At 60.1% G+C, this 55819-nt stretch carries 53 protein-coding genes; 28 read left to right on the forward strand and 25 right to left on the reverse strand.

The window, feature by feature from the left end:
- Positions 1 to 94 precede the first annotated feature (94 nt).
- Complete coding sequence (locus AC3WMT_RS03065) at positions 95 to 727, reverse strand: hypothetical protein (protein ID WP_103302944.1); 633 nt, start codon at positions 725 to 727, stop codon at positions 95 to 97.
- A gap of 369 nt (positions 728 to 1096) precedes the next feature.
- Between AC3WMT_RS03065 and coxB the strand changes: the two genes are divergently transcribed.
- The 4 genes from coxB to AC3WMT_RS03085 all read left to right on the forward strand — a co-directional run bounded on the left by coxB (position 1097) and on the right by AC3WMT_RS03085 (position 5487).
- Entirely contained in the window at positions 1097 to 2224 is a 1128-nt protein-coding gene (gene coxB / locus AC3WMT_RS03070) for a cytochrome c oxidase subunit II (RefSeq protein WP_103302943.1), read from the forward strand.
- A gap of 82 nt (positions 2225 to 2306) precedes the next feature.
- Positions 2307 to 3893, forward strand: a complete 1587-nt coding sequence (gene ctaD, locus AC3WMT_RS03075) for a cytochrome c oxidase subunit I (protein WP_103302942.1) — start codon at positions 2307 to 2309, stop codon at positions 3891 to 3893.
- Between the two features lie 129 nt (positions 3894 to 4022).
- Complete coding sequence (locus tag AC3WMT_RS03080; protein ID WP_103302941.1) at positions 4023 to 4574, forward strand: cytochrome c oxidase assembly protein; 552 nt, start codon at positions 4023 to 4025, stop codon at positions 4572 to 4574.
- 25 nt (positions 4575 to 4599) lie between these two features.
- Positions 4600 to 5487: a cytochrome c oxidase subunit 3 gene (locus AC3WMT_RS03085; protein WP_103302940.1), complete on the forward strand. Its 888-nt coding sequence runs from the start codon at positions 4600 to 4602 to the stop codon at positions 5485 to 5487.
- A 9-nt stretch (positions 5488 to 5496) separates the two neighbouring features.
- Here AC3WMT_RS03085 and AC3WMT_RS03090 read toward each other — a convergent pair whose 3' ends face one another.
- A complete protein-coding gene (locus tag AC3WMT_RS03090; protein WP_041073718.1) occupies positions 5497 to 5700 on the reverse strand; it encodes a twin transmembrane helix small protein in 204 nt (67 codons plus the stop codon).
- 70 nt (positions 5701 to 5770) lie between these two features.
- Here AC3WMT_RS03090 and AC3WMT_RS03095 point away from each other — a divergent pair, with 70 nt between their 5' ends.
- Genes AC3WMT_RS03095 through AC3WMT_RS03115 form a run of 5 tightly spaced genes read left to right on the forward strand, consistent with a single transcriptional unit; the run spans position 5771 to position 9679 of the window.
- The gene (locus tag AC3WMT_RS03095) at positions 5771 to 6511 is read left to right on the forward strand and encodes an SURF1 family protein (protein ID WP_103302939.1); all 741 of its coding nucleotides are present in this window, start codon (positions 5771 to 5773) and stop codon (positions 6509 to 6511) included.
- Entirely contained in the window at positions 6477 to 7070 is a 594-nt protein-coding gene (locus AC3WMT_RS03100; protein WP_103302938.1) for a PA_0111/PP_0108 family redox-active disulfide protein, read from the forward strand. Before AC3WMT_RS03095 ends, AC3WMT_RS03100 begins: the two co-directional genes overlap by 35 nt.
- A 10-nt stretch (positions 7071 to 7080) precedes the next feature.
- Positions 7081 to 8160 (forward strand): COX15/CtaA family protein, encoded by a 1080-nt coding sequence (locus tag AC3WMT_RS03105; RefSeq protein ID WP_103302937.1) that lies wholly within the window; start codon positions 7081 to 7083, stop codon positions 8158 to 8160.
- A complete protein-coding gene (cyoE, locus tag AC3WMT_RS03110) occupies positions 8148 to 9047 on the forward strand; it encodes a heme o synthase (protein ID WP_103302936.1) in 900 nt (299 codons plus the stop codon). The genes AC3WMT_RS03105 and cyoE overlap by 13 nt, the downstream gene beginning before the upstream one ends.
- The gene (locus AC3WMT_RS03115) at positions 9044 to 9679 is read left to right on the forward strand and encodes an SCO family protein (protein WP_103302935.1); all 636 of its coding nucleotides are present in this window, start codon (positions 9044 to 9046) and stop codon (positions 9677 to 9679) included. The genes cyoE and AC3WMT_RS03115 overlap by 4 nt, the downstream gene beginning before the upstream one ends.
- A gap of 179 nt (positions 9680 to 9858) precedes the next feature.
- Here AC3WMT_RS03115 and AC3WMT_RS03120 read toward each other — a convergent pair whose 3' ends face one another.
- The 3 genes from AC3WMT_RS03120 to AC3WMT_RS03130 all read right to left on the reverse strand — a co-directional run bounded on the left by AC3WMT_RS03120 (position 9859) and on the right by AC3WMT_RS03130 (position 12388).
- Positions 9859 to 10629 carry a MetQ/NlpA family ABC transporter substrate-binding protein gene (locus AC3WMT_RS03120; RefSeq protein ID WP_103302933.1) on the reverse strand — a complete coding sequence of 257 codons (771 nt, stop codon included), beginning with the start codon at positions 10627 to 10629 and terminating at the stop codon, positions 9859 to 9861.
- 77 nt (positions 10630 to 10706) lie between these two features.
- A complete protein-coding gene (locus tag AC3WMT_RS03125; protein ID WP_103302932.1) occupies positions 10707 to 11381 on the reverse strand; it encodes a methionine ABC transporter permease in 675 nt (224 codons plus the stop codon).
- Positions 11381 to 12388 (reverse strand): methionine ABC transporter ATP-binding protein, encoded by a 1008-nt coding sequence (locus tag AC3WMT_RS03130; RefSeq protein WP_103302931.1) that lies wholly within the window; start codon positions 12386 to 12388, stop codon positions 11381 to 11383. The genes AC3WMT_RS03125 and AC3WMT_RS03130 overlap by 1 nt, the downstream gene beginning before the upstream one ends.
- A gap of 260 nt (positions 12389 to 12648) precedes the next feature.
- Between AC3WMT_RS03130 and katE the strand changes: the two genes are divergently transcribed.
- Positions 12649 to 14790 carry a catalase HPII gene (katE, locus tag AC3WMT_RS03135; RefSeq protein WP_103302930.1) on the forward strand — a complete coding sequence of 714 codons (2142 nt, stop codon included), beginning with the start codon at positions 12649 to 12651 and terminating at the stop codon, positions 14788 to 14790.
- Positions 14791 to 14882: 92 nt separating this feature from the next.
- Here the strand turns inward: katE and AC3WMT_RS03140 are convergent, their stop codons facing one another.
- The 4 genes from AC3WMT_RS03140 to AC3WMT_RS03155 are packed head-to-tail and all read right to left on the reverse strand — an operon-like array spanning position 14883 to position 17682.
- Positions 14883 to 15596: a PA5502 family lipoprotein gene (locus AC3WMT_RS03140; protein ID WP_103302929.1), complete on the reverse strand. Its 714-nt coding sequence runs from the start codon at positions 15594 to 15596 to the stop codon at positions 14883 to 14885.
- A 37-nt stretch (positions 15597 to 15633) separates the two neighbouring features.
- Positions 15634 to 16422 (reverse strand): zinc ABC transporter permease subunit ZnuB, encoded by a 789-nt coding sequence (znuB, locus tag AC3WMT_RS03145; protein ID WP_103302928.1) that lies wholly within the window; start codon positions 16420 to 16422, stop codon positions 15634 to 15636.
- Positions 16415 to 17200 (reverse strand): zinc ABC transporter ATP-binding protein ZnuC, encoded by a 786-nt coding sequence (gene znuC / locus AC3WMT_RS03150; protein ID WP_103302927.1) that lies wholly within the window; start codon positions 17198 to 17200, stop codon positions 16415 to 16417. The genes znuB and znuC overlap by 8 nt, the downstream gene beginning before the upstream one ends.
- On the reverse strand, positions 17200 to 17682 hold the full coding sequence (locus AC3WMT_RS03155; RefSeq protein ID WP_007911760.1) for a Fur family transcriptional regulator: 483 nt from the start codon (positions 17680 to 17682) through the stop codon (positions 17200 to 17202). The genes znuC and AC3WMT_RS03155 overlap by 1 nt, the downstream gene beginning before the upstream one ends.
- Before the next feature lie 66 nt (positions 17683 to 17748).
- Between AC3WMT_RS03155 and AC3WMT_RS03160 the strand changes: the two genes are divergently transcribed.
- Entirely contained in the window at positions 17749 to 18669 is a 921-nt protein-coding gene (locus tag AC3WMT_RS03160) for a zinc ABC transporter substrate-binding protein ZnuA (RefSeq protein WP_103302959.1), read from the forward strand.
- Between the two features lie 127 nt (positions 18670 to 18796).
- Here the strand turns inward: AC3WMT_RS03160 and AC3WMT_RS03165 are convergent, their stop codons facing one another.
- Together AC3WMT_RS03165 and AC3WMT_RS03170 are read right to left on the reverse strand one after the other, a co-directional pair.
- The gene (locus AC3WMT_RS03165; RefSeq protein ID WP_103302926.1) at positions 18797 to 19750 is read right to left on the reverse strand and encodes a homoserine kinase; all 954 of its coding nucleotides are present in this window, start codon (positions 19748 to 19750) and stop codon (positions 18797 to 18799) included.
- Between the two features lie 61 nt (positions 19751 to 19811).
- Positions 19812 to 20108, reverse strand: a complete 297-nt coding sequence (locus tag AC3WMT_RS03170) for a DUF2782 domain-containing protein (protein WP_103302925.1) — start codon at positions 20106 to 20108, stop codon at positions 19812 to 19814.
- A 74-nt stretch (positions 20109 to 20182) separates the two neighbouring features.
- On the opposite strand from AC3WMT_RS03170, the gene polA reads away from it, so the two are divergent.
- The gene (gene polA, locus AC3WMT_RS03175) at positions 20183 to 22987 is read left to right on the forward strand and encodes a DNA polymerase I (protein ID WP_103302924.1); all 2805 of its coding nucleotides are present in this window, start codon (positions 20183 to 20185) and stop codon (positions 22985 to 22987) included.
- Positions 22988 to 23394: 407 nt separating this feature from the next.
- Here polA and yihA read toward each other — a convergent pair whose 3' ends face one another.
- Entirely contained in the window at positions 23395 to 24039 is a 645-nt protein-coding gene (gene yihA, locus AC3WMT_RS03180) for a ribosome biogenesis GTP-binding protein YihA/YsxC (protein WP_103302923.1), read from the reverse strand.
- Between the two features lie 191 nt (positions 24040 to 24230).
- Here yihA and AC3WMT_RS03185 point away from each other — a divergent pair, with 191 nt between their 5' ends.
- From AC3WMT_RS03185 to AC3WMT_RS03215, 7 genes are all read left to right on the forward strand, one after another.
- Positions 24231 to 24536, forward strand: a complete 306-nt coding sequence (locus AC3WMT_RS03185; RefSeq protein ID WP_103302922.1) for a c-type cytochrome — start codon at positions 24231 to 24233, stop codon at positions 24534 to 24536.
- A 32-nt stretch (positions 24537 to 24568) separates the two neighbouring features.
- Positions 24569 to 25180: a c-type cytochrome gene (locus AC3WMT_RS03190; RefSeq protein ID WP_103302921.1), complete on the forward strand. Its 612-nt coding sequence runs from the start codon at positions 24569 to 24571 to the stop codon at positions 25178 to 25180.
- 200 nt (positions 25181 to 25380) lie between these two features.
- Complete coding sequence (locus tag AC3WMT_RS03195; RefSeq protein ID WP_103302919.1) at positions 25381 to 26022, forward strand: thiol:disulfide interchange protein DsbA/DsbL; 642 nt, start codon at positions 25381 to 25383, stop codon at positions 26020 to 26022.
- Between the two features lie 14 nt (positions 26023 to 26036).
- Positions 26037 to 26915, forward strand: a complete 879-nt coding sequence (locus AC3WMT_RS03200) for an endonuclease/exonuclease/phosphatase family protein (protein WP_103302918.1) — start codon at positions 26037 to 26039, stop codon at positions 26913 to 26915.
- Positions 26912 to 28969, forward strand: a complete 2058-nt coding sequence (locus tag AC3WMT_RS03205) for a diguanylate cyclase (RefSeq protein ID WP_103302917.1) — start codon at positions 26912 to 26914, stop codon at positions 28967 to 28969. Before AC3WMT_RS03200 ends, AC3WMT_RS03205 begins: the two co-directional genes overlap by 4 nt.
- Positions 28970 to 29070: 101 nt before the next feature.
- Entirely contained in the window at positions 29071 to 29853 is a 783-nt protein-coding gene (locus tag AC3WMT_RS03210; RefSeq protein WP_103302916.1) for an N-acetylmuramoyl-L-alanine amidase, read from the forward strand.
- A gap of 73 nt (positions 29854 to 29926) precedes the next feature.
- Positions 29927 to 31543, forward strand: a complete 1617-nt coding sequence (locus tag AC3WMT_RS03215; protein WP_103302915.1) for an EAL domain-containing protein — start codon at positions 29927 to 29929, stop codon at positions 31541 to 31543.
- Here AC3WMT_RS03215 and AC3WMT_RS03220 read toward each other — a convergent pair.
- Together AC3WMT_RS03220 and algB are read right to left on the reverse strand one after the other, a co-directional pair.
- On the reverse strand, positions 31540 to 33330 hold the full coding sequence (locus AC3WMT_RS03220) for a KinB sensor domain-containing domain (RefSeq protein ID WP_103302914.1): 1791 nt from the start codon (positions 33328 to 33330) through the stop codon (positions 31540 to 31542). The two genes, AC3WMT_RS03215 and AC3WMT_RS03220, sit on opposite strands and share 4 nt — an antisense overlap.
- A 10-nt stretch (positions 33331 to 33340) precedes the next feature.
- Positions 33341 to 34687, reverse strand: a complete 1347-nt coding sequence (gene algB, locus AC3WMT_RS03225) for a sigma-54-dependent response regulator transcription factor AlgB (RefSeq protein ID WP_025112294.1) — start codon at positions 34685 to 34687, stop codon at positions 33341 to 33343.
- Between the two features lie 427 nt (positions 34688 to 35114).
- Between algB and AC3WMT_RS03230 the strand changes: the two genes are divergently transcribed.
- The 5 genes from AC3WMT_RS03230 to AC3WMT_RS03250 all read left to right on the forward strand — a co-directional run bounded on the left by AC3WMT_RS03230 (position 35115) and on the right by AC3WMT_RS03250 (position 39572).
- Positions 35115 to 35399 carry a hypothetical protein gene (locus tag AC3WMT_RS03230; RefSeq protein ID WP_103302913.1) on the forward strand — a complete coding sequence of 95 codons (285 nt, stop codon included), beginning with the start codon at positions 35115 to 35117 and terminating at the stop codon, positions 35397 to 35399.
- A 73-nt stretch (positions 35400 to 35472) separates the two neighbouring features.
- Entirely contained in the window at positions 35473 to 35637 is a 165-nt protein-coding gene (locus tag AC3WMT_RS03235) for a DUF1328 domain-containing protein (protein WP_003177151.1), read from the forward strand.
- A gap of 2 nt (positions 35638 to 35639) precedes the next feature.
- A complete protein-coding gene (locus tag AC3WMT_RS03240; protein ID WP_103302912.1) occupies positions 35640 to 36104 on the forward strand; it encodes an inhibitor of vertebrate lysozyme family protein in 465 nt (154 codons plus the stop codon).
- A gap of 703 nt (positions 36105 to 36807) precedes the next feature.
- A complete protein-coding gene (gene gltP / locus AC3WMT_RS03245; RefSeq protein WP_103302911.1) occupies positions 36808 to 38139 on the forward strand; it encodes a glutamate/aspartate:proton symporter GltP in 1332 nt (443 codons plus the stop codon).
- A gap of 203 nt (positions 38140 to 38342) precedes the next feature.
- The gene (locus tag AC3WMT_RS03250; RefSeq protein ID WP_103302910.1) at positions 38343 to 39572 is read left to right on the forward strand and encodes a nucleoside recognition domain-containing protein; all 1230 of its coding nucleotides are present in this window, start codon (positions 38343 to 38345) and stop codon (positions 39570 to 39572) included.
- Between the two features lie 115 nt (positions 39573 to 39687).
- Here the strand turns inward: AC3WMT_RS03250 and AC3WMT_RS03255 are convergent, their stop codons facing one another.
- The 9 genes from AC3WMT_RS03255 to AC3WMT_RS03295 all read right to left on the reverse strand — a co-directional run bounded on the left by AC3WMT_RS03255 (position 39688) and on the right by AC3WMT_RS03295 (position 50415).
- Positions 39688 to 40311 (reverse strand): ABC-type transport auxiliary lipoprotein family protein, encoded by a 624-nt coding sequence (locus AC3WMT_RS03255; RefSeq protein ID WP_103302909.1) that lies wholly within the window; start codon positions 40309 to 40311, stop codon positions 39688 to 39690.
- Positions 40308 to 41246, reverse strand: coding sequence for an MlaD family protein (locus tag AC3WMT_RS03260; protein WP_103302908.1), 939 nt, complete (start codon positions 41244 to 41246; stop codon positions 40308 to 40310). The genes AC3WMT_RS03255 and AC3WMT_RS03260 overlap by 4 nt, the downstream gene beginning before the upstream one ends.
- Before the next feature lies 1 nt (position 41247).
- Positions 41248 to 42051 carry an ABC transporter ATP-binding protein gene (locus AC3WMT_RS03265; RefSeq protein WP_103302907.1) on the reverse strand — a complete coding sequence of 268 codons (804 nt, stop codon included), beginning with the start codon at positions 42049 to 42051 and terminating at the stop codon, positions 41248 to 41250.
- Positions 42048 to 43196, reverse strand: coding sequence for an ABC transporter permease (locus tag AC3WMT_RS03270; protein WP_103302906.1), 1149 nt, complete (start codon positions 43194 to 43196; stop codon positions 42048 to 42050). The genes AC3WMT_RS03265 and AC3WMT_RS03270 overlap by 4 nt, the downstream gene beginning before the upstream one ends.
- Positions 43197 to 43251: 55 nt before the next feature.
- Entirely contained in the window at positions 43252 to 44280 is a 1029-nt protein-coding gene (locus tag AC3WMT_RS03275) for a DUF5924 family protein (RefSeq protein ID WP_103302905.1), read from the reverse strand.
- A gap of 225 nt (positions 44281 to 44505) precedes the next feature.
- Positions 44506 to 45915, reverse strand: coding sequence for a M16 family metallopeptidase (locus AC3WMT_RS03280; protein WP_103302904.1), 1410 nt, complete (start codon positions 45913 to 45915; stop codon positions 44506 to 44508).
- A gap of 177 nt (positions 45916 to 46092) precedes the next feature.
- Entirely contained in the window at positions 46093 to 47751 is a 1659-nt protein-coding gene (locus AC3WMT_RS03285) for a Na/Pi cotransporter family protein (RefSeq protein WP_103302903.1), read from the reverse strand.
- 503 nt (positions 47752 to 48254) lie between these two features.
- On the reverse strand, positions 48255 to 49022 hold the full coding sequence (locus tag AC3WMT_RS03290) for a TerC family protein (protein ID WP_103302901.1): 768 nt from the start codon (positions 49020 to 49022) through the stop codon (positions 48255 to 48257).
- Positions 49023 to 49107: 85 nt separating this feature from the next.
- Positions 49108 to 50415 (reverse strand): CitMHS family transporter, encoded by a 1308-nt coding sequence (locus tag AC3WMT_RS03295; protein ID WP_103302900.1) that lies wholly within the window; start codon positions 50413 to 50415, stop codon positions 49108 to 49110.
- A gap of 319 nt (positions 50416 to 50734) precedes the next feature.
- On the opposite strand from AC3WMT_RS03295, the gene AC3WMT_RS03300 reads away from it, so the two are divergent.
- Positions 50735 to 51136, forward strand: a complete 402-nt coding sequence (locus tag AC3WMT_RS03300; RefSeq protein WP_103302899.1) for a GFA family protein — start codon at positions 50735 to 50737, stop codon at positions 51134 to 51136.
- 16 nt (positions 51137 to 51152) lie between these two features.
- Here the strand turns inward: AC3WMT_RS03300 and AC3WMT_RS03305 are convergent, their stop codons facing one another.
- On the reverse strand, positions 51153 to 51479 hold the full coding sequence (locus AC3WMT_RS03305; protein ID WP_103302898.1) for a DOPA 4,5-dioxygenase family protein: 327 nt from the start codon (positions 51477 to 51479) through the stop codon (positions 51153 to 51155).
- A gap of 84 nt (positions 51480 to 51563) precedes the next feature.
- Here AC3WMT_RS03305 and AC3WMT_RS03310 point away from each other — a divergent pair, with 84 nt between their 5' ends.
- The gene (locus tag AC3WMT_RS03310; protein ID WP_103302897.1) at positions 51564 to 52226 is read left to right on the forward strand and encodes an NAD(P)-dependent oxidoreductase; all 663 of its coding nucleotides are present in this window, start codon (positions 51564 to 51566) and stop codon (positions 52224 to 52226) included.
- A 4-nt stretch (positions 52227 to 52230) separates the two neighbouring features.
- Here the strand turns inward: AC3WMT_RS03310 and AC3WMT_RS03315 are convergent, their stop codons facing one another.
- Positions 52231 to 53181 (reverse strand): choline sulfate utilization transcriptional regulator, encoded by a 951-nt coding sequence (locus AC3WMT_RS03315; RefSeq protein ID WP_103302896.1) that lies wholly within the window; start codon positions 53179 to 53181, stop codon positions 52231 to 52233.
- A gap of 114 nt (positions 53182 to 53295) precedes the next feature.
- On the opposite strand from AC3WMT_RS03315, the gene betC reads away from it, so the two are divergent.
- Both betC and choX read left to right on the forward strand, forming a co-directional pair.
- Positions 53296 to 54810, forward strand: coding sequence for a choline-sulfatase (gene betC, locus AC3WMT_RS03320; protein WP_103302895.1), 1515 nt, complete (start codon positions 53296 to 53298; stop codon positions 54808 to 54810).
- 16 nt (positions 54811 to 54826) lie between these two features.
- Entirely contained in the window at positions 54827 to 55747 is a 921-nt protein-coding gene (gene choX / locus AC3WMT_RS03325) for a choline ABC transporter substrate-binding protein (protein ID WP_103302894.1), read from the forward strand.
- The last annotated feature ends 72 nt before the right edge of the window (positions 55748 to 55819 follow it).

Consider the following 55819-nt stretch of genomic DNA (forward strand, 5'->3'; position numbering starts at 1 on the left):
GCGATAGCGGTGTGTCAGTCAACAGAGATGTTGGATGATCCACCGTAATCGCTGGCAAGCCAGCTCCCACAGGTATTTGTGGTGTGACGCGGAGTTACGCGGCGGGTTGATCCAGCTCCAGGCCCACACCCAGTCGGCGGCTCATGCACGGCCAGCGCTTCCACGCGGCGCCGGTATCAGGGCTGCTGAGTTTTTCGCGGTAGGCTTCCACCGACTCCAGCGCAAAGCTGTCATCGTCGAGCATGCTGTCCACCGCGTGGTGCACGACTTCATCCAGTTCGTTGGCAAATTTCTCACCGAGTAACTGGTGAGCAATCAGATTGGCGACCGTCATGTCCAAAGGGATCAGTGGCTGGCCGAAATGCTTGATGTACAGGTCGTTGACCTCTTCGACAAAGCGGTGCGCCAGATAGGCTTCGTCCAGCAGATGTTCCAGGCCAACCGGAGGCTGGAGGAAATACTGCTCGGCGATTTTCAGCACCGGTTTGATCTGTGACTCGATTCCCGCTTCCCTGGCGACTTCATTGGCTGCGTCCAGCAGGTCAGGTACTTCGTCGATATAGGCTTCGACAAAACGCGTCAATACAGCCTTGGCATCCGTCTCCGGTAATTGGATAGAGGGGTGCAGGTGAGGCAGTTGTTCTTCCAGTTGACGGGTCAACCGTCCGGTTTCGTTTTCGTGTTGTCGGGCTTTTTGGATCTGCTCGCGCAATGCGGCGGTGTTCATGAAAACTCCAGGAAACAAGGCAATGAAATAGGGAAGACATAAGTTAGCTGGCTTACGAAAAATGCTAAGACGCATTTGTCATAATTATTTCATCCTTGATGCGCCTGCGTTATATCGGTTTGCCACCACTCGTCTGCATCCTTCTCCATTCGTGCCCTTGAACGCAAGTGTCAGCTGTTTCAGTTGATTTACGTGTGCACATTGCAATTTCCCGCCGCTGTCTATACTCGCCAATGAATGGAGTTAGCTGATGACGCCCGACTGCACCCGCAGCAAGGCCCGGCGATTCAAGTTCGTAGTCTGATGCAGCCGCTCCCTTGCCGCAGGCGAAAGCCGGCGGGATAACAAGAACGATAAGGGGAACCCGCAATGATGCGACATCCACACGTCTGGATGGGCCTCCTGTTGTGGTCGATTTTCAGTCCGGCGCATGCCGCCTGGACTGTGAATATGGCGCCTGGAGCGACTGAAATCAGTCACGCAGTATTCGACCTGCACATGACCATTTTCTGGATCTGTGTGGTGATCGGGATCATCGTCTTCGGCGCCATGTTCTGGTCGATGATGGTGCACCGCCGTTCTACCGGGCAGGTCGCCGCAAAATTCCACGAAAGCACCACCGTCGAAATCCTCTGGACCATCGTGCCGTTCGTGATACTGGTGGCGATGGCCGTTCCGGCGACCGCCACCCTGATCAAGATGTACGACACCAGTGAGCCGGATATCGATATCCAGATCACCGGTTATCAGTGGAAGTGGCACTACAAATACCTGGGCCAGGACGTCGAGTTCTTCAGCAACCTGGCCACCCCCGCCGAACAGATCCACAACAAGGAAGCCAAGGGCGAGCATTACCTGCTCGAAGTCGACAAGCCATTGGTGCTGCCGACCGGGGCCAAGGTGCGCTTCCTTGTAACCTCCGCCGACGTTATCCACTCGTGGTGGGTGCCGGCGTTTGCGGTCAAGCGCGACGCGATTCCGGGGTTCGTCAACGAGGCGTGGACGCGCATCGACAAGCCCGGCATTTACCGTGGCCAGTGCGCCGAACTCTGCGGCAAGGATCACGGCTTCATGCCGATCGTGGTCGAGGTCAAGGAGAAGGCCGATTACGACAAGTGGCTCGCCGACCGCAAAGCCGAAGCCGCGCAGCTCAAAGAGTTGACCAGCAAGGAATGGACGCTCGACGAACTCAAGGAGCGTGGCGACAAGATCTATCACACCACCTGCGTCGCCTGTCACCAGGCCGAAGGCCAGGGCCTGCCGCCAATGTTCCCGGCACTCAAAGGCTCGAAAATCGCCACCGGACCGAAAGAAGGCCATTTGAGCATTGTCTTCCACGGCAAGCCCGGCACCGCCATGGCAGCGTTCGGCAAGCAGCTGTCGGAAGTCGATATCGCGGCGGTCGTGACCTATGAACGTAACGCCTGGGGCAACAACAAGGGCGACATGGTCACGCCAAAAGAAGTGCTGGAGCTGAAACAGGCGGAAAGCAAATGAGCCGGTCTATCGCGCAGACAATCCATCGGCCGGAGCATCGCGCCTCGGCCCGCCCAGCTCACTCGTTTACAGGAGACAGGCCATGAGCGCTGTAATCGATGACCACGGTCATGCCGACCACGCCCACGGCCCCGCCAAAGGCCTGATGCGCTGGGTGCTGACCACCAACCACAAGGACATCGGCACGCTGTACCTGTGGTTTGCGTTTTCCATGTTCCTGCTCGGCGGTACGTTCGCGATGGTGATTCGCGCCGAACTGTTCCAGCCGGGACTGCAAATCGTCGAGCCGGCGTTCTTCAACCAGATGACCACCATGCACGGTCTGGTGATGGTCTTCGGTGCGGTCATGCCGGCCTTCGTCGGCCTCGCCAACTGGATGATCCCGTTGATGATCGGCGCGCCGGACATGGCGCTGCCACGGATGAACAACTTCAGCTTCTGGCTGTTGCCGGCAGCCTTCATCCTGCTGGTTTCGACCCTGTTCACCGCCGGTGGCGGGCCGAATTTCGGCTGGACGTTCTACGCACCGCTGTCGACGACCTACGCCCCCGAAAGCGTGACCTACTTCATTTTCGCCATCCACCTGATGGGGATCAGTTCGATCATGGGCGCGATCAACGTGGTCGCCACCATCCTCAACCTGCGCGCCCCCGGCATGACCCTGATGAAAATGCCGCTGTTCGTCTGGACCTGGCTGATCACCGCGTTCCTGCTGATAGCGGTGATGCCGGTGCTGGCCGGGTGCGTGACGATGATGCTGATGGATATCCACTTCGGCACCAGTTTCTTCAGTGCCGCCGGTGGCGGTGACCCGGTGCTGTTCCAGCATGTGTTCTGGTTCTTCGGGCATCCCGAGGTGTACATCATGATCCTGCCGGCGTTCGGCGCCGTCAGCTCGATCATCCCGACGTTTTCGCGCAAGCCGCTGTTCGGCTACACCTCGATGGTCTACGCCACAGCGAGCATCGCGTTTCTGTCATTCATCGTCTGGGCGCACCACATGTTCGTGGTGGGCATCCCGCTGGTGGGCGAGCTGTTCTTCATGTACGCGACCCTGCTGATCGCGGTGCCGACCGGGGTGAAAGTGTTCAACTGGGCCAGCACCATGTGGCAGGGCTCACTGACCTTCGAAACGCCAATGCTGTTTGCCGTGGCGTTCGTGATCCTGTTCTCAATCGGCGGTTTCTCCGGACTGATGCTGGCCATCGCTCCGGCGGACTTCCAGTATCAGGACACCTACTTCGTGGTCGCGCATTTCCACTACGTGCTGGTGCCGGGGGCGATCTTCGGGATCTTCGCCTCCACCTACTACTGGCTGCCGAAATGGACCGGCCACATGTACGACGAAACCCTCGGCAAGCTGCATTTCTGGCTGTCGTTCGTCGGCATGAACCTGACGTTCTTCCCGATGCATTTCGTCGGTCTGGCGGGGATGCCACGACGGATTCCGGACTACAACCTGCAATTCGCCGACTTCAACATGGTCTCCTCGATTGGCGCGTTCATGTTCGGCACCACGCAGCTGTTCTTTCTGTTCATCGTGATCAAGACCATTCGCGGCGGCCCGCCGGCACCGGCCAAACCGTGGGATGGCGCTGAAGGCCTGGAATGGAGCGTGCCGTCCCCGGCGCCGTATCACACCTTCACCACACCGCCGGAAGTGAAATGAACACTTTCCGCCCTGTGACAAACATTGTGGGAGCTGGCTTGCCAGCGATGGGGCCATTGCAGTGTGTCAGTCAGGCAGCCATCGCTGGCAAGCCAGCTCCCACAGGGTTCTCGGCAGAGGGTTGGAACCATGGCTGACTCGATCTCGATGAAGAAACTCGTCACCCGCCTGCTCGGGGTGGTGGTGGCGATGTTTGTCTTCGGCTTTGCCCTGGTGCCGATCTACGACGTGATGTGCAAAGCGTTCGGCATCAACGGCAAGACCGCCGGGCAGTACGAGGGCGAGCAGGTGGTCGACACTTCGCGCCAGGTGCGCGTGCAGTTTCTGTCGACCAACACCGCCGACATGCCATGGGATTTCTACCCCAAGCACGACGAACTCACCGCCAACCCCGGCGCGGTCAACGAGATGATCTTCATCGCGCGTAATCCCACCGACAAACCGATGAGTGCGCAAGCCGTGCCGAGCATCGCGCCGAGCAACGCGGCGGCGTATTTCCACAAGACCGAATGTTTTTGTTTTACCCAGCAGGTGCTGCAGCCCGGTCAGCAGATCGAGATGCCGGTGCGCTTCATTGTTGACCGCGACATGCCCAAGGATGTGAAGCACCTGACGCTGTCCTACACGCTGTTCGATATCACCGCCCGACATCCTCCGGTAGCTGTAAACACTGGCGGTTGAGCGTGCTCGATAAGGAGAACAATAAATGGCAACTCATGAGCATTATTACGTTCCGGCCCAGAGCAAATGGCCGATCATCGCCACCTTCGGCATGGCCATCACCGTGTACGGCCTCGCCACCTGGTTCAACGATCTAAAAGCCGCACGCCCGGAATCCCATGGGCCGTACATCTTTTTCGTCGGCGGACTGCTGCTGGCGTACATGCTGTTCGGCTGGTTCGGCACGGTGATCAAGGAAAGCCGCTCAGGGCTGTACAGCCCGCAGCTGGATCGCTCGTTTCGCTGGGGCATGAGTTGGTTCATCTTTTCCGAGGTGATGTTCTTCGCCGCGTTCTTCGGTGCGCTGTTTTACGTGCGACACGTCTCCGGCCCGGCGCTGGGTGGCGAAGGCCCGAAAGGCATCGCCCACATGCTCTGGCCGAACTTCCAGTTCACCTGGCCGCTGCTGCATACCCCGGATCCGAAACTGTTCCCGCCACCGAAGGAAGTCATCAGCCCGTGGGGCCTGCCGCTGATCAACACGATTCTGCTGGTCAGCTCCAGTGTGACCATCACCATCGCCCACCATGCGCTGAAGAAGGGCCATCGCGGCGCGCTGAAAATCTGGCTGGCGATCACCGTGCTGCTCGGCTGCGCGTTCCTCGGTTTTCAAGCTGAGGAATACATTCACGCCTATCACGAACTGGGCCTGACCCTCGGTTCGGGCATCTACGGCGCGACATTCTTCATGCTCACCGGTTTCCACGGCGCCCACGTCACCATCGGTACGATCATTCTGTTTGTGATGCTGATGCGCATCATGAAGGGTCACTTCGACGCCGAGCATCAGTTCGGTTTCGAAGCGGCGAGCTGGTATTGGCACTTCGTCGATGTGGTGTGGATCGGCTTGTTCATCTTCGTTTATGTGCTCTGAGGAGCAACGCTACCAAGGCGCATGCGACACCAGTTGGCCGCTGTAGAAACCCCAGGCGATCAAGCCGACGGTTGCAGCGGCCAATGCCACCCGAACACTCAAGGCGATGACCAGGCGATTCGAGCTGCTGTCGTCCTTGACCAGGAAAAACAGGCCGCTGAACAGGCTGATCACCGTGGCAATCAGCAGCACGACGATGGCTGCTTTGAGCATGGGAAGACTCCGGGGGACAGGCGATGCAGTTGAGTATAGCGATCGCGACGACTGACTTTGTGGCGCGGCCATGAAGCGCTTTCGGCCGGGGCTCATTCCGACGATTGTCGTAGCGTTGTTGCTGCCGCTGCTGGTGTCGCTGGGCTTCTGGCAATTGAGCCGTGGCGCCGAGAAAACCGCCCTGCTCGCCAGTTATGCCGAACGTCGCGCCGCCGAGCCGATGGCCAGCAGCGAATTGCTGCACAGCGCCGACCCGGCCTATCGCCGCGTGCATCTATATGGCCAGTTCGACGCCGCGCACAGCTTGCTGCTCGACAACCGCCAGCGTAACGGCAAGGTCGGTGTCGAACTGCTGCAACCGTTTCAGGATCAACGCAGCGGCCTGTGGCTGCTGGTCAATCGCGGTTGGCTGCCGTGGCCGGATCGCCGCGTGCCGCCGCAATTCACCACGCCCACTGATGCGCTGAATCTCGACGCCTGGGTCTACGTCGCCCCCGGCGCAACCTTCCAGCTGCACGCCGATCCGGTCAGCAGCACCTGGCCGCAAACCATCACCGCCGTCGAGCCGGCCAAGTTGTGGAAAACCCTCGACCGCGACGGCTTCGCCTACGAGGTGCGTGCAGAACAAGGCCCGGCCAGCTACGAGGCCGATTGGCCGGTGGTCGCCATGGGCCCGGAAAAACACCTCGGTTACGCCGTGCAGTGGTTCGCCATGGCCACAGCCCTGCTTGGCCTCTACCTCTATTTGGGCTTGCACAACGCAAAGGAGAAAAAACATGGGAACGGCCATGAATCCACCCAGCATGTCTGAGGCGAAACCTGCCGCCACCCGCCGGCGTGGGCGCATTCAACTGCTGCTGATTGTGCTCGGCGTGATCGGTCCGATGATCCTCGCCACCGGCATGTACAAGTTGCAGTTCTGGGTGCCGGAGGGTCGCAGCTACCACGGCGAACTGATCGGCAACGGTCAGACTCGCGCCGACCTTGGCGTGGTCGCCGATGAGCAGCGCTGGCAGATGCTGGTCACCGCGCCCAAGGATTGCGCCGTCGATTGCCAGCAGTTGGTGTATCTGGCGCGGCAGATCCAGATCGGCCTCGGTCGTGATGCCAGCCGCGCCAGCCACGCCCTGGCCGCCGCACAGCCTTTGGGTGCTGACTACGAAGCCAAATTGACCCGTGAATATCCGCAACTTCAACGCTACCCACTGGATGTCACCACCTTCAGCAAGACCACTGGCGACAAAGCCACCCCACAACTGTGGATCATCGACCCGCACGGCAATCTGGTGCTGCGCTACGACCCGAACGTCAAAGGCAAGGACTTGCTCAACGACCTGCGTCACCTGCTGAAACTGTCGAACATCGGATAAGGGCATCGTCATGGCCAAACCTGGATTTCGCCTCGCGCTGTTTGCCACCCTGCTGGCCCTGATTGTGGTGCTGCTCGGCGCCTACACCCGCCTGACCCACGCAGGTCTGGGCTGTCCGGACTGGCCGGGCTGCTACGGCTTTATCAGCGTGCCAAAAAGCGAAGCCCAACTGGCCCATGCCGAACTGCATTACCCCGACTCGCCGGTGGAGGCGCACAAGGGCTGGAACGAGATGATCCACCGCTACTTCGCCGGCACCCTCGGCCTGCTCATTTCGATTCTGGCCGGGCGCGCCTGGGTCAATCGGCGTCATCCGGGGCTGCCGTTGAAACTGCCGCTGTTTCTGTTGGCGGTGGTGTTTGCGCAAGCGGCGTTCGGCATGTGGACGGTGACGCTCAAGCTCTGGCCGCAAGTGGTCACCGGGCATTTGCTTGGCGGTTTTGCGACCTTGAGCCTGCTGTTTTTGCTGACGTTGCGATTGTCCGGGGTGCTGCCGGCGCTGACCGTGCCCAAGCGTTTGCAGTATTGGGCGACCGCTGGCCTGTTACTGGTGATCGGCCAGATCGCCCTCGGTGGCTGGGTCAGTTCCAATTATGCGGCGGTGGCCTGCATCGACTTCCCGACCTGCCACGGCCAATGGCTGCCACCCGCCGACTTCGCCAACGGCTTTCACCTGACTCAACACATCGGCCCGAATTATCTGGGTGGACAACTCGACAGCGATGCGCGCACGGCGATTCATTTGACCCACCGCATCGGCGCGCTGTTGGTGACGTTGGTGCTGCTCGGTCTGGCGTGGCAATTGAAAGTGGTCGGCATGACGCGGTTGGCCGGATTAGTCGTGGTCGCGCTCGGCGCACAGATCACCCTCGGCATCAGCAACGTGCTGTTCCATCTGCCGCTGCCGGTGGCCGTGGCGCATAACGCCGGCGGTGCGGCGCTGTTAATGACCATGGTGCTGGTCAATTACCACGCGCGGACCAGTCTGGTCCGGGTCAAACAACCGGTGCTCGCGCGCTGGCGCCTGAGCCCGCGTAAACACGCGGCCGCGCCCATCACAATAAAAGGAGAAACGCCGTGGCGATTCTGATTGGCGAACGCCCGCATCAGGCGATCTGGCGTGACTATCTGGAGCTGACCAAGCCAAAAGTCGTGGTGCTGATGCTGATCACTTCGCTGGTCGGCATGTTCCTCGCGACCCGCGCCGGGGTGCCGTGGACGGTGCTGGTGTTCGGCAATCTGGGCATCGCGCTGTGTGCCGGCGGTGCGGCGGCGGTCAATCATGTGGTGGATCGGCGCATTGATGCGGTGATGGCGCGCACGCATAAACGGCCAATGGCCGAGGGCCGGGTTTCGCCTGCCGCTGCACTGACCTTTGCGCTGGTGTTGGCGCTGCTCGGTCAGGCGTTGCTGCTGACCTTCACCAATGCGCTGACGGCATGGCTGACGCTGGCTTCGCTGCTCGGTTACGCGGTGATCTACACCGGTTTTCTTAAACGCGCGACGCCGCAGAACATCGTCATCGGCGGCCTCGCCGGCGCCGCACCGCCGCTGCTCGGCTGGACCGCCGCCACCGGCCACGTCAGCGCCGAACCGCTGTTGCTGGTGCTGATCATCTTCGCCTGGACGCCGCCGCACTTTTGGGCGCTGGCGATCCATCGCAAAGAGGAATACGCCAAGGCCGACATCCCGATGCTGCCGGTCACTCACGGCGAGCACTACACCAAGGTGCACATTCTGCTGTACACCTTCGCGCTGCTTGCGGTCAGCCTGCTGCCGTACGTGATCCATATGAGCGGCGCGCTCTACCTGATATGCGCCCTCGCCCTCGGCGCAAGGTTTCTGCAATGGGCCGTGGTGCTGTACCGTGGCACTCGGCCGCATGCGGCGATCAACACGTTCAAGTACTCTATCTGGTACTTGTTTCTGCTGTTCATCGCCCTGCTCGTAGACCACTACTTACTGTTGAACCTATGACTCGAACCCAGAAAACCGTCTTCATCCTCGTCGCCGTGATCGCGCTGATCCTCGGGCTTACCGTCAACAAGGTGCTGAGCGGCAAGGGCCAGGGCGACCCGACCGCGCTGATCGACGCCGGCATTATTCTGCTGCCGCAGAGCCGCACCCTGCCGAACGTGACGATGACCGATCAGGACGGCAAACCGGTCGCCATCGACGAGTTGAAGGGCAAGTGGAGCCTGCTGTTTTTCGGCTACACCTTCTGCCCGGACATCTGCCCGACCACATTGGCGCAACTGCGGCAGATCAAGAGCGAACTGCCTAAAGACGCTGTGGACAAGTTGCAGATCGTGCTGGTCAGCGTTGACCCGAACCGGGATAACCCGAAGCAGCTGAAGCAATACCTGGGTTACTTCGATCCGCAGTTTGTCGGCCTGACGCCGACCTCGATTGAAGAGCTGCAGAAAGTGGCGAACGCGGTAAGCATTCCGTTTATTCCAGCGGACACCACCAAGCCGAATTACACCGTCGACCATAGCGGCAACCTCGCGGTGATCGGCCCGGATGGTACGCAGCGTGGCTTTATCCGTGCGCCGTTGAACAACGCCAAACTGGTAGCGCAGCTGCCGGTGATGCTTAACCGCAAATAACCGCAGCAAAGCTCGGACACAAAAAAGGGGACGCCATTGGCGTCCCCTTTTGTTTTTGATCGTTCCCACGCTCTGCGTGGGAATGCAGCAAGGGACGCTCTGCGTCCCAGAGGACGCGGAGCGTCCGGAGATGCATGCCCACGCAGAGCGTGGGCACGATCAGGTTGCAGCAATCTGTCTCAGAACGCCGGCAATACCGCACCCTTGTACTTCTCGGTGATGAATTGCTTCACTTCCGGGCTGTGCAGGGCGGCAGCCAGTTTCTTCATTGCATCGCTGTCCTTGTTGTCCGCACGGGACACGAGGATGTTCACGTAAGGTGAGTCGTTGCCTTCGATCACCAGCGCGTCCTTGGACGGATCGAGCTTGGCTTCCAGTGCGTAGTTGGTGTTGATCAGGGCCAGATCGACCTGGGTCAGCACGCGCGGAATGGTCGCGGCTTCCAGTTCACGGATTTTCAGATCTTTCGGGTTTTGGGCGATGTCTTTGAGGGTCGACAGAATGTTGGTCGGGTCCTTCAGAGTGATCACGCCAGCCTTGGCCAGCAGCAACAGCGCACGGCCGCCGTTGGTGGCGTCGTTCGGGATCACCACGTTGGCGCCGCTTGGCAGGTCTTTCAGATCCTTGATCTTGCTCGAGTAAGCGCCCAGCGGTTCCAGGTGCACACCAGTCACAGCCACCAGGCTGGTGCCCTTGGCTTTGTTGAACTCATCGAGGTACGGCTGGTGCTGGAAGAAGTTGGCGTCCAGACGCTTTTCGGCAACCTGTACGTTTGGCTGAATGTAGTCGGTGAAGACCTTGACCTTCAGATCCACGCCTTCTTTGGCCAGAGCCGGCTTCACGAATTCGAGGATTTCCGCGTGCGGCACCGGAGTGGCGGCAACGGTCAGGGTTTCGGCGTGGGCCGAGAATGCCGCAACGGCAGCGAAAGCAGCGATCAGTTTTTTCATTCAGCTAACTCCTTTTGAGGCGCCCGTCTGGCGCCTGCCAGCGAATGGCCGGCTCATCTCTAAGTTACAAAAACCGGTTATTTGCGCGAGAAATGTACGACCAGTCGATCACCGACCATTTGCAACACTTGCACCAGGATCAACAGCAGCACCACGGTGACGATCATCACGTCGGTCTGGAAACGCTGATAACCGAAACGGATCGCCAGGTCACCCAGGCCACCGGCGCCGACCACACCGGCCATCGCCGTATAGGACACCAAGGTAATCGCCGTCACCGTTATCGCTGCAAAGATGCCCGGACGGGCTTCCGGCAGCAAGGCGTTCATGATGATCTGCCGCGTGGTCGCGCCCATCGACTGGGTTGCTTCGATGATGCCGCGATCGACTTCACGCAGCGCGGTTTCCACCAGACGCGCGAAGAACGGCGTGGCCCCGACCACCAACGGCGGAATCGCACCGGCCACGCCCAGCGACGTGCCAGTAATCAGCACGGTGAACGGGATCATCACGATCAGCAGAATAATGAACGGCAGCGAACGCAGAATGTTCACCGCCAGCGACATGACCGCGTAGAAGCCACGGTTTTCCAGAAGCTGACGCGGGCTGCAGAGGAACAGCAACACGCCCAGCGGCAGGCCGAGCAGCACGGTGAACAGCAGCGAACCGCCAAGCATCAGCATGGTGTCGCCGGTGGCCAGCCAGATTTCGTACCAGTCGATATTGGTGAAGAAACTGATCAGGTCTTCCATTAGCGCAATACCTCCATGTGAACGTCAGCGGCGGTGAAGCGGGCGAAGGCCGCTTCCATGTCGCCACCGGTGACGGCGAGGGTCAATTGCCCGTACGGAATGTCTTTGATGCGGTCGATGCGACCGGCGAGGATGCTGTAGTCGACGCCGGTTTCCCGGGCGACGGTGCCCAGCAACGGCGCGTAGGTCGCTTCGCCCTGGAAGGTCAGACGCACGATGCGGCCGGGCACGTGAGCGAAGTCATCGCGCTGCTCGCTTTCGTCGATCTGCTCGCTTTCCTGGACGAAACGCTTGGTGGTCGGGTGCTGCGGATGCAGGAACACATCGGCCACCGAACCTTGCTCGACGATCACGCCGGCATCCATCACGCCAACCTGATCGCAGACGCGGCGGATCACATCCATCTCGTGGGTGATCAGCACGATGGTCAGCTTCAGTTCGCGGTTGATCTCGGCCAGCAGTTGCAGAACCGACGCCGTGGTTTGCGGGTCGAGAGCGCTGGTGGCCTCGTCGCAGAGCAGGATTTTCGGCTTGGTCGCCAGGGCGCGGGCGATGCCGACGCGCTGCTTCTGGCCGCCGGACAACTGCGCCGGGTACTTCTTGGCGTGATCGGACAGGCCGACGCGCTTGAGCAGCTCGGCGACGCGCTTGTTGATTTCGCTGCTCGACAACTCACCGGCCAGGGTCAGCGGCAACGCAACGTTGTCGGCCACGGTCTTGGAGGCGAGCAGGTTGAAGTGCTGGAAGATCATCCCGACTTGCTGGCGGAAACGGCGCAGGCCGTTGGCGTCCAGCGCGGTGACTTCTTCGCCGTCGACGATGATCTTGCCGCCACTGGATTGTTCCAGGCGATTGATCAGACGCAGCAGGGTACTTTTGCCCGCACCGGAATGACCGATCAGGCCGAAGACCTGACCGTTCTCAATCTTCAGACTGGTCGGGTGCAGGGCGGGAATGTCCTTACCGGCGACGCGGTAAGTCTTGTGGACGTTTTGAAACTCGATCACGTAGCGAACCTTGTGGGGCGCGTTAGAAAAGGATCAGCGGTTAGCCGGGCGCGCATTTTAGCCTGTCCGTATAGAGGTTCTTAGCATTTATTTCGCAATTAACCTTCGATTTGGCAATAACAAGATCAAAGGTCATAAAAAAGGAACGCCCGTTCCTGCTCATCGGTCACTAGTTAAGCGACTTGAAACCCTGGGTAACCGTGCCCGGAAACGCTCAAGAGTCCCCGTTGAAAAGGGGTCAAACGAGGAGTTTACGTCTGATGAGTACCAAGAAACCTACCACCGGCAAAAGTGAACTGGCTGGAACCGATACCCCGGATCGCGCCAACACCAATACCAAACTCGACAGCCTGGAGAAATTTCGCTCCGACGCCACCGGCCAGGCCCTGCGCACCAACCAGGGCGTGAAAATCGCCGACAACCAGAACACCCTCAAGGTGGGCGCCCGCGGCCCATCGCTGCTGGAAGACTTCATCATGCGTGAAAAGATCACGCACTTTGACCATGAGCGGATCCCGGAGCGCATCGTCCACGCCCGCGGCACCGGCGCACACGGTTTCTTTCAGGCTTACGAGAACCATGCCGCTCTGACCAAGGCTGGCTTCCTACAGGATCCGGGGAAAAAGACCCCGGTATTCGTGCGCTTTTCCACTGTTCAAGGACCCCGCGGCTCCGGCGACACCGTACGTGACGTGCGCGGTTTCGCGGTGAAGTTCTTCACCGATGAAGGTAACTTCGACCTGGTCGGCAACAACATGCCGGTGTTCTTCATTCAGGATGCGATCAAGTTTCCCGACTTCGTCCACGCGGTAAAACCTGAACCGCACAACGAAATCCCGACCGGCGGCTCGGCCCACGACACCTTCTGGGATTTCGTTTCACTGGTGCCGGAATCGGCACACATGGTCATCTGGGCCATGTCCGACCGGGCGATCCCGAAAAGCCTGCGCAGCATGCAGGGCTTTGGCGTGCATACCTTCCGGCTGGTCAACGCCGAGGGCAAATCGCGCTTCGTCAAATTCCACTGGCGCCCTACCGCCGGCACTTGCTCGCTGGTCTGGGACGAAGCGCAGAAGCTCGCCGGTAAAGACACCGACTACCACCGTCGCGACCTCTGGGAAGCCATCGAGATGGGTGACTACCCGGAATGGGAGCTGGGCGTGCAGGTCATCGAGGAGGAAAACGAGCATGACTTCGATTTCGACATCCTCGACCCGACCAAGCTGATCCCCGAAGAAATCGTGCCGATTACGCCGCTGGGCAAAATGACCCTCAATCGCAATCCGGACAACTTCTTTGCCGAGACCGAGCAGGTCGCGTTCTGCCCGGGCCATATCGTGCCGGGGATCGACTTCTCCAACGACCCGCTGCTGCAAGGTCGTCTGTTTTCCTACACCGATACGCAGATCAGCCGACTTGGCGGGCCGAACTTTCACGAGCTGCCGATCAACCGCCCGGTCGCGCCGTTCCACAACGGTCAGCGTGATGCCCAGCACCGCACGGTGATCGACAAGGGTCGTGCGTCTTACGAGCCGAACTCGATTGACGGTGGCTGGCCGAAAGAAACCCCGCCGGCCGCGCAGGACGGTGGTTTCGAGACGTACCCGGAACGCATCGACGCCGCCAAGATCCGCCAGCGCAGCGAATCGTTCAGCGATCACTTCTCGCAAGCGCGGCTGTTCTTCAACAGCATGAGTGCCCATGAGAAAGAGCACATCATCGCCGCCTATAGCTTCGAGCTGGGTAAGGTTGAGCGTGAGTTCATCCGAGCACGTGAGGTGAACGAGATTCTCGCCAACATCGATCTGGAACTGGCCAAACGTGTGGCGGCCAATCTGGGTCTGCCGGCACCAACCAAAGGCACGGTGGAGGTGCGCAAAACCTCCTTCGACAATTCGCCTTCGCTGAGTCAGGCCAATCTGTTGCCGGAGAACATCAAGACGCGAAAAGTGGCGATTCTTGCTGCCAACGGCGTTGATGGTGCGGCGATTGATGCAATGAAGAAGGCATTGGCCGCTGAAGGTGCGCATGCCAAGTTGCTTGGCCCGACTTCGGCGCCAGTGAAGACTGCCGACGGTAAAAGCTTGCCAGTGGATGCATCGATGGAAGGCATGCCTTCGGTAATTTTCGATGCGGTGTTCGTGCCAGGTGGTGCGGCGTCGGTCAAAGCACTAAGCGGTGACGGCGTGGCTCTGCATTACGTGCTGGAGGCATACAAGCATCTGAAGGCGATTGCACTTCAGGGCGAAGCCAAGCAGTTGTTGGATGTTTTGAAGCTGGAGGCAGATGCCGGGTTGCTGGAGGGCAAGGATGTTGGTGCGCTGACCAAGCCGTTCTTTGCCGCGATCGGGCAGCATCGTGTCTGGGCTCGGGAGCCTAAGGCGAAAGCCATTCCGGCCTAAGAAATTCGCCGACTGGTAAGACGTTATCGCGGGCAAGCCCGCTCCCACAGGATCACGCTGTACCTTTGGGAGCGGGCTTGCCCGCGATGCTTTTACGGTTTACGCGGAATCAGAACCATCTGCGCCGGGACTGTGCGCACGATCTGCTTATGGATCTGCAGATCGAAATCCGGATTCAACTTCTTCACGCGCTTGCTCAGCAACGTCGACAACCATGGATAGTCATTGGTACGCGGCGCCTGAATGGTCACTGCACACTCATAATTCACCACATCGGCGGCGATCGCATCCAGTTGGCGGCGAAGTTTGCGGCTATCGGTGATATTCAGTGCAACCGTGGTGCTCTCGGCAGTCGGGTCGATCACCTTGGCTTTGGGCTTGGCTTCGGCAGCGAGCAACGCCGCTTCAGCCTTTTCCAGCTCAGCCTTGCGCGCTTCGGTGATGGCACCATTGACGCCACCGGTCAGCGCCGGGGCTTTCGGCATCAACGCACGAGCACGGCTCAGCGCCGTGGCCGCTGCATTCACATCACCTTTCTGCAGCACGATCTGGCTGCGGCGCAGATACGCTTCGGCCAATTGCCGCTGGTATTGCTCAAGGGACTGATCGTTGGGGGTTTCGACCTGCAAAGCGGCCAGTTGGTCTTCGGCGGTGGCCAGTTCGCTGCTGGCCAGGCTTTGCTCCAGCTGTGCGATGGCCGTAGCCCGCGCATCGGGGACTTCGGCCACCGGCGGCGTGCTTTGGCAGGCGCCCAGCAGCACGGAAAATGCGACAAGGAGCAGATAACGGGAGGCGAACGGCTTCATTCCTGCGACTCTCTAATTGCGCAAAAAGCGAGCAAGTCTACACCCCTCGACGGGGCAGAACAAAACTCAGCAGAAACAGTGCGGCCGCCGTCACAACGATTGACGGGCCGGCCGGGGTGTCCTTGAACCACGACAGCGCCAGCCCGCCACACACGGCGAGTATGCCCAGCAGGCTCGCGCCCAGGGCCATCTGCTCCGGCGAACGGGCGTGACGCTGTGCCGCAGCCGCCGGGATGATCAACAGCGAAGTAATCAGCAACACACCGACGATTTTCATCGCCACCGCGATCACCACCGCAATCAACAACATCAGCGCCATACGCAGACCCGCCACCGGCAAGCCCTCGACCTTGGCCAGCTCTTCATGCACGGTGATCGCCAGCAATGGCCGCCACAGCGCCACCAGCACAACCAGCACCGCCGCGCTGCCGCCAAGGATCCACGCCAGATCGGTCGGACTGATCGCCAGCAGGTCGCCGAACAGATAGCCCATCAGGTCAATCCGCACTTCATGCATGAAGCTTAGTACCACCAGCCCGAGAGAGAGCGTGCTCGGCGCGAGAATTCCCAACAACGTGTCAGACGCTAGCGGTTGACGCTGTTGCAGCGTTACCAGCAGCACGGCCAGCAGCAGGCAGCCGACCGTCACCGCGACCGTCGGGCTGACATCCAGCAAAAAGCCCAGCGCCACGCCGAGCAAAGCCGCGTGGGACAAGGTATCGCCGAAATAGGCCATGCGCCGCCAGACCACAAACGAGCCGAGCGGTCCTGCGACCACCGCTAACGCCAAGCCTGCGAGCAGGGCATACAACAGAAAATCAGCCATGCTTGCAGTTGTCTCCGTGAACGTGAGGTTGGCCGATAACCGGCCCTTTGACTACCGAGCCATGCAGGTCGTGAGCATGGTCGTGATGGTGGTGATAAATCGCCAGGCTCTGTGCGTTCTTGCCGAACAGCTCGACGAACGCCGGGTCGCCGCTGACCTGCTCGGGATGCCCGGAGCAGCAGACGTGACGGTTGAGGCAAACGACCTGGTCGGTGGTGCTCATGACCAGATGCAGATCGTGGGACACCATCAGTACGCCGCAGCCGTGACGGTCGCGCAGACGGGTGATCAGGCTGTACAACTCGGCTTGCCCGGCGACATCAACGCCTTGCACCGGCTCGTCGAGCACCAGCAATTCCGGTTCGCGCAGCAGCGCCCGGGCCAGCAGCACACGCTGCATTTCACCACCGGAAACGCTTTGCACCGGGCTGTCGATCACGTGTTCGGCGCCGACTTCCTTCAACGCCGCCAACGCACGCGGGCGATCAACCCCCGGCACCAGTCGCAGAAAACGCAGGACCGAAAGCGGCAAGGTCGGATCGACGTGGAGTTTTTGCGGCATGTAGCCGACGCGCAGCTTCGGCTTGCGCCAGACGCTGCCGCTGTCTGGCTTCAACAGCCCGAGTACGGCGCGTACCAGCGTGGTCTTGCCGGCGCCATTAGGGCCGATCAGGGTGACGATCTGCCCCGGCTCGACGCTCAGCTCGATGTTGTCCAGCACAGCCTGCCCGGCAAACGTCACGGCGACCTGTTCCAGACGGATCAGCGCGTTGCTCATCAAGCCCCCTGGCAACCGGAGCAGAGGCCGACGACTTCGACGGTCTGCGCCTCGACGATGAAACCAACGTCCTTGGCGCTGTTGATGATCGCGTCGCTGATCACTTTCTGCTCAAGTTCGATAGCGGCGTGGCAGTCGCGGCAGATCAGGAACTGGCCCTGATGCGCGTGTTCCGGGTGCACGCAGCCAACGAAGGCGTTGAGCGAGGAGATGCGATGCACCAAGCCGTTTTCCAGGAGGAAATCCAGCGCACGGTACACGGTAGGCGGCGCAGCCCGGCGACCGTCCTGCTCGCTGAGCACGGCGAGGATGTCGTAGGCGCCCAGCGGCTTGTGGCTCTGCCACACCAGCTCCAGCACCCGACGGCGCAACGCGGTCAGGCGCAAGCCTTTCTGGGCGCACAAGGTATCGGCCTCGGACAAAGCGCTGTGCACGCAATGAGAGTGGTCGTGGGGACGGCTGGCAATCGGTGTAATAGGCATGGGCGGCGACGAGTTTTGATAGAGACGTTATTATGTTACCCGTTCTCGCCTCCTTGAGTGGTCATCGTGTCCCGACTTTTTTCTGTTTTTGTGGCGTTTGTCGCCAGTTTTCTGCTGATCGGTTCGGCTCAGGCCGAAGTCAAAGTCCTCACCAGCATCAAACCGCTGCAGCTGATCGCAGCAGCCGTACAGGACGGGGTGGCGATTCCAGAAGTGCTGCTGCCGCCTGGCGCCTCGCCGCACAATTACGCCCTGCGCCCATCCGACGTACGGAAGGTGCAGTCGGTGGATCTGCTCTACTGGATCGGCCCGGACATGGAAGGTTTCCTGCCGCGCGTGCTCAACGGCCGGACGTTGCCGAGCGTGGCGGTGCAGGATCTGCCGGGGATGAAGTTGCGTCGTTTTGCTGAAGATAGCCATTCCCATGCCGAAGAGGCTGACGAGCATGACCACGATCACCGCCCGGGCACGCTGGATGCACATTTGTGGCTATCGCCGGTCAACGCGCGGGTAATTGCCGACAAGATGGCAGCTGATTTGAGCGCTGCCGACCCGGCGAATGCCGAGCGTTATCAGAGCAATGCCAAGGCTTTCGACGAACGTCTGGATGCGCTGGATCAGCGTTTGAAGCAGCGTCTGGCCAGCGTTGAAGGCAAGCCGTACTTCGTCTTTCACGAAGCGTTCGATTACTTTGAAGAGGCTTATGGCCTGAAGCACACCGGCGTTTTCAGTGTGGCCGCCGAAGTGCAGCCGGGCGCGCAGCATGTCGCGGCGATGCGCAAGCGGTTGCAGGAAGTGGGCAAGACCTGTGTGTTCAGCGAGCCGCCGCTGCGTCCGCGTCTGGCAGAGACATTAGTGGCCGGCCTGCCGGTGAAACTGGCGGAGCTGGATGCACTGGGCGGATACACCCCGGCGACAGCCCAGGGTTATGAACAGGTATTGGAAAAGTTGGGCAATGATCTGGCCGGCTGCCTGGAATCGTTGTAACAACCCAAAACCTGTGGCGAGGGAGCTTGCTCCCGCTTGAGTGCGCAGCACTCACAAAAATCTGGCTGAGTGCCAGAATTTTGGGGCCGCTGCGCAGCCCAGCGCGAGCAAGCTCGCTCGCCACAGTTCAGAGGGCGAAGGGTAAAGGTGTATTGACCGCCTGCCGCTGCGCCAAGCGCTCTTCAAATTCTTTTGGATCGTGAATCAGCACATCCTGCCCGGCAAACTGCTCTGCCGCGATCAACCGCGACAGCCAGAACCGCACACACGCCACGCGCAGCATGGTCGGCCATAGCTCGGCTTCTGCCGCCGTGAACGGACGCAATGTCGCATAGGCACCGAGGAACGCCCGCGCCCGCGGCCCATCGATCAGACCGTCATCGTCCGAACACCAGTCGTTCAAGGCAATTGCCACGTCGTAGAGCATCGGCCCCGAGCAGGCGTTGTAGAAGTCGATCAGCCCGGTCAGGTGCGTACCTTCGAACATCGCGTTGTCGCGAAACAGGTCGGCATGAATATTCGCCCGGGGCAGCGCAAGAATCTTGTCTTTGCGTTCAGTGATTTCATCCAGGGCCTTTTGCAGCAGGGCACGCGGCTCATCGCTCAGGTGCGAAAGAAACTCGGTGCCCTCCTCCAGCATCCAGTCCAGGCCACGATCGGTCTTGCGCTTGATCATGCGCTCGCCCTGGGTCGCCAGGTGCAGATGCGCCTGCAACTCGCCGACTTGCGCGCAATGCTGAGCGTTGGCGACCTTGATGTGCTTGCCGGACAGACGCGGTTGCAGCAGGGCCGGTTTGCCCTTCAGTTCACGCAACGCCATGCCGTCGGTGGTGCGCAGCGCATACGGTACCGGCAGATCGGCTTCGTGCAGCACGTCGAGCAGATCGATGAAGAACGGCATCTCCTGCAACGGGCCGCGCTCGACCAGGGTCAGGACGAATTCGCCCTGCTCCAGACTGATGAAGAAGTTGGTGTTTTCACTGCCGGCGGCGATCCCCTGGAAATCAAGCAGACGGCCAAGCCCGTAAGGGGCGAGAAAGGTTTCCAGCTCGGGCCGAGCCAGGGGAGTGAACACAGACATGGTTAAAAACTGCTCAGTTCTGGCGCCGCTTTCGCGCGGCGCCGATTAAAAGTCGGGAAACTTACTTCCAGGTAAAAATTTCCCACGACGGAATCAGCATATCCGGCTGATCAGATCGGATGTAGTTCGCATCCGTACCATCGGCGCGGACCAGGAAATACGGTTTGCCGCCCTTCGGCGTGACCTTGATCGCATACACGAAGCCACTGCGGCTGTATTCCTGAATGACCTTGTCGCCTTCGGTGTGCGTGTTGATGGTTACTTCCGGCTCCGAGGCCGGCGCATCATCCGCCGCTATCGCGGCCAATGGTGAGGCAGCAATCAGACTGACCAGCAGCAAGCGATTTAACGTACGCATGATAACCTTGTCCCTTTGTCGTCAACGGTCCCGCTATTCTAGCGCCGGGCCCGCCGAAAAGGTTGATTCTGCTCATGAGCCAAGCCCCCCTCGTCCTGGTGGACGGTTCGTCTTACCTGTACCGCGCTTTCCACGCCCTGCCACCGCTGACCACGTCCAAAGGCCTGCCGACCGGTGCGGTCAAAGGCGTGCTGAACATGCTCAAGAGTCTGCGCAAGCAATACCCGGACAGCCCGTTCGCCGTGGTCTTCGACGCCAAGGGCGGGACCTTTCGCGATGAGATGTACGCCGAGTACAAGGCCAACCGCCCAAGCATGCCCGACGACATGCGCGTGCAGATCGAACCGCTGCACCAGAGCGTGATCGCCCTCGGCTTCCCGCTGCTGTGCGTGGAAGGCGTCGAGGCTGACGACGTGATCGGCACCCTGGCCCGCAGCAGCGCGGCGGCGGATCGACCGGTGATCATTTCGACCGGCGACAAGGACATGGCGCAACTGGTCGATGGCCACATTACCTTGGTCAACACCATGTCCGGTAGCTCGATGGATGTGGAAGGCGTGAAGGAGAAATTCGGCGTCGCACCGGAGCAGATCATCGATTATCTGGCGCTGATGGGCGATTCGTCCGACAACATTCCGGGCGTCCCGGGCATTGGCCCGAAGACCGCTTCCGGCCTGCTGGTCGGCGTCAACGGCGGCCTCACCGAGTTGTACGCCAATCTCGACATCGTGCCGACCCTGCCGATTCGCGGCGCGAAAACCCTGCCGGCCAAGCTCGAAGAGCACAAGGAGATGGCATTCCTCTCCTACCAACTGGCGACCATCAAGGTCGACGTGCCGCTGGACGTCGAACTCGACGATCTGCAAATGGGCGCGGAAGACCCGGCCAAGCTCTACGAGCTGTACACCCTGCTGGAATTCAAAAGCTGGATCAATGATCTGGATCGCGACGCCAAACGTCTGGAACTGAGCGCTGCCGCCGAGCCTGCGCCGGCCGGCGATCTGTTCAGCGCGCCAGCAGAAGAAGCGCCTTCCGCTCCCGCTGAAGCTGCGTACGAAACCATCCTCGATCAGACACGTTTCGACGTCTGGCTGGAAAAGCTCAACAACGCCAAGCTGTTCGCCTTCGACACTGAAACCACCGGCATCGACGCGCAGCAAGCGCAACTGGTCGGTCTGTCGTTCGCTGTACAGGCCAACGAAGCCGCGTACATTCCGCTGACCCACTCCTACATCGGCGTGCCGGAACAACTGGATCGCGACACCGTGCTGCGCGCGCTAAAGCCGATCCTGGAAGATCCGAGCAAGCTCAAGGTCGGCCAGCACGCCAAGTTCGATATGAATATCCTGGCCAACTGCGCCATCGGCGGCGATCAGAGCCAAGGCATCACCGTGCGTGGCATCGCCTTCGACACGATGCTTGAGTCCTACGTGCTCAACTCCACCGCCACCCGCCACGACATGGACAGCCTCGCGCAGAAGTACCTGGATCACACCACCGTGAGCTTCCAGGACATCGCCGGCAAAGGCGCCAAGCAGCTGACCTTCGACCAGATCGCCCTGGAACAGGCCGGGCCGTATGCCGCCGAAGACGCCGACATCACTCTGCGTCTGCACCAGACCTTGTTCGAAAAGCTCAGCGCCATCCCGAGTCTGGCCAGCGTGCTGACCGACATCGAAATTCCACTTGTGCCCGTTCTTGCACGTATCGAGCGCCAAGGCGCATTCGTCGATGCGGAGCTGCTCGGCATCCAGAGCATCGAGTTGGGCAACAAAATGGTTGCGCTGGAGCGCGAAGCCTTCGAAATCGCCGGGGAAGAATTCAACCTCGGCTCACCGAAGCAGTTGGGCGTGATTCTCTACGAAAAACTCGGCCTGCCAGTGCTGAAGAAGACCGCCAAGGGCCAGCCGTCCACCGCTGAAGAAGTGCTGGCGAAGCTCGCTGAAGACGATCACCGTTTGCCGAAGGTGCTGATGGAGCACCGCTCGATGAGCAAGCTGAAAAGCACCTACACCGATCGCCTGCCGGAGCAGATCAATCCGCGTACCGGGCGCATCCACACCTCGTATCACCAGGCGGTGGCGTCGACCGGGCGTTTGTCCTCCAGTGATCCGAACCTGCAGAACATTCCGGTGCGTACCGCTGAAGGCCGGCGTATCCGTCAGGCCTTCGTCGCGCCAAAAGGTTACAAACTGCTGGCGGCGGACTATTCGCAGATCGAGCTGCGGATCATGGCTCACCTGTCCAAGGACGAAGGCCTGATGAACGCCTTCCGCAACAATCTGGACGTGCACACCGCCACCGCTGCGGAAGTGTTCAAGGTCGAACTCAACGAAGTGACTTCCGACCAGCGCCGTGGCGCCAAGGCGATCAACTTCGGCCTGATCTACGGCATGGGCGCGCAGAAGCTCGGCAAGGACATCGGCGTCGAAACCAAGACCGCCAAGGCTTACATCGACACCTACTTCGCGCGTTATCCAGGCGTTCGCGAGTACATGGATCGCACCCGCGCCCAGGCGGCGGATCAAGGCTATGTCGAGACCTTCTTCGGCCGTCGCCTGTATCTGCCGGAGATCAACTCGAACAAGCCGCAGGAACGCGCTGCCGCCGAGCGCACCGCGATCAACGCGCCGATGCAGGGCACCGCAGCCGACATCATCAAGAAAGCCATGGTCGCGGTGGATAACTGGCTGGCGACATCCGGGCTGGACGCCAGAGTCATCCTGCAGGTGCACGATGAACTGGTGCTCGAAGTTCGCGAGGATCTGGTCGAGCAGGTCAGCAGCGAGATTCGCGTGCACATGAGTGAAGCGGCGAAACTGGATGTACCGCTGCTGGTCGAAGTGGGTGTGGGCAACAATTGGGATGAGGCTCACTGAGCCTTTTGACACGGTTTGCCGCGACATCGCGTCGCGGCAGCGCCGGTAAAACCTGCTTATTTCGAAAAGCACTTGGGATTATTCCAAAGCTTTTTGAAAAAATTCTGAACTAATCTGGAAGGACACTACTCAGAGTTACTGAATGGCTGGTGAAGCCCTTCGATGCTCCTATGTTGTGTTAAGTGTTGGCAGATATCTGAACCCCGCCCTAGCGGTTCGGAACTTAAACCCCGGAACTTCTCCCTCCCCAATGAAGTCCGGGGCTTTTTTTGCCCCAAAACTGGCTGTGATGCCGTCATGCTGCGTTAAAAGCACCGCTAAAAATGCTCATTTAGGTCCCCTAAACTCCGCTTTTTAGCGATGCTTTCGCCTTGCCTGCCAGCACCACAGACAGTTTTGAAATTGTCTTACTCGGCAGTCGCCTCGGCGCCTTTGTCCGCCAGTTCCATCCAGCCTGCCAGAACAGTGTAGGCCTCTTCCAGGCCCATGCGTTTTGGTGCGGAGAACAGCTGGATGGTGACCAGATCGCCCCAACCCTTGCGAATTTCCGACTGCACCTTGAGCAGGGTGTTCTTGGCTGCGCCGTAGGTCAGCTTGTCGGCCTTGGTCAGCAGAATGTGCATCGGCATGCCGGCGGCAACGGCCCAGTCGAGCATCAGCAGGTCGAAGTCGGTCATTGGATGACGGATGTCCATCATCAGAATCAAACCCTTCAAACTCTCGCGGCCACCGAGGTAAGCCTCAAGGTGACGCTGCCAGTGCATCTTCAGCGGGATCGGTACTTTTGCATAACCGTAGCCCGGCAGGTCGACCAGACGCCGATCATCGTCTAGCTTGAAGAAGTTCAACAGCTGCGTGCGACCCGGAGTTTTCGAGGTCCGCGCCAGGCTGGCGTGAGTCAGAGTGTTCAGGGCGCTGGATTTACCGGCGTTGGAACGACCGGCGAACGCCACTTCAAAGCCCTCGTCGTCAGGGCACTGATCGACTTTGGCGGCACTGAGCATGAACGTGGACTGTTGGCACAGGCCGAGGATGGGATTCTTGAGTTGCATGGGATTTCCGATGTGGGCGGCGCCGGGATTGGGCGCGGAACGCGGTGTCGCTTCCGTTTCAGTGACGCCAGTATATAATGCCGCAGATTTTGTGTGTGCTTTGTCCCAGCGTAGGATGAAGTTCACGAGAGCGACAGACCTTGATTGCGCATTAGAACGCAGAACGCTCTCAACCCTGAAAAGGTCGTTTTATGACGAAATGGCTGCTGGCTGCCGGAGTCTTGATGCCGCTTTACAGCGCACAGGCTACACAGGATCCGGAAGCTGTGTACAACCGTGTTTGTGGTGCCTGTCATTCCGGCCAACTACCCATGGCGCCCGAAAGAGGCGATCAGGCAGCTTGGACGCCGAGGTTGGCGAAAGGTATGGGGACGCTGGTGCAACACGTGACCCAGGGTTTCAAGGCGATGCCGCCGCGTGGTTTGTGCATGGACTGCAGTGCCGAGGATTACCAGGCCATCATCCTTTGGATGAGCGAGAGTAAACCCGGTCCATAACTCTTAACCCTTAGCCGTAGTTGGATTAGCTGATGAACAAATTGATCGTGAGTCTGCTGTTGACCGTGGGAATCTCAGGCCTCGCCCATGCTGCCGGTGATGCCGCAGCAGGCCAGGCAAAAGCCGCCGTCTGCGGAGCCTGCCATGGCCCGGACGGTAACAGCATGGCGCCAAACTTTCCAAAACTGGCCGGTCAAGGTGAACGCTACCTGACCAAGCAACTGCACGACATCAAGTCGGGCAAGCGCACCGTACTGGAAATGACGGGCCTGCTGACCAACCTGAGCGATCAGGATCTGGCCGACATCGCCGCCTACTTCGCCAGCCAGAAAGGCAGCGTCGGCGCCGCCGATCCGAAGATCGTCGCGCGCGGTGAAGCCCTCTTCCGTGGCGGTAACCTCGCCAAAGGCCTGCCCGCCTGCACCGGTTGCCACTCGCCGAACGGTGCTGGCAACGCCGCTGCCGGTTTCCCGCATCTGGGTGGCCAACACGCGCAATACATCGCCAAACAACTGACCGACTTCCGCAAGGAAGAAGGCGGTCGCACCAACGACGGCGACACCATGACCATGCAGACCATCGCCAAACGCCTGAGCGACGAAGACATCGCCGCTGTCTCCAGCTACATTCAAGGCCTGCACTAAGACCCACGGATAGAGCGTTGCCGGCGAGGGACATCTCCTGCAACGTTAACGCTCGATTAATCCGGCGCAGCAAGTATAAAAAGGGTGGCTTTGGCCGCCCTTTTTTGTGGCCGCTGCCGTTACACTACAGAACTCATGCCCGCCAGGATCTGTCTGAAAACAGGTCGCGCGAGGCGATCAAAATTGTCCAGGAGTAAAGCATGCGTAATCTGATCATCAGCGCCGCTCTCGTCGCTGCCAGCCTGTTTGGCGTGACCGCCCAGGCCGCCGAAGCCCCTGCCGCTCCTTATGTAGAACTGGCCAACCCGGTACCGGTTGCCGAGCCTGGCAAGATCGAAGTGGTCGAGCTGTTCTGGTACGGCTGCCCGCACTGCTACGCCTTCGAGCCGGTGATCAATCCATGGGTCGAAAAACTGCCTTCCGACGTCAACTTCGTGCGCATTCCTGCCATGTTCGGCGGCCCATGGGACGCTCACGGTCAAATGTTCCTGACCCTGGAAGCCATGGGTGTCGAGCACAAGGTGCATAACGCCGTGTTCAATGCCATCCAGAAAGAACACAAGAAGCTGACCGACAAGAACGACATGGCTGACTTCCTCGCCACCCAAGGCGTGGACAAGGACAAGTTCCTCGCCACTTTCGACTCGTTCGCCATCAAAGGCCAGATCGTCAAGGCTCGTGAACTGGCCAAGAAATATCAGATCACTGGCGTTCCAACCATGATCGTCAACGGCAAGTACCGCTTCGACATCGGCTCTGCCGGTGGTGCCGAACAAGCCTTGCAACTGGCTGACCAACTGGTGGCCAAAGAGCGAGCGACCAACAAGGCCGCTGCCAACTAAGCGCGGCAATCGCCATGCGCCGCTGGAAGACCGAACGCATCGTTGGCCTGCATGATCCGCAGGTCAACGAACATCACCTGGCGTCCACAGGCCTGCCAGCGGATCAGCGTCTGCGCCTGCTCAGTTTCAATATCCAGGTCGGCATCAGCACTGAGCGTTACCGGCATTACCTGACTCGCAGCTGGCAGCATTTGCTGCCGCACACCGGGCGCTCAGGCAATCTGCAGAAGATCGGCGACCTGCTCGGCGACTTCGATCTGGTCGCCTTGCAGGAAGCCGATGGCGGCAGCCTGCGCTCGGGCTACGTCAATCAGGTCGAACACCTGGCCCACCTCGGTGCCTTCCCCTACTGGTATCAACAACTCAATCGCAATCTCGGCCGACTGGCTCAGCACAGCAATGGCGTGCTCAGCCGTCTGCGCCCGTGGGCGATCGAAGATCACCCGTTACCCGGCCCGAAAGGTCGTGGCGCCATACTCCTGCGTTTCGGTGAAGGTCCGGAAGCGCTGGTGGTGGTGATGATGCACCTGGCCCTGGGGGCACGTGTGCGCACGCTGCAACTGGCCTATATCCGTGATCTGATCGGCGGCTATAAACACCAGGTGTTGATGGGCGACATGAACACCCATGCCAGCGATCTGCTACAACATTCTCCGTTACGCGATCTCGGCCTGCTGGCCCCGCAGGTGGAAGCGACATTCCCCAGCTGGCGTCCTCAGCGTTGCCTTGATCATATTTTGCTCAGCCCGACCCTGACCCTGGAAAAGGTCGAAGTGCTGGCACAACCGATTTCCGATCACCTGCCGGTCGCGGTAGAGATTCGTCTGCCGGGTTCGCTCACGGCCGATGCATTGCCCGCGTTGAGTCCTGCCCCTCGCGGAACCCCTGAATGAGCGACGACGCCCAGCGCTGGAAAGAGAAATACCTCAAAAGCATAGAACAGCAGGACAAGCTTGAACGGCGTTGGGCCGCCAGGCTCGACTTGTTGCGTCGCGGTCTGGTACGAAGCACGCTGGCCGCGGAGGGCACCGATAAAGTCGTTGATCAATGCATGAAAGAGATGCGCGACGTGGTGCGCACCGACGACATGGACGCCGGCCTCGCCGCCCTGCTACCACGTCTGGAAAAAGCCGTGCTCGATTCCGAGCAACGCCGCGAGACCCGCATTGATCAGGTCAGCACTGCGCTGACCTCGCTGGTGACCCAGTTGCAAGCGCTGCCGCTACCGCGAGAAGTCGCTCAGCCACTGAAGAAATTCGCCAAGCAACTGGACAGCCGTGTCGGTCAGGCCCGGGAAATGCCGCTGCTGTTGAGTGAGCTGAGCGGCTTGCAGGGCAAGGCGTTGAGTCAACTGGAAACGCCGCCGGAGCCCGGACGCCCGGGATTGTTGCAGCGCCTGTTTGGTAGCCGTGACAGCGACGAGGCGCCTGCACCGGCGCCGGAGCACGTGGCGCCAGTCGAACAGATACCTGTCGCTCCCGTGCCTGAATCCGAACCCGTGCAAGCAGCACCTGTCGCTATCGCTGAACCGGCAGTGGCCGCTACGGTTATCAAAGAAATTGCACCCATCACAGCAGTGGAAGCGCCAGCGCCTCAAGCCCAGCCGGAACAGGACGTGGTTGCCTTCGTTGCGCCGGTCGTCGCCACTGAAGCGGCCTCCCCGAATGCAGTGGAAGCCACCGCGCCCGAACCTGAAACCGTTGCAGCTCCCACTCTAGCTCCGGCTCCAGTCGTACCGGTCGCTTTCAACCCCGACGAATTGATCCACCCCGGCGATCCTGCCCCGCTGTTCCTCGACAGCCTGCCCCTGCCCGAGCCCATCGCTCAGGCACTGGCGGCCATCGACCCGGAGCAATCCGAGCACGACGTCCTCTTTGCCCTGCCGGATTCTCCGGAGCCGTCCTACAGCTCTGTAGCCAAACACATCGAAGAAACACTGATCGGCCTGCTCGACGACCTGACGCTGCCCGAACGTCACCGTCCGCAAGCAGAAGCCATGCGTGAACGGCTAAAACATGGTTTGAACTGGTACGAACTGATCCCGATCCTCGACGATCTGGCGACGTTGATGCTGGCGATCACCGACAGCGGCCAGCATGAGTTCGAAGCGTATCTGCAACAACTCAACGAACGCCTCGAAGCGTTTCAAAGCAATCTGCAGGCCGCCAGCGAAGGACATGCCGACAACAGCTCGGCGGCGCGGGCGATGGACACGCAGATCCGCGAGCAGGTCGACGGTTTGCAGACCAGCGTCCAGGAAGCGGCGGATCTGGAGGACCTCAAGCAAGTGCTGGAGAACCATCTCGAAGGCCTGCTCGGCACCATGGACCAGCACCAGAAACAACGCGATGCCCGCGAGCAAGAAGTGGCGGCGCGACTTAAAGGCCTGTCCGAGCGCGTCGCGCATATGGAACAGGAGGCGCAAGGCTTCCGCGAGCACCTTGAAGAACAACGCCAGAAAGCCCTGATCGACCCCCTCACCGGCCTGCCCAACCGCGCAGCGTGGAGCGAACGTCTGGAGCATGAGATCAAGCAATGGCAGCAACATGGCAATACGTTGAGCCTGGCGATGCTCGACCTCGATCATTTCAAACGGATCAATGACAACTACGGGCACCTGGCGGGTGACAAGGTCCTGAAGATCATCGCCACCGTGCTGCGCAAGCGCCTGCGGGGCTCCGATTTCATCGCCCGTTTTGGCGGCGAAGAATTCGTTCTGCTGCTGCCGGCGACGCCGCCCGCAGTCGGGGCGAAATTGCTGGAAACCCTGCGCGCGGCGATCGAGGCCTGCCCGTTTCACTTCAAGGGCGAGCGCGTGACCATTACGATTTCCATGGGCCTGGCTTCATTCAGAGCGGGAGAACACAGCGATCTAGTGCTTAAAAGAGCCGATCAGGCGCTGTACAGGGCTAAAAACGCAGGACGCAATCGGGTCGAGCTGGGCTAAGGAAATTGTTCGATTTTGTTTAAATCCGCCCGCTGACCGTCTGCACGCAAGGCATTACGTTACACTGTTGCATTATTGTCTTGCGCGTATTGCCTTCTGCCATGAAATTTTTTGCCCTCCTCGCGTCCCTGCTCGTTCTTGCCGGTTGTGCCAGCGGCCCGCGTTATGACACTAGCCATCCTTCCGCCAATCACGACAGCCGCATCCAGTTCGTGATCGTGCATTACACCTCGGCGTCGCTTGAGCGCTCGCTGCAGCTGCTGACCCACGGTGAGGTCAGCAGCCATTACCTGATCGGCGACGACAAGAGCGCCACCGTCTACAAACTGATGGACGAAAACCAGCGCGCCTGGCACGCCGGCGAAAGCCAGTGGCAGGGCCGTACCTGGCTCAACTCCAGCTCGATCGGTATTGAAATCGTCAACCCGGGCTTCAAGGACACGCCGACCGGGCGCCTGTGGTATCCCTACAGCGAAGCGCAGATTCAGGCGCTGATCGCCCTGCTCAAGGACATCAGCCAGCGCAACGGCATCAGCCCCCGCCACATCATCGGTCACAGCGATATTGCACCGTTGCGCAAACTCGATCCGGGGCCGTTATTCCCCTGGAAGCGTCTCGCCGCCGAAGGCTTGGGTATCTGGCCGAACGAGCAAGCCGTGGCCCGCCAGCAAGCGCTGTTCAACAGTAGTGAATTACCCAGCATCGGCTGGTTCCAGGCGCAACTGGCGCATTTGGGTTACGACACACCGCAGACCGGCGAACTGGATGTCGCCACCCGCCATGTCCTCGCGGCGTTCCAGATGCACTTCCGCCCTTCGCGCTTCGACGGAACGCCGGACGCGCAAACGGCCGCGTTACTGCTGGTACTCAATCAGACAAAATAATGACGCCCGCCCGACGGTCAGGGCGAGATTGCAATCAGCAGCTATAACTCATTGGTAATTCTTCGGATATTCCATGATGGTTGCTACCCGAGCGACGCTGCGTAGCTGGTTTTATCGCCCGTGGTTTTTGGCGATGATCGCGGCTGTCCTCAGTGCCAGCCTGCTGATCGCCGGTGGGATGTTCGTGGCCATGCGTCAGGTCGAGCAAAGCGAAAGCCAAGTCATGAATGCCCAGGGCGAGCGATTCCTCGCCCGCCTCGAGCAACTGTTCGGCCAGTTGCGCGAAAGCCTCGACGATTTGGAAGCCCAGCCCCTGCGCAGTTGCGATGACGAAATGATCGCCACGCTGCGGCAAGTCACCTTCAACTATCGCTTCGTCTATGAAGCCGCCTACATGGACGCCTCGCGGATTTGCTCCAACCGTCCGCGCCAGGAAGGCATGTCGGTTGTCCGCGCGCCCGACATCAAAGGCCCGACCTACAGTTACTGGCTGAACACCACCACCGAACCCGATGAAAACCGCGCCGCGCTGATGCTCGGTCGCGGCAATTTCCGCGTCGCCACCTCGCGCGGGCATCTGACTGACATGGTCGACCTGTCCCCCGGCAGCAGTCTGTTGGTAGTGCTGGATCACGGCACCCGGGCGATTCCGGTTCTCGGTGCAGATCAGGTCTGGCCACCGAGCGAACACTGGCCACCGAAAAGCCGCGACGCCTTGCAAGTCACCCAGACCCGGCTGATCTACCGTATGCCCACCAACAACCCGGAATATCAGCTGGTGCTGATCACACCACGCACCGGCATGCACATCCCCGCCATCTGGTGGTGGATGGTTCCGGTCTGTCTGGGGCTCGGCGCCTTCGTCGGTTTCGTCGTGTTTCTCCTGGTTCGCCAGCGCCAGTCACTGGACGCCGAACTGCACGGTGCCATCCGCCGCGGTGAGTTGCAGGTGCTCTATCAGCCGATCTTCGACCTCGACAGCCGCAACTGTGTAGGCGCCGAAGCGCTGCTGCGCTGGCGCCGTCCGGACGGCACATTGACCAGCCCTGACCTGTTCATTCCGCTGGCGGAAAATACCGGGCAGATCCGCCAGATGACCGACTTCGTCCTCCAGCGTTTACTCGAGCAGTTGGGGCCGGTGTTGCGCGCCAATCCGCAGTTGTATATCTCGGTCAACCTCGCGGCCTGCGACGTGATGGTGCCGCGCATCGGTCAAGTCATGGCGCGGCTGCTGAGCCTGCACAGAGTCGCGGCCAAGCAGATTGCCTTCGAGGTCACCGAACGCGGCTTGATTGATGTGGTGGTGGCGCGGGAAAACCTGCAAGCGTTGCGCGATGTCGGCCATCAGGTGCTGATCGATGACTTCGGCACCGGCTATTGCAGCCTCGCCTACCTGCAAACGCTGCCGGTAGATTGCCTGAAAATCGACAAGGCGTTCATCGACGCCCTCGGCCATGACGCCGCCAGCAGCGGCGTCGCCCCGCACATCATCCATATGGCCCAAGCACTGGATCTGAAGGTGATCGCCGAGGGTATCGAGCTTGAGTCGCAAGCTATATTGCTCAGCAGTGAAGGGGTGAAATTCGGTCAGGGCTGGCTGTTCGCCCATGCCCTGAGCGCAGTGCAGTTCATTGAGCTGATCACTCGCGGGCGCCGCCTCGCAGGGCGCCGGCTGGATGACGAAGCCTAGACGGCGAGCGCCATATAAAACTGCGTACCCTGCCCCGGCCGCGAGTAAACCCCCATCCGCCCGCCATGCAACTGAACGATTTCCTTGCACAGCGCCAAACCCAGCCCGGCTCCACCCTTCTTGCGCCCGACCTGCACAAACGGTTCGAAGATCCGCCCTTGCTGGCCATAGGCAATGCCTTCGCCGTTGTCTTCGACGCTGATGATCACCCGTTCGCCATGGCGACGCGCCTGCAAACGGATCTGGCCGTCGCGGGCGGTGTGGCGCATGGCGTTGTCGATCAAATTGTCGAGTACCCGATCCAGTTGCGCTTGATCCGCCTGCAAACGCGGCAGCGGCCCCTGCACTTCCACCTTCAGGGCGATGCCTCTCTCCGCTGCTGTCTCGGCAAAGCGCGACTGCGCCTGCTCCAGCAAGTCCTCGATGGAGCACGGCGCCAGTGTCAGCTTCTGCAAACCGTTCTGGTAGCGCGAAAAGTTGAGCAAGTCGTTGATCAACTGCATCAGGCGCTGCATTTCTTCGTTGACCGTGTCGAGCAGGTCCGCCTCGCGTGACTCAGGCGCAAACTTCGCCCGCTCACGGAACAGACCGAACGCCATGTGCATGCCGGTAACTGGCGTGCGCAGTTCATGGGAGGCACGCAGCACGAACTCGCTGCGGACCCGCTCGAATGCACGCTGTTCAGTCACGTCGTGCAGCACCATCACCGCGCCGAGGATGTGGCCCTGCGTGTGGCTGACCGGCGTCAGGCTGTACGTCAGCAGGCGCGATTCGCCGTCGACTTCGATGCTCAGGTCCTCCGGCGCCCGCTCCAGGGTGCCGCCGCGCAGCACCAGTTGCAGCTGCGCATCCAGCTCCGGTCGTTCAAGGGCCGCGCCCAGACCCTGACCGAGACGGTCGTCGTCCCAGCCCAATTGGCGCTGGGCCACCGGGTTGAGGTGTTCCAGATGTCCCTGGCGGTCGATCATCAACAAGCCGTCGTCGATGCTGTCGAGCACCGCTTGCAAGCGTTGCTGGCCGGCCAGCAGTTCGTCGATGTTGGTCGCCTGATGTTCGCGCAACGCTTCGGCCATCAGCCCGAACCGCTTGGTCAGTTGATTCATTTCCATCGCCGAGGAAATCGGCAGGGTCACTTCGAAATTGCCTTGACCGATGTTGTCCGCCGCATGCGCCAGCGCCTCAATCGGCGCGCCAAAACGTCGGGCAATGCCGTGGGCCGTGACGAAGCCGATGATCAACACCGCCAGCCCGACCAACCCAAGCAGACCAGCCACCAACAGCGCCCGGTCGCGGGCGTCATGTTGAACCAGATTGATGTTGTCGAGTGCGTGCTTGTGTTCGGTAATCAGTCCGTTGCGCAGGGTGTTGAAGCGCTCACGGAAGTCGGCATTGCTGCTCAACGACGTGGCCGGATCACGGGACAGGTCGAACGCCTGCAGAAAACTCAGGTAATCCGCCTTGGCCTGAGTGAAGCCATACAAGCGGCCATCACCCTTCTGCTCCTGGGCGATGCCTTCGTCGAGGAGCTGAAAGTAATGCTGCTTGGAGGCTTCGAATGCAACGGGATCAGGCTTTTCCGCGAGCATGATGATCAGCTGATCGCCCAAGGTCTGGCGCAGCTTGAGCCCCAGATCAAGGGTGACGAAGTTGCTGCGCACCAGCGCTTCCTGGGTTCCGGCCATCTGCATCACGCTGACCAGCCCGAGCAACAGCCCAAGCAAGGCCACGGTGATCAGTGCGGAAATGCTCAGGAACAACCGGGTCCGCAACTTCATCGCCAGTTTCATCGTGGCGCGCTCACAGGTTGTACTGCTTGCGCTTGCGATACAGGGTCGAGGCGTCGATGCCCAGGGTTTTCGCGGCTTGATCCAGCGTGCCAGCGGTGGCGAGGACGGCGCCGATGTGGGCCTTTTCCAACTCGTCCAGGCTCAGTGCTGCGCCGACCCGGGGGGCGTTGTTGGCCGGTTGTTCGGCCATGCCCAGGTGGCTGATTTCGACACGTTCCTGCGGGCAGATGATGCTCGCCCGCTCGACCACGTTGCGCAGCTCACGAATGTTACCGGGCCAGCGGTAGCCGAGCAGTGCCTCGCGAGCCTCGTCACTGAAGCCCCGCGCCGGGCGCGCGTACTCCTTGACGAAGCGGGCGAGGAAGCGGTCGGCCAGGGTCAGGATGTCCTCGGCGCGCTCACGCAGCGGCGGCAGGTGCAGGGTGATGACGTTCAGGCGATAGAGCAGGTCTTCACGGAAACGACCGTCACGGACCATGTCTTCGAGATTGAGGTTGGTTGCCGCCAGAATGCGCACATCAGCGCGACGGGTGACCGGATCGCCTACCCGCTCGTATTCCTTGTCCTGAATAAAACGCAGCAACTTGGGTTGCAAAGTCAAAGGAAAATCGCCGATCTCGTCGAGAAACAGCGTGCCGCCATCGGCTTGGTTGACTCGGCCCAGCGTACTTTCGCTGGCGCCGGTAAACGCGCCACGGCTGTGGCCGAACAGCTCGCTTTCCATCAGTTCGGCAGTCAACGACGGGCAGTTGATGGTCACGCAGGATTTCTTCTCGCGCTTGCTCCAGCCGTGAATCGCCCGGGCCAGCTCGCCTTTACCGGTACCGGACTCGCCGAGAATAAGAATGTTGGCATCAGTGCTCGCCACCTGGCGCGCAGTCTCCAGCACGACTTTCATCGCCGGGCTGTGGGAGTCGAGGCCGTCTTTCGGTTTGCGGATCTCACCTTCAAGGGCTTCGAGACGCGCCGAGAGTTGACGCACTTCCAGTTGCTTGGCCGTCGCCAGACGCAGTTGATCGGGGCTGCACGGCTTGACCAGATAGTCGGCGGCGCCAGCCTGGATGGCATCCACGGCGGTATCGACCGCCGAGTGGGCGGTGACGATCACCACCCGCATCCATGGCGCCTGAATGCGCATTTGTGCCAATACGTCGAGGCCGTTGTCTTCGCCCAGACGCAAATCCAGAAAGCACAAATCGAACACCTGACGCTGCAGCAGTGCGTCGGCCTGCGCTGCGCTGTTGGCGGTGGCCACCGTATAACCTTCGTCTTCGAGGCAATAACGGAAAGTTCGCAGGATGGCGGATTCATCATCCACCAGCAGAATGCGGCCTTGATGCTCAGTGGCAGATTCCATTTTTCCTACGCTCCATAAAGATTGGTCTTGGGTTAGTCCCGGAGAAATCGGGCAAGTTGCATGGTTGATTCTGAACGATGCCAGCCATAGGAGGGTAGCTCTCTCATGCCTTTACGGCTAATTCACTGATTTTGTTGGTTTTTTAAACAAAAGCCGATTTGCAGGGTATTCCCTGCGTACTTTTCTGACATCCGCGCCCCGCTCTCAATTCCATAAGAATGAATTCTCCTACGAAATAATCGTGCATTCCGCACGACCCTGGATAACCCATCGTGCAGGATGCGTCGCAGACAGTTTTTCAACAGCTTATAAGCCATTGATTTTATTGAATATTTTTTAATTAAAAAATTGGCATGCAGCCTGCAATACCTCATTCAGCCCGGGCAGATCAGCACTGCCCCAACCGAATAAGAGTGAGGAACCCAGGATGACTCGCCAACGTGCCGCCCAAGTGCGTATCTCGCCACTGCATCTCCAGCAAGGCCTGTTTGGCGTACTTGCGCTGTTGATCACCCTGATCGTGTGCCAGCAATACCTGAGCTGGGAAAACAGCCAGAAGCCTGAGCCGCTGATCTCGATCCAGCACAGCACGCAGAAGCATTTCAGCGCCGTCAGCAGCAGCCAGGCCGAGAGCGCCTCGATGCGCATGATGGACGTCGACCAAGCGCAACCACTGGACCAGATGCCACGTGAAGAGCGCTGGGTTTTCTGACTGATTGAACAAATTCGGGCGCGATGCGCCGGAACAAGCAGCATCCCTAAATAGAGAAGTAAGGAGAATCACCATGTTGAGCTGGGCAATTACATTCTTGATCATTGCCATCATCGCTGCAGTACTGGGCTTCGGTGGTATCGCGGGCACCGCCACGGGTATCGCCAAGATTCTGTTTGTCGTGTTCCTGGTGATGTTCATCGCTTCCTTCTTCTTTGGCCGTCGCGGCCGAGGTTAACGATGATCGCTTTAAAGACACTGGCAGCCGCCCTGCTTCTGGGCGGTAGTGCCATGGCGATGGCGGCCAATGATGGCCAGACCCGAGTCAACGAGCTGTTGAGTTCCGACCCGCAATACCGGGAGACCTGGGAAGGCGTGGTGAAAAAGGAAGAACGCCTGCCGGAATGGGTGATGAACCTGTCCGGCACGCCGGACCAACAGATGAATGCCGTGACTGAAGATGGCGACAAGTATCTGGTTGGCCCCCTGTGTGAATCTGCAGACAAGTGCCTGAACCATCGCTTGATCGTCGCGTTCAGTTTCGACAAGAAAGACGCTTACGCCATGCTCGTCGATGTGCCCGAAGGACTGCCGGCCGACAAGTCGCCAACGCGACATGCCACCTACCGCTTCCTCGGCAAACCTGATCAGGGCATGCAGGATCTTTTGATGGAAACCCTGAAAAAAGATCCCAAGTGGTATTGATTCGAACATGAAGGCAGCAGCCCTGCTGCCTTCCATTGCGCTCACCTGAGGAAGGCAGGCGCATGACCAGGGGGCCGGGACGTTCTGACTGTTTCAGGGTCGGAGTGACCTACGGGTACAGGGAGTGCCTGCGATGAGGGCCGGGTCAGGGTAAAAGCTGCGTCGCAGGTTCGCCGGCCCACAGCGGTTCGACGGACTTGCGCTGAGCTTTAAACCGATCAAAACATTGATCCAGAGCGTTTCAACCCTTCTTTTTATCGCTCACACTGCGCGCGAAAACATTACGCGGTGTTTCGTGGCGACCGTATATCGACAAAGAGACCATTTTATCTGTGGGACTTCTCGCTCCTTTATGTAGGCTTTTTCCTAAAATTTCCGTCGAAAATTTTCGTTCAGAAAATAACCAATCTACGCTGTGATGGCCGGTTCACGGCACTTATGCCGGCTGAAATGTCGCAATCGAACCGGTTGGGACGTCAGTTTCATTTAAAAAAGCTCATGCCGATTCGGCATAGGGTAGGCGTTTACGGCATTAGACGGCGCAACCCTGCATCGGAATAGTTGCGCCTTTTTTCGCCTGCCGAAGAGCCGTAAATACGCGCTTCGGGGCACCTTATACGGAGGCAGATGCACAGACTTTTCCGCTAAAGAGCGTTCCAGTTCCTGCATGTGCCTGAGTCAAACGCAAGTAAGGGTAAAGATAATGAAGAAGGCAAAACTCAGCCTCGCCTGGCAGATCCTAATCGGTCTGGTTCTAGGGATTGCAATTGGTGCGTTGCTCAACCACTTCAGTGCCGAGAAGGCCTGGTGGATCAGCAACGTCCTGCAACCGGCAGGCGATATCTTTATCCGTCTGATCAAGATGATCGTGATCCCGATCGTCATCTCCTCCCTCATCGTCGGCATCGCCGGCGTGGGCGACGCCAAGAAGCTCGGGCGTATCGGCCTGAAGACGATCATCTATTTCGAAATCGTCACCACCATCGCCATTGTTGTCGGCCTGCTGCTGGCCAACCTGTTCCATCCGGGCACCGGCATCGACATGAGCACCCTGGGCACGGTGGACATCTCCAAGTACCAGGCGACCGCCGCCGAAGTACAGCATGAACACGCGTTCATCGAGACCATCCTCAACCTGATCCCGTCGAACATCTTCGCGGCCATGGCCCGCGGCGAAATGCTGCCGATCATCTTCTTCTCCGTGCTGTTCGGTCTCGGTCTGTCGAGCCTGCAGTCGGACCTGCGCGAGCCGCTGGTGAAGATGTTCCAGGGCGTTTCGGAGAGCATGTTCAAAGTCACCCACATGATCATGAACTACGCCCCGATCGGCGTATTCGCTCTGATCGCGGTGACTGTCGCCAACTTCGGCTTCGCCTCGCTGCTGCCGCTGGCCAAGCTGGTGATCCTGGTTTACGTCGCCATCGCCTTCTTCGCCTTCGTCGTGCTGGGCCTGATCGCCAAGCTGTTCGGCTTCTCGGTGCTCAAGCTGATGCGCATCTTCAAGGATGAGCTGGTGCTGGCCTACTCCACCGCTTCGTCCGAAACCGTGCTGCCACGGGTGATCGAGAAGATGGAAGCCTACGGTGCGCCGAAAGCCATCTGCAGCTTCGTGGTGCCAACCGGTTACTCGTTCAACCTCGACGGTTCGACCCTGTACCAGTCCATCGCGGCGATCTTCATTGCCCAGCTGTACGGCATCGACCTGTCGATCAGCCAGCAACTGCTGCTGGTGCTGACCCTGATGGTTACCTCCAAAGGTATCGCCGGCGTACCGGGCGTTTCCTTCGTGGTGCTGCTGGCCACTTTGGGCAGCGTCGGTATCCCGCTGGAAGGCCTGGCGTTCATCGCCGGTGTCGACCGCATCATGGACATGGCGCGTACCGCACTGAACGTGATCGGCAACGCCCTCGCCGTGCTGGTTATCGCACGCTGGGAAGGCATGTACGACGACGCCAAGGGCCAGCGCTACTGGAACTCCCTGCCACACTGGCGCAGCAAGGAAAAACTGCCGGCTGGCGAGACTTCCAAGCAGTAATCCCAGACCCTGTGGGAGCTGGCTTGCCAGCGATGAGGTCAGCACATTCAACATCTTTGTTGACTGACACACCGCCATCGCGGGCAAGCCCGCTCCCACAGTGATCGCTGCCAACCGTTCTAAACGAACCCCGGAGAAATCCGGGGTTTGTCGTTTCTGGCGACCCCGCTATCATTCGCCGCATCTTCCGGGGGATTTGACTGATGCTTAATGGCCTGTGGCTTGGCTTCTTCGTCGTTGCAGCAATATCTGCGCTGGTGCAGTGGCTGGTCGGCGGTAACGCCGGAATCTTCGCGGCGATGGTGGAAAGCATTTTTGCCATGGCCAAGCTGTCGGTCGAAGTCATGGTGCTGCTGTTCGGCACCCTCACCCTCTGGCTGGGCTTTCTGCGCATCGCCGAGAAGGCCGGGATCGTCGAATGGCTGGCCAAGGTGTTGGGGCCGCTGTTTCTGCGCTTGATGCCGGAAGTCCCGGCGGGTCACCCGGCCCTTGGCCTGATCACCCTGAACTTCGCCGCCAATGGCCTGGGCCTCGACAACGCCGCCACGCCAATCGGCCTGAAAGCCATGAAGGCGCTGCAGGAGCTCAATCCCAGCAGCACCATCGCCAGCAATGCACAAATCCTCTTTCTGGTGCTCAACGCCTCCTCGCTGACGCTGCTGCCGGTGACGATCTTCATGTACCGCGCCCAGCAAGGCGCGCCGGACCCGACGCTGGTGTTCCTGCCGATTCTGCTGGCGACCAGTTGCTCGACCATCGTCGGCTTCCTCTCGGTGGCGTTCATGCAGCGCCTGCGGATCTGGGATCCGGTGGTGCTGGCTTATCTGATTCCCGGCGCACTGATCCTGGGTGGCTTCATGGCGTTGCTGGCGACGATGTCGGCGACAGCGCTGGCGGGGCTTTCGTCGATCCTTGGCAACCTGACGCTGTTCGGCCTGATCATGCTGTTTCTGCTGATCGGTGCGCTGCGCAAGGTCAAGGTCTACGAAGCGTTCGTCGAGGGCGCGAAGGAAGGCTTCGACGTCGCCAAGAACCTTTTGCCGTATCTGGTGGCGATGCTCTGCGCCATCGGCGTGCTGCGTGCCTCCGGGGCGCTGGACTTTGGCCTGGACGGGATTCGCCATCTGGTCGAGTGGGCCGGTTGGGACACGCGATTTGTCGATGCGTTGCCGACAGCGATGGTCAAACCGTTCTCCGGCAGCGCCGCCCGGGCGATGCTGATTGAAACCATGAAGACGTCGGGGGTCGATAGCTTCCCGGCGCTGGTGGCGGCGACGATTCAGGGCAGTACCGAGACCACGTTTTATGTGCTGGCGGTGTATTTCGGAGCGGTAGGGATTCAGCGGGCGCGGCATGCCGTAGGGTGTGCGTTGCTGGCGGAGCTGGCCGGCGTAATTGGCGCCATTGCAGTCTGCTACTGGTTCTTCGGCTAATAGAAAACCCTGTGGGAGCTGGCTTGCCAGCGATGAGGACAGCACAGCCAGAACCTCTGGTGACTGACACACCGCCATCGCGGGCAAGCCCGCTCCCACAGGGATTGTGTTGGGCTTAAGGCTTTTGCGGGGCCAATTTTTGGCCTTGGCCCACGGCCCACGCCACGACTTTCGCGGTCAGGCGATCACTGGCCTGACCAAACCCGGCGACCACCGCTGGCACCTGCACATCACTCAGTGGCTGACGCTCCTCAAAGCGCCGACTGGCGAGAATCCGCTGGTCATAACCACGCACGATCAACGCATCGAGGCGCACCACGACGCTGGCCTGATTTCCCTGATATTCCGTCTGAAACGCCTGCAAATTCCCGCCCAGTTCCAGATCCGCCGCAAAATTGCTGTCATCGGTACTCAGCAACGTCACCCGACCATCACGGGCAAAGCCGTCCAGCAAGCGATTGCGCAGCAGCACCGGTGCCGGATCGCTCCAGCGCGAAGCCTTGTAGCTGCTGATCACATCGCCTTGCGGGATGACGGCGATGTTCGCTCGGTTCAGCGCTTCGCTGGCCTGCAACTTGTTCAAACGCAGCGACCAGTGTTGCGTGGCCGCCGCACTGGTCGAGGCGGGCGCCTGAGTGATCGGCAGGCGATAAACATCCGATGGTTCCGACTTGGGCAGGATCGAGCACGCCGCGATCAGCGTAAAACCGGCGAGGAGGGCGAGGCGAGTCAGCTTCATGGCGTGAACTCCTTGTTCTTGTCACTGCCCAGCAGGTAACCGCTCGGGTTGGCCTCCAGACGTTGAGAGATGGCGCGCAGCGAGGTCAGGGTTTCGCGCAATTCGCGGATCGCCGGAGCCAGGCCGTTGAGGCCTTGCATGCCGTTGTCGAGGGAGTTCTGGTTTTTACTCAGCAAGGTGTTGATCGTGGCGCTGCTCTGCTCCAGCGATTTCATCGCCTGCTCGGCGCTGCCCAGCGCTTGTTTGCCCTGATCGTTGAGCAAGCCGTTGGCGTTGCGCATCAACGCCGAGGTCTGTTCGAGCATGCTGCCGGCCTGTTTGCCGACTGCCGCCAGTTGCTGCATGGCCTGACGCAGATCGCCGCGCTGATCATTGATCGAGCCGGTGGTCTGCTCCAGATGCGCCAGGGTTTTGCTGACGCGCTCGACGTTCTCGGCGGAGAACATCTGATTGGCGTTGCCCAGCAAAGAACTGATCCCGCTCATCAAGTCGTTGCTGTCGTTGAGCAGCCGCGAAATAGGCGAGGGCGAGGCGACGATGATCGGCAGCTTGCCGTCGTGGCCACGTAATTGCGGGCTGTCTGGCGTACCGCCGCTGAGCTGGATGATCGAGGTGCCGGTGATCCCGGCCAGCGCCAGTTTGGCCTGGGTGTCTTCCTTGACCGGCGTGTCGCCGCCCAGCCGAATCCGCGCCAGCACCCGGCGCGGGTCCTTGGGGTCGAGGCGCAGGCTGACCACGTCGCCGACCTTGATCCCGCTGTACTGCACCGGGCTGCCCTTGGACAGGCCGCTGACCGCCTCGTTGAAGACGATTTCGTAATCCTTGAACTCAGTGTCGACGCTGGACTTGGCCAGCCACAGGCCGAAGAGCAGGGCGCCCGCCACCACTATCACCGAGAACAGGCCGATCAACACATGATGGGCTCGGGTTTCCATGTCAGACCTCGTTGAGCAATTTGGCGGCGTCCAGCGCCGAGCGGCCGCGCGGGCCGTGGAAGTATTCGTGAATCCACGCGTCGTTGGTTTCGGAAACAACGTCGATGGGGCCGGCAACCAGTACTTTCTTCTGCGCCAGCACCGCCACGCGGTCGGTGATGGTGTAGAGCGTGTCGAGGTCGTGGGTCACCAGAAACACGCTCAGGCCCAGCGCATCGCGCAGGGTCAGGATCAGTTGATCGAACTGCGCCGCGCCGATCGGATCGAGGCCGGCGGTGGGTTCATCGAGAAACAGGATGTCCGGATCCAGCGCCAGCGCCCGGGCCAGCGCCGCACGCTTGATCATGCCGCCGGACAGCGAGGCCGGGTACTTGTCCGCCGCCGACAGCGGCAGCCCGGCCAGCGCCAGTTTGACTGCCGCAAGATGTTCGGCGTCTTCGCGGCTGAGGCCGGCGTGTTCGATGAGGGGCAGGGCGACGTTCTCGGTAACGGTCAGCGAAGAGAACAGCGCGCCTTTCTGGAACAGCACGCCAAAACGCCGTTCGACCAGCGAACGCTCATGCTCGGACAGGCTCGGCAGGTTTTGCCCGAACACTTTGACCAGACCTTCGCTGGGCCGGCGCAGGCCGACGATGCTGCGCAGCAACACCGACTTGCCGCTGCCGGAGCCGCCGACCACGGCGAGAATCTCGCCTTTGTACAAATCCAGATCGAGGTTCTCGTGCACGCTCTGGCTGCCGAAGCGATTGCACAGGCCACGGACTTCAATCACCGCCTCCGAGGGCGCGCGGGGTAGACGACTCACCAGCCCATCTCCATGAAGAACAGCGCGGCCACCGCATCAAGCACGATCACCACGAAAATCGACTGCACCACCGCCGAGGTGGTGTGAGCACCGACCGATTCGGCGCTGCCGCTGACCTTGAAGCCTTCCAGACAGCCAATCGTCGCGATAAGGAAGGCGAAGACCGGGGCTTTCACCAGACCCACCAGAAAATGCTGAATGCCGATGTCGGCTTGCAGCACCGAGAGGAACATCGCCGGGGAAATCCCCAGCGACACCGCGCAGACCACGCCGCCGCCAATGATCCCGCAGAGCATCGCCAGAAACGTCAGCATCGGCAGCGCCACCAGCATCGCCAGCACCCGTGGCACCACCAGCAACTCGACGGGGTCGAGGCCCAGCGTGCGAATCGCGTCGATCTCTTCGTTGGCCTTCATCGAGCCGATCTGCGCGGTAAAGGCACTGGCGGTGCGCCCGGCCATCAGGATCGCCGTCAGCAACACGCCGAACTCGCGCAAAAACGAGAAGCCCACCAGGTCCACGGTAAAAATCGTCGCGCCGAAACTGGCGAGCACCGTCGCGCCGAGGAAGGCCACCACGGCGCCGACCAAAAAGGTCAGCAACGCCACAATCGGTGCGGCATCGAGGCCGGTCTGTTCAATGTGGGCAATCATCGGCGTGATCCGCCAGCGCTTGGGCCGGAACAGTCCACGGGCGATGGTTTCGAGGATCAGGCCGATGAAGCCCAGCACTTGCAGGGTGTCCTGCCAGACCGTGTCCACGGCGCGGCCGATGCGCGTCAGCAGTTGCACGCTGACGCTGACTTCCGGCTCTTTGATCGGCACACAGAAGTCGGTCATCGACTGATACACGGTTTGCAGCAGGGCGCGGTCAGCCTGGGAAATCGTGCAATCGGGGTGTTCGGCGGATTTGCCGAGGCGCTCGGAACCGAGCAGCTCGACCAGCAAGGAGGCGCCAGCGGTGTCGAGGGCGCCGAGACCGTTGAGGTCGATCGAGGTAGCGGTGTCGTACTGGCCGTGGAGCTTTTCGGTCAGTTGCTTGAGCTCGGCGTAATGGGCAAGCGTCCAGTCCCCGGAAACCCGCAGGCGGGCAGGGCTGATCGACGTGTCCAGTTGGGCACTGCCTGTCATCGAGCTGCTGGTCATAAGCTCCGTGCTTTATCGGCTAAATACGCTGGCATACGTAATAGCACGAACCCGATTACTTTTCTTTGGTCGCTGTGCTGTCCGTCACTTCGAAACGCAGCACGCCGATCACTTGGCCGTCCTCGGTGAGCACCCGGACTTGCCATTTGCCCGCCGGGTTGCCGGGGAAATTCTGCTTGTGCGTCCACGCCCGGTAGCCTTCCTTGCGCCCACCGTGGATGTCGAGGGCGATGCGGTCGACCTCTTTGCCGTTGAACTGCCAGACGTGATAAATCCGCTCATCGAGCCCACGCGGTGCATTGATCGCGGTATAGGCGTAGAGCCCGCCGTTGCGGATCTGCTCGGCGCTGACCTCGTCGAGGCTGGCGCCGGGGGTGCGATCCTGCAATTGCGTGCTGATCGCCACGTCGGTCATCCACAGCGTCGCCGGTGGCACCCACGAACGCAGCACCCAACCGACACCGCCGATGCCGACGGTGATGCACAGAATCGCCAGAGCGTTACGCACGGTGCGGATCGGGAAGATCGACGCCAGACTCGGGAACGACAACAACACGGAAATGCCCAGCGCCCATTTGAAGCTCTGCGAGGTGGTCAGGTGCATGATCACTGGCAGCGCGGTGAGCAGGGCGGCGAACAGGGTCAGCGTGTGCAACGCGAGAAAGGCCCAGCGCCGTGGCGCCAGCCATTTGTAATAGAGCGGATCAACGATCGAGATCAACGCCGCGACGCTGAGCAGGCCGGTGAAAATCAACTGGCCGCTGTTCCACGTCGTGGTGATGAAGAAAAAGGGCAGAACGAAAAACAGGCTTTCCTGATGGATCATCTGCGTCGCGTAACGCAGCAGCGGCTGGGGGATTTCCCGTTTGAACACGCGGGTGAACAGGCCGGTGAGGGTGTTTTCCAGCATCAGCCAGATCCAGCTCAGCAGCATGATGATGGTGATCCAGCTCGCCAGCCCTTGCTGGCGGTCGACCAGAATGAAACTGCCGACCCCGGAGATGAAACCACCCAGCGCAATGACCCCGGGGTAGCGCTTCATCAGTTCGAGAATGCGCTGGATCAGCAGGGTCAGTTTTGGCATTTTGGGGGATCACGACACTGTAGGAAAAAACCCGGAAAGGTTACCGCCACATAACCCCTGTGGCGAGGGGATTTATCCCCGATCGGCGGCGCAGCCGTCGCAAATCCGGCGAATGCGTTTTGTCTGGAGGAATGGGTTTATCGGGGTAGGGGCCGCTGCGCAGCCCATCGGGGATAAATCCCCTCACCACAGGAACCTTCTCATCCTAGATTTTCCTCACAGGTTTCATTCATCACAGGGTCTGGATCTCGGGTCAGATTTGTGGCGGCGGCGCAACCGCCAGCCGATCAGGATCAGCAGCACCACACCGAGCCCGCCCGCCACCAGCCACAACACCTGATCATCACTGATCAACGGCTTCTCGATCCGCAGATACCCCGGTTGCAGCAGCAACTCACGCATGGCTTTGTTCGCCGTTTCCAGCGTCACGCCTTGCAGCTCCCGCGCCGGATTGGCGAAGCGGCCATCCTCGTAATCCCCCAGCGCGCTCCAGTAATAATCGGCCAGCGCGCTGTTGCCTTGCACCGCCCAGGCCTGATGGGCGATGGCGGCCTGTTTGATCCGGGCGAAGGTGTCGGCGTCGAGGCCGTTTTTCAGCAGGTCGGCCTTGAGGTCTTCCAGCACCTGGATGGCTTCGTCGACGTCATCGCGATCCAGATCGGCATTCAGGCTCATGAAACCGACGCCACCAAACACTTCACGTTCGGCCCATGGCCCGTACGACAAACCGTGGTTCAGGCGGATTTGCCGGTACAGCGCCCAGTCGAGGTAGTCCTTGAGGATGTCGAAGGTCTCGTCATATTGATCATCCAGCACCGGCTCCGGCACCAGCCAGTGCAGCTTGGCGCTGTCGCCGATAAAACCACGGGTGAGCGTGCGTTCATGGGCGGCACTGATGCGGATGTCCGGCAAAGGTCGGTGTTCGCTCGGGTCAACCGCTTCGAGGGCGCCCCAGGTGCGTTCCAGATAAGCCGGCAGCAGCTTGTCGAGTTCGCCGACGACGATCAGGGTCATGTTGTTTGGCGCGTACCAGGCCTTGCGTACCTTCTCCAGTTGCGCCTGAGTCAGGTGGCCGACTTCAGCCCGCTGCGGGCATTTCAGGCCCAGTTCCACCGCCAGTTGATTGCTCGCGGTGTGGCCCAGGTCCTGACGGTCGAGAAAACGTTGCAACTTGGTGTAATGGCCGCCGTCCTCGCGCTCGACCACGCGTTTGGCGGCGTTGATGGCATTGTCGTCGATGCGGGTCTGGGTCAACAGATCAAGCAACAGGTCGAGCACCTTGCGCTGGTTTTTCGCCGGCGCTTCGATCACGAATGTGGTGTCGGCGTTGCTGGTGAAGGCATTCCACTCGCCGCCCAGCGCCTGCATGCGTTCTTCGAGGCCACCTTCGCCAGTGGCGTCGATGCCGCTGAACAGCAAGTGCTCAAGCAGGTGCGGCAGCTCTTTTTCATCGCAATCGAAATCGTCGAGGCCGACGCCGACCACCAGTCGGATCGCCACATGCCCGCGTTCCGTGCCGGGTTTGAGCAGCAACTGCAAACCGTTGGGCAGCGCATAACCTTCGACCTGGAAACGATCCAGGGCGAAGGCGGGCAGGGAACCAAGCAACAGACAAGCGAACAACAGGCAACGCATAACAGGCTTCCATACGGCTGATTTGGAGATCCGTGTCGTCAGTCAGGGCCCCATCGCTGGCAAGCCAGCTCCCACAAGGATTTGCGGCGCTCACAAAACCCTGTGGCAGCTGGCTTGCCAGCGATGGGGCCTTTGAGGCTGAACTCTGTGTTACTGACTGACCCTGGCCCCAGACGTTCAAGGCGAATGCGTGATGTCGGCAATATCATCCGCTGCCAGTGCGCCGGTATCCGTCGTTTCCAGCACCACATACGCGCTGCCGCAAAACAGCGAGTTAAGCCGCTTCATGTCCGCAATCAACTCCAGATGCAGCGAACTGGTCTCGATACTCTGCACGATCTTGCGTTGCAGACGACTGACATGCGCATGGGCCAAACGGCGTTCCTGGGCGCGAAAGCGACGTTTCTCCCGGAGCAATTGCCGGGCACTTTCGCGATCACCGCTGAGAAACACCGACAAGCCCAGACGCAGGTTGGCGATCAGTTGCTGCTGCAGCCCGGCCAGATCCTCCAGGCCTTCTTCGGAAAACGAGCGGCGCTGCGAAGTCTTCTGCTGCTGGATCTTGCGCAGCATGCGTTCGATGAGATCGGCGGCCAGTTTCAGGTTGATCGCCAGTTCGATGATCTCGGCCCAGCGTCGACTGTCGTGCTCGCCGAGGTCCTCGCGAGGCATCTGCGCCAGATACAGCTTGATCGCGCTGTACAGCGCTTCGACGTCGTCGGTCAGCCGGCGCATTTCCTGGGTGACGGCGGTCTGCTTGCCGCGCAGCACATCAAGCGTCGCGTCGAGCATGTTGTCGAGCAGATCACCCATGCGCAGGGTTTCCCGCGCGGCGTTGGCCAAGGCCAGGCTCGGCGTGACCAATGCGGTGGCGTCGAGGTGGCGCGGTTTGGCGGTGCCGTTGACCTCCGGTCGCTCCGGCAGCAGCCAGGCGCAGAGCCGCGCCATCGGCCCGACACTCGGCAGCAGAATCAGACAGCGCGCGGTGTTGTAGAGCAGATGGAAGCCGATGACCATTTCCTGCGGGCTGAAATCGAGGCTGTCGATCCAGTGCACCAACGGATCGAGCACCGGAATGATCAGCAGCAGGCCGATCAGTTTGTACAACAGGCTGCCCAACGCCACTTGCCGGCCGGCGGCGTTCTGCATGCTGGTGCTCATGAACGCCAGCACGCCGCTGCCGATGTTGGCACCGATGACCAGACCGATCGCCACTGGCAGGCTGATCACGGCGGCTCCGGCCAGTGTGGCGGTGAGCAACACGGCAGCGAGGCTGGAGTAGGAAATCATCGCGAACAGCGCGCCGACCAGGGCGTCGAGAAGGATGTCACCGGTGAGCGAGGCGAAAATCACTTTCACGCCCTGTGCATGGGTGATCGGCGCAGCGGCTTCGACGATCAGCTGCAACGCGAGAATGATCAACCCCAGACCGATGCTGACCCGGCCCATCTGCCCGAGCCGCGTCTGTTTGCGCGACAGAAAGAAAATCACCCCGAGGAAAATCAGCAGCGGCGACAGCCACGACAAGTCAAACGTCAACACCCGCGCCATCAGCGCCGTGCCGACGTCGGCACCAAGCATGGTTGCCAGCGCCGGTGTCAGCGCCATCAGGCCCTGGCCGACAAAAGAAGTAACGAGCATGGCGGTGGCGTTGCTGCTCTGCACCATCGCCGTGACGACGATGCCGGCGACAAAGGCCAGCCAGCGTTTGGACATGTTCTGGCCAATCACATGGCGCAGATTGGTGCCGTACACCCGCAGGATGCCGGTTCGGACGATGTGCGTGCCCCAGATCAGCAGGGCGACGGCGGAAAGCAGATTGAGCAGGGTGAGCATGCAGACCCCCTGTAATAGCAGCGCTCCAGAGGAGCAAGTTGACGGTACCGCACGGTTTCTACGTTCTGATACTTAAGCTGTAGTTGGCGAACGGACTGGGCGCCAGCATTGCACAGCTAAAGTGCCGATTGAAACAAAAGTGTCATGAAAACAGCTTCATGCATCCCCTTCCAAATCAACGCCGCCACTTGTGGGAGCTGGCTTGCCAGCGATGGCGTCCGTCCAGCAACCATTGACGTCGCTGACACTCCACTATCGCTGGCAAGCCAGCTCCCACAGGGATCGCGGTGTTTGAATGTTGCCCAAAACAAATGTAGGAGTGAGCCTGCTCGCGATAGGGCCATCAGCCTCAACATTGCTGTTGACTGACAGACCGCTATCGCGAGCAGGCTCACTCCTACAGGTTTTGCGCACTGACGCAAATTTATCGGTGCATGAAAAAACCTGCGGGAGTCTGGCTTGCCAGCTCCCACAGGTTTTGTACTCGCTGCTGGAAATCCCGATTACTGGCCCGGGATGTCCTTGCGCAGTTTCACCGGATCCTGCTGCTTTTTCTTCTTGGCCATTGCGCCGCGCAGTTTGATGTTGATCGCTTCAACCGCCAGCGAGAACGCCATCGCGAAGTAGACGTAGCCTTTCGGTACATGCACGTCGAACGACTCGGCAATCAGCACCGTGCCGACCACCAGCAGGAACGACAGCGCCAGCATCTTCAGCGACGGATGCTTGTCGATGAATTCGCTGATCTTGCCCGACGCCAGCATCATCACCAGCACGGCAACGATGATCGCTGCGATCATCACTGGCACATGGGAGACCATGCCGACCGCGGTGATCACCGAGTCCAGCGAGAAGACGATGTCGATGATCGCGATCTGGATGATGGTGTAGAGAAAGTTGCCGCCCTTGCCGCCAGGCGTGTCGTCGCTTTCGTCTTCGCCTTCCAGCGCGTGGTACATCTCTTGCGAGCTCTTCCACAGCAGGAACAGACCACCGAAGAACAGGATCAGGTCGCGGCCGGAAATGCCCTGGCCGAACACCTCGAAGAGGTCGGCGGTGAGGCGCATGACCCAGGTGATCGACAGCAGCAACAGGATCCGCGTGATCATGGCCAGGCCAAGACCGAAGATCCGGGTGCGCTGCTGCATGTGCTTGGGCATGCGGCTGACCAGGATCGAAATCATGATGATGTTATCAATGCCGAGGACGATCTCCAGGGCAGTCAGGGTAAAGAAGGCAACCCAGATTTCGGGGTTGGTCAGCCAATCCATGTGTATTCCTTTGTACGAGTGTTAAACCGAAAAAGGTCCGGGCTTCAAACCGCGAAGCCAGGACCCGAAACGGTGAGTCTTGGGGTTATAGAGTGCTGAACACCGGGAAAGTCCCCAACAGCAGTGCAGCAATCAGGATGCAGATACAAACCAGAATCGCCCATTTCAGGGTGAAACGCTGGTGGTCACCGAAATCGATGCCGGCCAGGGCCACCAACAGATAGGTCGATGGCACCAATGGGCTCAGCAAGTGGACGGGCTGACCGACGATCGAGGCACGGGCCATTTCCACTGCAGTGATTCCGTAGTGGCTGGCAGCCTCGGCCAACACCGGCAACACGCCATAGTAAAAAGCGTCGTTGGACATGAAGAAGGTGAACGGCATGCTCACCAGCGCCGTGATCACGGCCAGGTACGGGCCGAGGAAATCCGGGATCACCGCCAACAGGCTTTTCGACATCGCATCAACCATGCCGGTGCCCGACAGGATACCGGTGAAGATACCGGCGGCAAAGATCAGCCCGACCACTGCCAGCACGCTACCGGCGTGGGCGGCGACGCGATCCTTCTGCATTTGCAGGCACGGGTAGTTGACGATCATCGCGATACTGAACGCGACCATGAACAGCACCGGCAGCGGCAGCAGGCCGGCGATCAGCGTGCACATCAGGCCGAAGGTCAACGCACCGTTGAACCAGATCAGTTTCGGACGCCGTGCATCCGGGAATTGCGAGACGCTGATTTCGCTGTGATCAATCTCGTCGCCCGCCAGGTGCAACTCACCCAGACGCGCACGCTCACGCTTGCCGTAGAAGTAGGCAATCACCAGGATCGCCACCACACCGGCGGCCATGGCCGGGATCATCGGTACGAAGATATCCGACGGATCGACATGCAGCGCACTCGCCGCACGGGCAGTCGGGCCGCCCCATGGGGTCATGTTCATCACGCCACCGGCCAGAATGATCAGGCCGGCCATGATTCGCGGGCTCATGCCGATACGGCTGTACAGCGGCAGCATGGCGGCCACGCAGATCATGTAAGTGGTCGCGCCGTCACCGTCGAGGGAAACCACCAGCGCCAGTACGGCGGTACCGACCGACACCTTCAGCGGATCGCCCTTGACCAGTTTGAGGATCTTGCGCACGGCCGGGTCGAACAGGCCGGAGTCGATCATCAAGGCAAAGTAGAGAATGGCGAACATCAACATCACGCCGGTCGGCGCGAGCTTGGTAATACCTTCGAGCATCATCGGGCCGATCTTCGGCGCGAAACCGCCAAACAGGGCGAAGATGATCGGAATGATGATCAGGGCGATCAGCGCGGACAGGCGCTTGGTCATGATCAGGAACATGAACGTGATGACCATGGCGAAGCCAAGGAAAGTCAGCATGGGAATACTCCAGGCGTAGCGCGGCTAGGGAATGAGCAGATCGGGCGATCAGCGCAGAACGGGAAGCACGAGACGTACGGGCGGAGTGGGAGCGAGAAGGCGGGCTACAGAGGACATCAGAATCACCATTGTTGTTGTTAATTGGGCCTGGCGTGCGAGCAATCACATGCGTTGGCCAACCGGTCTTTTGCCGGAAGTGAGGCGATCCTAATGGGGCAAGCTTTCAGCCAGCTTTCGCTGATGAAAGCTTCGAATGAACGGTCAACCGATCGTCGGATGCGAACTAGAGTCAATGAACACGGGGAGGAGGGCTTTGAGGATGAACGAATTGCACAGCGGTGGCTGCCATTGCCGACACATTCGTTATCAGTTCAGCGGTGCACTGCACGACATCGCGCACTGCCACTGTTCGATCTGCCGCAAGGTCAGCGGCGGCATCGTCACGACATGGATCACCGTACCGGCGGCGAATTTCCAATGGCTGGCCGGGACGCCGTCAAGCTACGACTCGTCGAGCAGCTGCGCGCGGTTCTTCTGCTCGAATTGCGGCGCGCAACTGGCGCTGATGACGTTGCTCAGCCCTGAGAGCATCGACGTGACCATTGCCACGCTGGATCACCCGGAGCAGGCAGCGGCCGAGCGGCACATCTGGACCGACAGCCAACTGCCTTGGCTGCATCTGGACGAACACCTGCCGGGCGAGCCGGAGGAAACGCTTTAGCCGGGCTAAAGAGTGCTCAAAAAATAGACAGATCCAGCGGCCGCATCGCGCCCATCCAGATCGCGTGCTCGGTGTGGTCGAGCAAGTCATCGCCGGTGTCCGGGTGCAGGAACACCACCAGGCCGTTGCGATTGAGCGCCAGCCACGGCAACACCTCGCCGATCAGCTCCGGGCCGAAGGCCAGTTGGCAGCTCCAGTCCGGGTGCGGGCCGACCGGGCGCTCGTGAACGCGGCCCATTTTCAACGCAAACAATTGTGCTGCCTGCTCACACAAGGCCCGCGCCTGCTCAAGCGTGCCGGCATCGAAATAAACGTGGGCGTGATAGCCCTTGATCGCTTGCATCTGAAAGCCTCGCAAATCGGTTCGAACCCTCGACGTTGAGCGTGTGTCACACGTCATACAAGGGAAAACAAAAAGGGATCAGCCATGAAAAATGCCGAAACCCCGGTGGTAAAAGTGGTGCTCTATGGTGCCATGAGTAGCCTCGGCGCTGCGTTGATGGCTGAACTGCTGCGCCGTCAGCACGAAGTGATCGCAATACTCGACGACCTCACCGCCCTCGCACCGCGTCCGGGTTTACGTACCAAAAGCGGCGATCTGTTCGATTCCGAACGGGTCAATCAAAGCGTGGCCGGCAGTTCGGCAGTGATCTGTCTGCTTGATGCGCCGGGCCTGCCATTCAGTAGCGAGCATATAGAACGATCCGTGTTGCTGGGCCCCGTGGAGCAGGTATTGGCCGTTGATTCATTGGTCGATGGTTTGCAGGCAGCCAACGTCTCGCGGTTGTTTCTGGTGGGTGATTTTGCCGTGCTCGACGAGCAGGATCTGGATGATCGTCTGCAACGCCACGCCGCCGAGGAAATTCGCGAAGCACTGCAAAGCAGCCCGCTGCACTGGACGCTGGTCAACGCACCACGCGGCGTTGCAGGTTTGACGATTGAACATTTCAGCCAAGTCGGCAGCAATCTCGAACCGGGTCTGGCAGAGCCGCTGGAGCGTTTGAATCGGGTGGCTGTGGGGATTGCCGATGAGCTGCGGCTGAATCTGCATGTAGGCCAACATGTGAATTTCGTCGCGGCTAGCGAATAGGTCGCTACACGGCGATGGAAGGCAGTGCGAGTCCATTGAGTGATTCGGCACTGCTCGCCTGCTCCATCATCAACCAATCGACAAACTGCTGGATCAATGCTCCCCGGCGTTTGCGCTGGGGCAACACCACGTAATAGCCCAACCGCGACAACGTGGTTTCGGCAATCGGTCGACATAACAAACCCTGGGTCAATAAGTTATCCACAAGGTGCCGCCAACCAATCGCCACGCCTTGGCCGCCAATCGCCGCTTGAATCAACAGCGTGTAATTGTCGAAACGCAATTGACCCGGGGCGGGCGGGGTAGTGATGCCGAGTTCGCGAAACAATCCACTCCAGTCGAACCAGTTGCTGCTGTTTTCACCGCGCAGGTGCAGTAGCGGAAACTCCAGCAAGGCCTGAGCGGGCAGAGGTAGTGAGCGATTTTTGAGCAATTGCGGGCTGCACACCGGGAACACTTCCTCGCTGAACAGCCAATGGCTTTCGCCCTGCTTGAAGCGCCCGTCACCAAACAGAATCGCCACATCGATATCGGTGCGCAGCATATTGTGGTTGCGCTCACTGGTGACCAGGCTGACATCGACGTGAGGATTAGCTTCGTGGAAGCGGTGCAGGCGCGGCATCAGCCAGTAGGCCGCGAAAGCGAAATCGGTGGCGACTTGCAGCACCTCATGTTGCTGCTGTGCGCTGATTGCGCTCAAGCCTGCGTCGATATTCTGCAACCCGAGGGTAACTTGCTCGAACAGGATTATCCCGACTTCAGTCAGCTCGATACCTCTGTAGATGCGATCAAACAGTCGAGTGCCGAGCTGTTCCTCCAACCGTTTGATCTGCTGACTGATCGCCGGTTGCGTGGTGCCAAGCTCTACCGACGCAGCAGTAAAGCTGCGATGCCGAGCGGCGGCCTCGAAGGCGCGCAGCAGGTCGAGCGACAGATCACCAAGTGCCTCATACATAAGCTGTGCTTATCCTAGTCATTGTTCGGCGCGGGCTTTACCGGATACAGCATGGGCTCCATGCTCGATCGCAGCAATGTCGCATAAATATTCACTATGGAATGCCGCGATCACATGAAGCGCAAGAATATTCTTTTCATCATGGCCGATCAGATGGCCGCGCCAATGTTGCCGATCTACGGCCCTTCGCCGATCAAACTGCCCAATCTTTCCCGCCTCGCTGCCCAAGGCGTGGTGTTTGACGCCGCGTACTGCAACAGCCCGTTGTGCGCACCGTCGCGCTTCACCCTGGTCAGCGGCCAGTTGCCGAGCAAGATCGGCGCCTATGACAATGCCGCCGATTTCCCCGCCGACATTCCCACCTATGCCCATTACTTGCGCCGCCTCGGCTACCGCACCGCGCTGTCGGGCAAGATGCATTTCTGTGGCCCGGATCAACTGCACGGCTATGAGGAACGCCTGACCAGCGACATCTACCCGGCCGATTACGGCTGGGCAGTGAACTGGGATGAGCCCGATGTGCGGCCGAGCTGGTATCACAACATGTCTTCGGTACTGCAAGCCGGGCCGTGCGTACGCACCAACCAGCTCGACTTCGATGAAGAGGTGGTGTTCAAGGCTCAGCAATACCTGTTCGATCACATCCGCGAGGACGGCGATCAACCGTTCTGCCTGACCGTATCGATGACTCACCCACACGACCCGTACACGATTCCCAAGGCTTTCTGGGATTTGTACGACGACGCCGATATCCCCTTGCCTACGACGCCGGATCAACACGAACTCGATCCGCATTCTCAGCGTTTGCTCAAAGTCTACGACCTATGGGACAAGCCGCTGCCTGTGGATAAGATCCGCGACGCGCGCCGTGCGTACTTCGGTGCGTGCAGCTACATCGACGCCAACGTCGGCAAACTTCTGCAAACTCTCGAAGAAACCGGGCTGATTGACGACACCGTCATCGTTTTCTCCGGCGATCACGGCGACATGCTTGGCGAAAAAGGTCTCTGGTACAAAATGCACTGGTTTGAAATGGCGGCCCGCGTGCCCCTGTTGATAAGTGCGCCGGGGCAGTTCGGAGCGGGCCGCATCAGCGCCGCCGTATCCACCGCCGATCTATTACCCACGTTCGTCGAACTGGCCGGCGGCACGCTGGAACCGGGCTTGCCGCTGGATGGCCGTTCGCTGATGCCGCATCTGCAAGGGCAGGGCGGCCACGACGAAGTTTTCGGCGAATACATGGCCGAAGGCACGATCAGCCCGCTGATGATGATCCGTCGCGGCGCCTACAAATTTATCTACAGTGAAAGCGACCCTTGCCTACTCTTCGATGTGCACAACGATCCGCGTGAACTGGAAGAACTCAGCCATTCGCCGCAACATCGTTCGCTGTTCGACGATTTTCTCGCCGAAGCGCGAGCCAAGTGGGACATCCCGGCCATTCACTGCGCTGTGCTCGCCAGCCAGCGCCGCCGCCGATTTGTCGCCGATGCGTTGACCATCGGCAAGCTGAAGAGCTGGGATCACCAGCCGCTGGTCGACGCCAGTCAGCAGTACATGCGCAACCACATCGACCTCGACGATCTGGAACGCAAGGCCCGTTATCCACAACCCTGCCAAAACCAATAATGTTAAGGGGAAGTCCATGCGCAAGTTATCCACAGCACTGACGATCAGCATATTGGCGCTGGCCAGCGGATCGGTATTCGCCGAGCAAAGCTGCGAGACGGTGAAAATGGCCGACCCCGGCTGGAGCGACATCGCCGCGACCAACGCCATCACCAGTTTTCTGCTGGACGGCATGGGCTACAAGGCCAAGGTCGACACCCTCGCGGTGCCGATCACCTTCGGCGGTTTGAAGGATGGCCAGGTCGATGTGTTCCTCGGCAACTGGATGCCGGCGCAGCAGGGCTTCTATGACAAATTCGTTGCCACGGGTGATGTCACGCAACTGGCGAAAAACCTCGACGGCACCGAGTTCACCCTGGCGGTGCCGGACTACGTATGGGACGCGGGTGTGCATGACTTTGCCGACCTGAACAAATACGCCGACAAGTTCGAACGCAAGATCTACGGCATCGGCTCCGGCGCACCAGCGAACATCTCGTTGCAGGAAATCATCAAGAAGAACGACTTCGACCTGGGTCAATGGAAGCTGATCGAGTCCAGCGAACAGGCGATGCTCGCCGAGGTTTCGCGGGCGGTGAAGAAACAGAAATTCGTGACTTTCCTCGGCTGGACGCCGCACCCGATGAACGTGCAGCTGAAAATGCATTACCTGAAGGGCGGCGAGAAATACTTCGGTGACACCGGTAGCGTGTTTACCCTGACGCGCAAGGGTTACGCCGAGGCCTGCCCGAACGTGGGTAAATTGCTGACCAATCTTTCGTTCACTCAGGAGATGGAGAACAGCATCATGGCCGAAGTGGTGAACAAGAAGGTCAGCAATGCAGATGCGGCGAAGGCGTGGATCAAGGCGAATCCGGCGGTGCTGGACAAATGGCTGGATGGGGTGAAGACGGCTGATGGCAAGGATGCGTTGCCTGCTGTGAAAGCCAAGCTTTAATTTAGCGCGCACAGATCGTTCCCACGCTCCGCGTGGGAATGCCTCAACGGACGCTCCGCGTTCGGCTTTGAA

Source organism: Pseudomonas sp. FW305-7 (assembly GCF_058786735.1).

What these genes read in the sequence shown, in the direction of transcription:
- AC3WMT_RS03065 (WP_103302944.1), bottom strand. Translation starts at nt 727, where the DNA reads ATGAACACCGCCGCATTGCGCGAGCAGATCCAAAAAGCCCGACAACAC.
- coxB (WP_103302943.1), top strand. Translation starts at nt 1,097, where the DNA reads ATGATGCGACATCCACACGTCTGGATGGGCCTCCTGTTGTGGTCGATT.
- ctaD (WP_103302942.1), top strand. Translation starts at nt 2,307, where the DNA reads ATGAGCGCTGTAATCGATGACCACGGTCATGCCGACCACGCCCACGGC.
- AC3WMT_RS03080 (WP_103302941.1), top strand. Translation starts at nt 4,023, where the DNA reads ATGGCTGACTCGATCTCGATGAAGAAACTCGTCACCCGCCTGCTCGGG.
- AC3WMT_RS03085 (WP_103302940.1), top strand. Translation starts at nt 4,600, where the DNA reads ATGGCAACTCATGAGCATTATTACGTTCCGGCCCAGAGCAAATGGCCG.
- AC3WMT_RS03090 (WP_041073718.1), bottom strand. Translation starts at nt 5,700, where the DNA reads ATGCTCAAAGCAGCCATCGTCGTGCTGCTGATTGCCACGGTGATCAGC.
- AC3WMT_RS03095 (WP_103302939.1), top strand. Translation starts at nt 5,771, where the DNA reads ATGAAGCGCTTTCGGCCGGGGCTCATTCCGACGATTGTCGTAGCGTTG.
- AC3WMT_RS03100 (WP_103302938.1), top strand. Translation starts at nt 6,477, where the DNA reads ATGGGAACGGCCATGAATCCACCCAGCATGTCTGAGGCGAAACCTGCC.
- AC3WMT_RS03105 (WP_103302937.1), top strand. Translation starts at nt 7,081, where the DNA reads ATGGCCAAACCTGGATTTCGCCTCGCGCTGTTTGCCACCCTGCTGGCC.
- AC3WMT_RS03115 (WP_103302935.1), top strand. Translation starts at nt 9,044, where the DNA reads ATGACTCGAACCCAGAAAACCGTCTTCATCCTCGTCGCCGTGATCGCG.
- AC3WMT_RS03120 (WP_103302933.1), bottom strand. Translation starts at nt 10,629, where the DNA reads ATGAAAAAACTGATCGCTGCTTTCGCTGCCGTTGCGGCATTCTCGGCC.
- AC3WMT_RS03125 (WP_103302932.1), bottom strand. Translation starts at nt 11,381, where the DNA reads ATGGAAGACCTGATCAGTTTCTTCACCAATATCGACTGGTACGAAATC.
- katE (WP_103302930.1), top strand. Translation starts at nt 12,649, where the DNA reads ATGAGTACCAAGAAACCTACCACCGGCAAAAGTGAACTGGCTGGAACC.
- AC3WMT_RS03140 (WP_103302929.1), bottom strand. Translation starts at nt 15,596, where the DNA reads ATGAAGCCGTTCGCCTCCCGTTATCTGCTCCTTGTCGCATTTTCCGTG.
- znuB (WP_103302928.1), bottom strand. Translation starts at nt 16,422, where the DNA reads ATGGCTGATTTTCTGTTGTATGCCCTGCTCGCAGGCTTGGCGTTAGCG.
- znuC (WP_103302927.1), bottom strand. Translation starts at nt 17,200, where the DNA reads ATGAGCAACGCGCTGATCCGTCTGGAACAGGTCGCCGTGACGTTTGCC.
- AC3WMT_RS03155 (WP_007911760.1), bottom strand. Translation starts at nt 17,682, where the DNA reads ATGCCTATTACACCGATTGCCAGCCGTCCCCACGACCACTCTCATTGC.
- AC3WMT_RS03165 (WP_103302926.1), bottom strand. Translation starts at nt 19,750, where the DNA reads ATGTCTGTGTTCACTCCCCTGGCTCGGCCCGAGCTGGAAACCTTTCTC.
- AC3WMT_RS03170 (WP_103302925.1), bottom strand. Translation starts at nt 20,108, where the DNA reads ATGCGTACGTTAAATCGCTTGCTGCTGGTCAGTCTGATTGCTGCCTCA.
- polA (WP_103302924.1), top strand. Translation starts at nt 20,183, where the DNA reads ATGAGCCAAGCCCCCCTCGTCCTGGTGGACGGTTCGTCTTACCTGTAC.
- yihA (WP_103302923.1), bottom strand. Translation starts at nt 24,039, where the DNA reads ATGCAACTCAAGAATCCCATCCTCGGCCTGTGCCAACAGTCCACGTTC.
- AC3WMT_RS03185 (WP_103302922.1), top strand. Translation starts at nt 24,231, where the DNA reads ATGACGAAATGGCTGCTGGCTGCCGGAGTCTTGATGCCGCTTTACAGC.
- AC3WMT_RS03190 (WP_103302921.1), top strand. Translation starts at nt 24,569, where the DNA reads ATGAACAAATTGATCGTGAGTCTGCTGTTGACCGTGGGAATCTCAGGC.
- AC3WMT_RS03195 (WP_103302919.1), top strand. Translation starts at nt 25,381, where the DNA reads ATGCGTAATCTGATCATCAGCGCCGCTCTCGTCGCTGCCAGCCTGTTT.
- AC3WMT_RS03200 (WP_103302918.1), top strand. Translation starts at nt 26,037, where the DNA reads ATGCGCCGCTGGAAGACCGAACGCATCGTTGGCCTGCATGATCCGCAG.
- AC3WMT_RS03205 (WP_103302917.1), top strand. Translation starts at nt 26,912, where the DNA reads ATGAGCGACGACGCCCAGCGCTGGAAAGAGAAATACCTCAAAAGCATA.
- AC3WMT_RS03210 (WP_103302916.1), top strand. Translation starts at nt 29,071, where the DNA reads ATGAAATTTTTTGCCCTCCTCGCGTCCCTGCTCGTTCTTGCCGGTTGT.
- AC3WMT_RS03215 (WP_103302915.1), top strand. Translation starts at nt 29,927, where the DNA reads ATGATGGTTGCTACCCGAGCGACGCTGCGTAGCTGGTTTTATCGCCCG.
- AC3WMT_RS03220 (WP_103302914.1), bottom strand. Translation starts at nt 33,330, where the DNA reads ATGAAACTGGCGATGAAGTTGCGGACCCGGTTGTTCCTGAGCATTTCC.
- algB (WP_025112294.1), bottom strand. Translation starts at nt 34,687, where the DNA reads ATGGAATCTGCCACTGAGCATCAAGGCCGCATTCTGCTGGTGGATGAT.
- AC3WMT_RS03230 (WP_103302913.1), top strand. Translation starts at nt 35,115, where the DNA reads ATGACTCGCCAACGTGCCGCCCAAGTGCGTATCTCGCCACTGCATCTC.
- AC3WMT_RS03235 (WP_003177151.1), top strand. Translation starts at nt 35,473, where the DNA reads ATGTTGAGCTGGGCAATTACATTCTTGATCATTGCCATCATCGCTGCA.
- AC3WMT_RS03240 (WP_103302912.1), top strand. Translation starts at nt 35,640, where the DNA reads ATGATCGCTTTAAAGACACTGGCAGCCGCCCTGCTTCTGGGCGGTAGT.
- gltP (WP_103302911.1), top strand. Translation starts at nt 36,808, where the DNA reads ATGAAGAAGGCAAAACTCAGCCTCGCCTGGCAGATCCTAATCGGTCTG.
- AC3WMT_RS03250 (WP_103302910.1), top strand. Translation starts at nt 38,343, where the DNA reads ATGCTTAATGGCCTGTGGCTTGGCTTCTTCGTCGTTGCAGCAATATCT.
- AC3WMT_RS03255 (WP_103302909.1), bottom strand. Translation starts at nt 40,311, where the DNA reads ATGAAGCTGACTCGCCTCGCCCTCCTCGCCGGTTTTACGCTGATCGCG.
- AC3WMT_RS03260 (WP_103302908.1), bottom strand. Translation starts at nt 41,246, where the DNA reads ATGGAAACCCGAGCCCATCATGTGTTGATCGGCCTGTTCTCGGTGATA.
- AC3WMT_RS03270 (WP_103302906.1), bottom strand. Translation starts at nt 43,196, where the DNA reads ATGACCAGCAGCTCGATGACAGGCAGTGCCCAACTGGACACGTCGATC.
- AC3WMT_RS03275 (WP_103302905.1), bottom strand. Translation starts at nt 44,280, where the DNA reads ATGCCAAAACTGACCCTGCTGATCCAGCGCATTCTCGAACTGATGAAG.
- AC3WMT_RS03280 (WP_103302904.1), bottom strand. Translation starts at nt 45,915, where the DNA reads ATGCGTTGCCTGTTGTTCGCTTGTCTGTTGCTTGGTTCCCTGCCCGCC.
- AC3WMT_RS03285 (WP_103302903.1), bottom strand. Translation starts at nt 47,751, where the DNA reads ATGCTCACCCTGCTCAATCTGCTTTCCGCCGTCGCCCTGCTGATCTGG.
- AC3WMT_RS03290 (WP_103302901.1), bottom strand. Translation starts at nt 49,022, where the DNA reads ATGGATTGGCTGACCAACCCCGAAATCTGGGTTGCCTTCTTTACCCTG.
- AC3WMT_RS03295 (WP_103302900.1), bottom strand. Translation starts at nt 50,415, where the DNA reads ATGCTGACTTTCCTTGGCTTCGCCATGGTCATCACGTTCATGTTCCTG.
- AC3WMT_RS03300 (WP_103302899.1), top strand. Translation starts at nt 50,735, where the DNA reads ATGAACGAATTGCACAGCGGTGGCTGCCATTGCCGACACATTCGTTAT.
- AC3WMT_RS03305 (WP_103302898.1), bottom strand. Translation starts at nt 51,479, where the DNA reads ATGCAAGCGATCAAGGGCTATCACGCCCACGTTTATTTCGATGCCGGC.
- AC3WMT_RS03310 (WP_103302897.1), top strand. Translation starts at nt 51,564, where the DNA reads ATGAAAAATGCCGAAACCCCGGTGGTAAAAGTGGTGCTCTATGGTGCC.
- AC3WMT_RS03315 (WP_103302896.1), bottom strand. Translation starts at nt 53,181, where the DNA reads ATGTATGAGGCACTTGGTGATCTGTCGCTCGACCTGCTGCGCGCCTTC.
- betC (WP_103302895.1), top strand. Translation starts at nt 53,296, where the DNA reads ATGAAGCGCAAGAATATTCTTTTCATCATGGCCGATCAGATGGCCGCG.
- choX (WP_103302894.1), top strand. Translation starts at nt 54,827, where the DNA reads ATGCGCAAGTTATCCACAGCACTGACGATCAGCATATTGGCGCTGGCC.